Here is a 57671-nt window from a genome sequence, read left to right on the forward strand (position 1 = left end):
TTCTCACTTGGAGTTTAACTCCACTGAAGGGCCGTTGAAGACTACAACGTTGATAGGCAGGGTGTGGAAGCGCTGTGAGGCGTTAAGCTAACCTGTACTAATTACCCGTGAGGCTTAACCATACAACGCCAAAATGGTGTGAGACTGTTAAGTTAGAAGTTAGAAATTAAAGACTGAAGTAGACAGTTACTTATAAAGCTTTCCGAATTAATACTGATTGCAATGCGATTAGTAACCAATTTGCTTGGTGACAATAGCGTTCTGGACCCACCTGACCCCATGCCGAACTCAGCAGTGAAACGGAACAGCGCCGATGATAGTGTGGCATTTGCCATGTGAAAGTAGGTCATCACCAGGCTCCTAATTTAAGAAAGCCCGGCTCAAAGAGCCGGGTTTTTTAGAGCAAAAAAAAGAATTTACAATTTTTTGCTTGGCGACCATAGCGTTTTGGAACCACCTGACCCCATGCCGAACTCAGAAGTGAAACGAAACAGCGTCGATGATAGTGTGGCATTTGCCATGTGAAAGTAGAACATCGCCAAGCTCCTAATTATACGAAGAACCCAGCCTAGCGCTGGGTTTTTTCGTTTAAAAACATTGATGTTCTACTTGAACATGGCAGGAAAAAGCTAAGCGAAGCGAATTCATCCATGTGATAAAGCTGTAGGGGACAGCTTTACGTCGCGCAGGCGACCCGCAGGGCAAGGGCAGGATAGCCCGAAGTAAAGTAGAACATCGCCAAGCTCCTATTCAAAGAAACCCGTTGCAGAAATGCAGCGGGTTTTTTGCGTTTGTAGGTCAGCCTTTTAGGCCGACAATGCGGCATGTCATTGTGGCATGGATCTGCACCTTGTCGGGGTTATCGACAATATGCTCCTGCATTGTTCTACTACCGCCATCCATGGCGGCAAACCCCGACCTAATAAATTATTCCTACAGCTCTCTGTAGGCGAGGCTTTAGCCTTGCAAAAGCAGAATTGGTAAAAATCATAAGGGATAATCTGAGATCTTTGCTATTAAAGGTATAAGCCAGCTCTTGTCTGTGAGTAAATAAGATAAGGTTTAGAGAAAGAAGGGAGAGTGTTCCCCGGCTTGCGGTTACGAATATCAGCCCTTGAACCCTAAGGTTCAAGGCGGAAGACACCTGTAAGCCGTAGGCTTCTCGGTACATGCCGAGCTTGCGCAATAGCCTACAAAATGCATTCCTGAATAAAAATTATCGGCTCAGGGACGTCATTCGCTGGCCAACAAGCTAGGGAACACCTTTAGTATATAAGACCTTGCTAAAGGGATACAGTCAAATCACAAAATTTCCTTCCAAGTGCAGGCAAAGTAAACAAGCTGGGTGTTATTTGATCGCCATCATGCTTGGGGGGCTACAATACGGTGGAGTCGCCTTCGCTGCAGTGGTAGCATTGGACATTGGAATTAATATTTTTCGTCATACGCGAGTCAATCATGAGCGAACAACCTAGCTATCAGCAAGCCCAACTACTCTTAGAAAGCAACGAGATCTTTGTTATGCCCTCAGAAGTGCAGGGAATTATCACAGGGCTCCTAGCCTGTGGCCTGGATATCGAAGAAAAAGCCTACCTGGGTCTGCTGAGCGATGTGCTTAATGACGGCATCAGCTTTGAAAAGAACCTTAAACTTTGGTTGAGCGAACTCTACTCCCAAGCGGTTGAAAGCTTCTCTAATGAGCAGTTACAGTTTGAGCTTATGCTGCCGGACGAAGAAGAAAGCCTGATCGATCAAGCTAATGCCCTGGTTGCCTGGGTAAACGGCTATTTACTGGGTTTTGGCTTAAAGCAAAAAGACTACGGCAAACTAAGCGATGACGTAAAAGAAGTGATCCAGGACTTCACCGAAATCAGCCGCCTTGATACCCACTTTGATGAAACCGAAGAAGACAAGCAGGCACTGCATGAAGTGTTGGAGTATGTGCGCGTATCGGCCATGCTTTGCTTTGCCGAGCTGGGCAAACGAGAGAGCACGGCGCCAACTTCAAAGACGCTACACTAATGAATATCACTAACGCAGAATACCGCGCGCGTCAGCACCAGTTGCTGGCGCAAATGAAAAACAACTCGGTTGCCCTTATTCCCGCTGCGAAGGAGATTACCCGCAGCCGTGATACCGAATTCCCATTCCGTCAGGACAGCGACTTTTTCTATCTTACCGGCTTTAACGAGCCCGATGCCATGTTGGTACTGGTCAAAGGCGAAGAGCAAAAGTCCATCCTGTACTGTCGCGCCAAAGATAAAACCGCCGAGATCTGGCATGGCCGTCGTATGGGCGCCGATGCCGCTAAAGAACAGCTCCCTATCGATGATGCCTACACCCTTGCCGAGCTGGAGCAGGGGCTTATCGACGCGGTGAACCAAAAAGCCACCCTCTATTTTGGTCAGGGCGTGTATAAAGACGTCGACGACCAGGTTTTTGCCTTACTCAATACCCTGCGTGGCGCCCCTAAAAAGGGCTATCGTGCGCCTGAGGTGATCCGCGATATTCGCACCCTGGTGCATGAAATGCGCCTATTTAAATCACCGGCAGAGCAAGAGCTTATGCGTCAGGCGGGTAAGATCAGTGCCGATGGTCACAAGCGCGCCATGCGTTTTGCCAAGGCCGGCGCCACCGAGTATCAACTCGAAGCCGAATTACATCATCATTACGCCATGAACGGCGCCCGTTATCCGGCCTATGGCACCATAGTGGGCAGCGGCGATAACGCCACCATCTTGCACTACACCGAAAACGAATCGACCCTGAAAGATGGCGACCTGGTACTGATTGATTCGGGCTGTGAGCTGGCCGGTTATGCCGCCGATATTACCCGTACCTTCCCGGTTAACGGCAAATTTTCTGACGCGCAAAAGGAAGTTTATAACCTGGTGCTTAAGGCCCAGTATGCAGCGTTGGATATGGTCAAACCGGGTAATACCCTGGCTCAGACCGCCAAGGTGGTAAACCGTATTCTTACCCAGGGCCTGATTGACCTTGGCTTGCTAGAAGGCGAGCTTGACGAGCTATTAGAAAGCCAAGCCTATCGCGCCTTTTATATGCACGGGCTGGGCCACTGGCTTGGCCTTGATGTGCATGACGTAGGTGAGTACAAGCAAGACGAAAAAGACCGTCCTTTCGAGCCGGGCATGGTGCTGACCATAGAGCCGGGCCTCTACATTAGCGAAGATGCGCCGGTGGCAGAGCAATATCGCGGTATTGGCATTCGCATTGAGGACGATGTACTGGTCACTGAAAATGGCCATGAAAATCTTACCGCCTCGGTGCCCAAAGAAATCGCCGAAATAGAAGCGCTAATGCAGGAGAGCTAACAGGTGCAGCACTTTGATGTGGTGATTGTAGGCGGTGGTTTGGCCGGAGGCACATTGGCGAATGTGTTAGCGCAGCAGTGCCCGCAATTGCGTTTAGCCGTTATCGAGGCGTATCAGCCCAGTAACGACTACCACCCCAGCTTTGATGATAGATCCATTGCCTTGGCCGCCGACTCGGTGCACTACCTCAAGCAATATGGCTTATTTAACGAGCACAGCGACTATGCCTGTGCCATTAAACAGGTGCAGGTATCGGACCGCGGACATTTTGGCAAAACCCAGTTAAACCATGTGGATTATGATCTTGATGCCTTGGGTTACGTGGTTGAAGTGCGCCCATGGGGTCAGGCCTTGCATCGTGCTTTGGCAAGCCATCAACAAGTGACCCAATTTTGCCCTGCGAAAGTCACCGCGGTAAGCATGCATGAGGCACATAACCAGATCACTTTGGACGATGGCACCGAGCTTAGCGCCAAACTCCTGGTGGTGGCCGATGGCGCCCAGTCGCCCACGCGCAAGTTATTACATCTGGATTTTGACACCCAGGAATATACCCAACATGCCCTGATTGCCAATGTAGAAGTGCAGGGCGACCATCAATGTCAGGCCTTTGAGCGTTTTACCAGCCATGGTCCACTGGCCTTACTGCCCATGTCGCGTAAGCGCTATTCATTGGTGTGGTGCGACCAAGGCCATAAACTGGGCGACTTGCAAGATGCTTCCAGCGACGAATTCGTTGCCAGGCTGCAACAGGAGTTTGGCTATCGCGCCGGACTCTTTACCCAGGTCGGCGAGCGCAGCGTTTATCCCTTGGTGTGGGGCAGAGCAAACAGTCTTGTTAGCCACCGCGCCGTGGTAATTGGCAATGCCGCCCATGCCATTCATCCCATTGCCGGGCAAGGCTTTAACCTGGGCCTGCGCGACATCAAAGAACTGGTGGCCAAAATTGCCTATGCTGGCGATGAGTTAGGCACATACGCCTTTACCTCGGCCTACGCTCAGGCGCGCGCCGAGGACATTACCCGAGTGATGACACTGACCGACACTCTAGTACGTACTTTTTCCAATGGCTCGCGCACCATAGCCCTTGGGCGCAGTATGGGTTTGGCGGCAATGCAAGTATGCAGCTCGTTGCGTCAGCCATTAGCAAAACAATTAATGGGGTTTAATTAACGTATGTTTCAAGCGAAGGTAGCCGTGGTTGGCGGCGGTTGTGTTGGATTAAGTGCCGCGCTGGCACTGAGCCTGCAAGGCGTCTCTGTAGTAGTCATCGATGCCGGCGATAAATGCGCGCCCTTAAGCGATGAATACGGCCTGCGCGTCAGTGCCATTAACCAGGCCAGCGAAGCCCTGTTTACAGAGCTCGGCGCCTGGCCGCTGATGCAAGAGCAGCGTATCAGTCCTTATACGCAAATGGACGTACGGGATAAAGACAGCTTCGCCCATATTCATTTCAGCGCGGATGACTACGATGTCACTCATCTGGGTCATATTATTGAAAATGATGTTATTCATCGCGCTCTGGTAGCCAGATTAGAGCAGCAAGCCAATGTCACCTTGTTGTTTAATCACGCCTATAAAGACATTCACCAAAGCGACAGCAATGTATTAATCACCCTGGATAATGGCTCGCCGGTGATGTGTGAGCTCTTGATCGCCGCCGACGGCGCAAATTCAGGCGTACGCCAGCGCTTTAATCTGCCCATTACCTTTAAAGATTATGATCACCATGCCCTGGTCGCTACCATTAAAACCGAGCAGGGCAATGAGCAGTGCGCCCGTCAGGTGTTTTTGCCGGACGGCCCTTTGGCGTTTTTACCCCTTGCCGATGAGCATATGCATTCCATCGTCTGGTCGTGCTCACCACAGCAGGCACAGGCATATCAAGGCATGACTGACGAAGAGTTTAATAAGGCCTTATACACCGCCTTTGACGGCCAATGTGGCCTGTGTGAGGTGCAATCCAAACGTCCGGTCTTCCCACTGACCATGCGCTACGCCCGTCAATGGGTGAAGGAGCGTATCGTATTGATGGGCGATGCGGCCCACACCATACACCCGTTGGCGGGTTTAGGTATGAACTTAGGTCTTAAGGATGCGGCGCGCTTTACCGAGTTGCTGACCGAGCCACTGTTAAGCGGCGAGGGCGATCTTCAACGCGCACTGCGCACCTATGAGCGCGAGCGAAAGCTCGACGCGCAAAAACATATCGCTACCATGCAGGGGCTGAAAACCCTGTTTGCCGGCAACAACCCCATTAAGAAGTTGGTACGCGGCCTTGGCTTAAGCGCGGTGAACGACATCAAACCGCTGAAGCAGGTGTTTGCCGAGCAGGCGCTCGGCAAATAATCCAGGCTTAACTTAGGCGCAAAGTAATAAACTCGGCGAGCTTGTCGATGGCATTGGCAGGCTCCTGAGCGCGTTTAATCAAGCTAATACCCACTTGCCCCAGCACCGGCAGCATGTCGGTGTGTGTGGTAAAGGGCAGCTCCTCGGGTACGGTTTTACGCGCCAATACAGTGATCCCCAGCTCTTCCTTAATGGCTGCCGTGAGTCCGGTCAAATCCGCATTGGTATAAACAATACGCCAGGGAATGCCGGCCTGCTCCAGGGCATCTATGGCGCGGCGGCGATAAATACAGCCCTGCGGCGCCACTACTAAGGTCACCGGCTTGTTCGCCTTGATGGAGGTATTGCCCACCCACACCAGCTGATCTTGTAAAAAGCTCGGGTAGTGGGGGTTATCCAGCTGCTCCACTAAGGTTAGCAGCAGATCAAACTCTTCGCGGTTACTCACGTGCATCAGCTGCTTGCTGAGCTCGGATTTCACCTCCAGCGACACATCCGGATACAGGGATACGAAATCGCCAATAATGGCGGGCAAAATACTGGCAGCAAATTCGCTGGGAATGCCTAAACGCACCTTACCTGTGACGGTTTCATTACTAAAGAGCTGTAAGATGGCGTCGTTTTCTTTGAGGATTTGCTTGGCCAGCGGCAGCAGTTGCTCGCCCTGATGATTGAGCACCTGGCGTTGCCCCTGCTTTTTAAACAGCTTACGGCCGAGTAAGTCTTCAAGGCGCTTTATTTGCAGGCTGACCGCAGGTTGCGACAGCCCCAGCAGCTCACCGGCCTTGGCAAAACCACCCACGTCAACAACGGTGACCAGGGTGCGCAGACTGTCCATAGGGATATTTTTCATATTAGTAAATCTTCACATTAGCAAAGGAAATTTATTGGCGTATATACATTGAAATTATTTATCAATCGATAAAAAATTACAATTTGTTGTTGCTCTAGCCCAGCCCTATACTGCCAGAAGTTTAAAAATCACAAGTTGAGGCAGTCATGACGATTCAATCTCTCTTTTTTGCCCGCCATCACGGCGCGGAAAACGCCCAGACCAATACCTTTGTGTCGGCCAGTGAGCAGATCATCGACCTCGGCGGCTCGGAAGTGCTGTTGTTATTGCAAAGCCTTAAAACCAGCACCTTGAACTGGGCCAATAAAACCGGCATGGCGGTGCGTTATGAGTTGGCCGAGCAGGCGCTCAGTTTTGATGTTTTCTTCTTAAGCGATACCGCGCTGCGCATTGTGACCAATGACGCCGAGCAGCTGTTAGCTGTGCTTAATACGGCCAGCGAGTCATTTGATGTGGATATTTTGCCGCGTCCTGAGCTAAATTGCCTACACTTTAGCGGTCCCGATGCCGGCGAGTTCCTAAGCCAGCAGTTCAGCCTGTATATGGGTATGGCGTTGGGCGACAACAGCCAGCATTATGGCGTGCAGTGCGATGACTGTTTTGTTATCGCCAGTGCCAAAGACGCACAGCAGTATTATCGTGTGTTTGCCTTGGCATCGACGCTAGCGGATTTAACTCATAGCCTAACCAGCGCTCGTTTTAACCCCCAAGCACAAGCTGCTTAAATGGGCGCACCGGGTTATGTAAGCATCTTTTGCCAGATGTTAAAAAAGTAATCGTTAATTTGGGTGCCAGCGGCGAACAACTTATGTATAATCGCGGCCCATGTTATTCCCCCTCAATTTATGAGGCCACGCCCACCATACTGGGTTTGTAAAACGTGAAGGAATATTATGTCTTCTAAAACACCTCTACATGCCAAGCACCTAGAAGCCGGTGCAAAAATGGTTGATTTCCATGGTTGGGAACTGCCGATTAACTATGGTTCACAAATCGAAGAACACAACGCGGTACGTACCGATGCTGGTATGTTCGACGTATCACACATGACCATAGTTGACGTTCAAGGCGCTGACGCCAAAGCTTTCCTACAAAAATTAGTAGCGAACGATGTTGCTAAGCTGACTGTACCGGGTAAAGCCCTGTACACAGGTATGCTTAACGAGCAAGGCGGTGTGATCGACGATTTGATCATCTATTTCTTCAGCGACACCGACTACCGCCTAGTGGTTAACTCGGCGACCCGTGAAAAAGACTTAGCCCACTTGGCTGTAGTTTCTGCCGATTTCAATGTGACTGTGACCGAGCGTCCTGAGTTCGCCATGGTTGCAGTGCAAGGTCCTAACGCCAAAGCAAAAACTGCCAAAATACTAAGCGATGAACAGCAACAAGCCGTGGCCGATATGAAGCCATTCTTCGGTATGCAGGTCGGTGATTTATTTATCGCCACAACAGGCTATACTGGCGAAGACGGTTACGAAATCGTAGTACCAAGCGAGCAGGCTGCAGACCTATGGCAACAGCTGTTAGACGCAGGTGTAGTGCCAGCAGGTTTGGGTGCGCGTGACACCTTACGCCTAGAAGCAGGTATGAACCTATATGGTCAGGACATGGACGAAAGCGTATCTCCGCTGGCGGCCAATATGGCTTGGACCATTGCCTGGGAACCTGCAGAGCGTGATTTCATCGGCCGTGCTGTATTAGAGCAACAACGCGCTGACAAGAGCACTGACAAACTTGTAGGTCTTGTGCTTGAAGAAAAAGGCGTATTACGTGGTGGCTTAAAAGTAGTGAGTGAAGCGGGCGAAGGGGTGATCACCTCAGGTACCTTCTCACCAACACTAGGTCACAGTATTGCACTTGCCCGTGTACCGCGTGAAGTCGGTGATACGGCGCAGGTTGAAATGCGTAAAAAATTAGTCAATGTTAAAGTGGTTAAACCTTGCTTTGTGCGTCAAGGTAAAGCCGTAGTATAAGAATATAAATTTACACCAAAGGAACAGACAATGAGCAACATTCCAAGCGAGTTAAAGTACGCTAGTTCACACGAGTGGGTTCGCGCTGAAGGCGATGGCACTTACACTGTAGGTATCTCAGAGCACGCGCAAGAGCTTCTAGGTGACATGGTATTCGTAGAACTACCAGACGTTGGTGACGAAGTAGACGCAGGTGAAGACTGTGCCGTTGCTGAGTCTGTAAAAGCGGCTTCAGACATCTACGCGCCAATCAGCGGTGAAATCGTTGCTATTAACGAAGAGCTTGAAGATGCACCTGAAACAGTAAACAGCGACCCTTACGGTGACGGCTGGTTATTCCGTATTAAAGCATCTGATGAGTCTGAGCTTGAAAATCTGCTTGATGCAGAAGGCTACCAGAACAACATCGACGAAGACTAATTAGTCGTTTGGGCGTCGGCCCTGAAAAGCCCCGTTTTGGGGCTTTTTTGATACTAACCCCAGATATAGGGTTAGTGTAGATGTGCCGCCATATCGGCACCCTTACAGGTTTGGTGCAATGCCATATTTGTTGGCAATAACCCCCACCGAATCGCATTAAATTTCTTGGATCATAGGAATCTGGACACATGTCAAATGCCAAATCTCTTGAACAGTTAGAGCAGAAGCAAGATTTTATTCGTCGTCACATTGGCCCAAGCGCGGCGCAAATGAGCGACATGCTAAGTGCTCTTGGAGTATCGAGTGTTGAAGCGCTGATGGAACAAACTGTTCCAGCTAGCATTCGTCTTGAGAACGGCCTGCAAATTGGCGAAAGCCGCACTGAGGTTGAAACCCTAAGCTACCTAAAATCAGTAGCCAGCAAAAACAAGGTATTCAAATCTTACATAGGTCAGGGTTACCACCCGACTCATGTACCTCATGTGATCCTGCGTAACGTTTTAGAAAACCCAGGTTGGTACACGGCTTATACACCTTATCAGCCAGAGATCGCTCAAGGTCGTTTGGAATCACTGCTTAACTTCCAAACGCTGTCTATGGACCTAACCGGTCTTGACCTAGCAAGCGCGTCACTACTAGACGAAGCAACAGCCGCTGCTGAAGCCATGGCACTTGCCAAGCGCGTTTCTAAAGCGAAAAAAGCCAACGCATTCTTTATTGCCCAAGACGTTCACGTACAAACTATCGACGTGGTAAAAACACGTGCCGAGCAGTTTGGTTTTGACATCATCATTGGCCCTGCAAGCGAAGCTGCAAACCATGAGATCTTCGGTGCCTTATTCCAGTATCCAACAACCAGCGGTGAAGTGGTTGATTTAACCGACCTTATCGCTGCTGTACAAAGCAAAAAAGCCCTGGCCTGTGTTGCTGCAGACATCATGGCGCTTATGCTACTTAAAGCACCAGGTAAACTAGGTGCAGATGTAGTACTTGGTTCAGCACAGCGCTTTGGTGTGCCTATGGGCTACGGTGGTCCACACGCTGCCTTCTTCACAACCCGTGATGCCTACAAGCGTTCACTACCAGGTCGTATTATTGGTGTTTCAAAAGACCGCCTAGGTAACGATGCACTGCGCATGGCAATGCAAACACGTGAACAGCACATCCGCCGTGAAAAAGCCAACTCAAACATCTGTACTGCTCAGGTGTTACTAGCGAACATGGCTGCCTTCTACGCGGTTTACCACGGCCCACAAGGTCTGAAAACTATCGCCGAGCGTATCCACCGTTTCGCCGATATCCTGGCCGCTGGTCTGAAAGAGAAGGGCGTTGCCCTTAAGCACGATACTTGGTTCGACACCATTACCGTTGTTGCTGATAACAAAGACGAAGTCGTTGCACGCGCACTAGCGGCAGAAGTGAACTTTGCGACTAACCACGCTGGTGAGTACTCAATCTCTGTGTCTGAGACCACAACACGTGAAGACGTACTAGAGCTATTCGACATCATCCTAGGTGAAGGCCATGGTCTGGACGTAGCAGCACTTGATGCACAAATCAGCGCCAATGGTTCACAGTCTATCCCAGCTAGCCTGGTACGTGATGATGAAGTGCTAACGCACCCGAACTTTAACTCATACCACAGCGAAACCGAGATGCTTCGTTATATCAAGCGTCTTGAAAACAAAGACTTAGCGCTTAACCACTCAATGATCTCGCTAGGTTCATGTACCATGAAGCTGAACGCGACCGCTGAGATGATCCCAATCACCTGGCCAGAGTTTGCTAACCTGCACCCATTCTGCCCATTGGATCAAGCAGCCGGTTACCAGATCATGATTGGTGAACTGCACGACTGGTTGGTAAACATCACGGGTTACGATGCCGTATCACTACAGCCTAACTCAGGTGCTCAGGGTGAATACGCAGGTCTTATCGCGATTCGTAAATACCACGAGTCACGCGGCGAAGGTCACCGTAACGTATGTTTGATCCCAAGCTCTGCACACGGTACTAACCCTGCATCAGCACAAATGGCCAGCATGAAGATTGTGGTTGTTGATTGCGACAAGCAAGGTAACGTGGATATGGCTGACCTTAAAGCGAAAGCTGAAGCCGTGTCAGAGAACCTATCTTGCATCATGATCACATACCCGTCTACGCACGGTGTATACGAAGAAACCATCCGTGAAATCTGCGATATCGTGCATCAGCACGGCGGCCAGGTTTACATGGACGGCGCCAACATGAACGCCCAGGTAGGTGTAACCAGCCCAGGCTTTATCGGTTCAGACGTATCGCACCTTAACCTGCACAAAACATTCTGTATCCCACACGGTGGCGGTGGCCCAGGTGTTGGCCCAATCGGTGTTAAATCACACCTTGCGCCATTTATGCCTAACCACAGCGTGATCAACGTACCAGGTACTAACGTAGACAACGGTGCGGTATCGGCAGCCCCTTACGGCTCAGCGCTTATTCTTCCTATCTCATGGGCCTATATCACCATGATGGGCAGCGAAGGCCTGCGTGAAGCGACTGAAACAGCGATTGTGAATGCTAACTATCTAGCCGAGAAGCTAAGCGAGCATTACCCAATCCTATACCGTGGCCGTAACAACCGCGTTGCCCACGAGTGTATCGTTGACCTGCGCCCAATTAAAGAAGCCACTGGCGTGTCTGAAATGGACGTAGCTAAGCGCTTGATGGACTACGGTTTCCACTCACCAACTATGTCATTCCCGGTAGCCGGCACCTTGATGATCGAGCCTACTGAGTCTGAGTCTAAGGTTGAGATCGACCGTTTCATCGAAGCCATGGTGTCAATCAAGAGCGAAATCGACAAGGTTGCCTCTGGCGAGTGGTCAATTGAAGACAACCCGCTAGTATACGCGCCGCACACCCAAGCAGACGTACTAGGCAACGACTGGAACCGCGCATACGACCGCATCTATGCCGCATTCCCAGTTGAAAGCGTAGCAAAGAACAAGTTCTGGCCAACAGTAACACGTATCGATGACGTGTTCGGTGACCGTAACCTGATCTGTTCTTGCCCAGGTGTGGATACATATCGCGAGGAATAATCGGTTGATTACTCGCTGCAGAGCGAGGGCTGATTAAAATCGTTTTTGAGAAGCGCCCCTGAAAAGGGGCGCTTTTTTTGTGGGTGTTATACGGCGAAAGACCGCCTTTTGGTCAGCTTCGCTGCTTTTGTAGGTCAGACTTCAGTCTGACAATTACTATTTCAGGGTTTCATTATTGCTGAAGAACGCTGGATAACATCTCTTTTCAAATTGAGATCTTGTCGCGTTGGCGACTACAACCAAAGGGGGAGTGATTCGACTCCCCCTTTGGAAACCCCCGCGAACCCGTAATTCGCCACTGCTTCCGAACTAAGTCTTTTGTTAAACGCTGCGCTTAGCTGCTGACGCGATTTAACCCTCAACAACTTTGGAACAATTCATCCATGAAGCTGTGATCCTGTCGGCATCCATGCCTCCACCTCCGAGTGCTGCGAAGCGATGCTTCGGTCACTCGTCGCCCTCGCTGTCATCACCAAGCTACGCAACAAAAGCTGATTTCTACAGCGCGAATTTAAACGGGAAATCAGCTGATACATCTGTGTTAGACAGCTGTATTTGAGCGATTGTGAGTTAGGGTCTGTAGGTCGGCCTTTTAGGCCGACAAGTAAGGCGCTGTAGGGCAGTCTTCAGACTGCCAACTCCTCTGGCCCTTTCAGGGTGAAGGTTAAGTGCTTACGCATATCTTTTAGGATCACGCCTTTTTTCAGCATGGCGGCGCTTAAGCGTTTTTGCCATTTGAGTAGGTGAGGTTCGGCGGCCTTTAGTGCTTGGTCATTTTCGAATTGAAAACACAGGAGCAGGGAGCCGGGGAACAAGTGATATTCCACATCAAACCAGCATTGCAACATGCCGGGTATTTCTGCGCGCGCTTGTTGTTCGAGTGCTTCGGCAACGTTGAGCACCAGTGCTTGTTGTTTTAGCTGGACTTTGGAGAGCTTTTTCATGGAAGTTCGAGATAAGTAGTTACGGTAATAAAGCATAATTATAACCGGGCCCAGAGCGCTATGGAATGTGGAATGCATTAGAATCCATTAGGGTGGGTGTCCTGCTAATATTTGTTTAACAAAAACCTGAATTCGGAAGCATTGGCGAATTACGGGCGCCTTGGTTGTCGTCCCCGGTCTTTCACTGGCTCAAGGCGTTCGCATGCTAAAAATAGTCCACCGGACTATTTTCTTAACGCGCTCACTCGCCGCGACATGGTGCTACCGTTGTCAGCGGCCTGACTCCAAAGGCATCGCATAAATACTGCCACAACAGGGCGACCTCTGTTCAGTTACCGTGTTATATTTACTTTAATTGTCATCATTTTATCCGCATAAGGCTGGTATCAATACTGGGCCAGCTTAGCAAATGGGTGTAGCGGCGAATTTAAGAAGAGACGTATGCAAGAATCAGATTTATTTTCACAACTGGGCCAACGCAAGCTGCAGCAAAGTGAGCTGGTCGACACGGTTAACAAACATTATGGCGATTATGTGTTTAACTCGGTCGGCGCGGTGACCACCAGTGAGAGTGTGTATTTCCCTATTAAAGAAGGTGTACTCGCCGGCTACTGGCTGGACACGGATGCCGCAGACTATCAATCCCTGGAAGGTAAAACCCTTTCATCTATCGAAAACCTGTATTTCTTTGTCTTTACCCCGCAACAGATGCAAGAGCTGATCCTAGATGGCGATGAAGAAGAGTAAACAAACCCACGGCCACTCCTATCCAGCAGCCCTGCACCCTTGTATCAGTTGATTTCCTGTTTAAATACGCGCTGTAGGAAGCGCCCGGCGCAGTGGCAATGATACGGCTTACCCGTTGCGACCATGGGATTTCACTGCGTAAGTCCAAGGTTTGATTGTGATCCAAAACATCCCCCCAAGATCGCTGGACAATATTGCGCTATGTGTATATAAAACCTATGCTTTTGTATTAATCTTGCGTAAATACACCGGTCTTTGATAAGAAAATGGAAAATCTGACGATCGCCATGGCGGGGTTAACCGCTATTATCCTGTTTGTTTTTGGGCTTGAGAACTTCTCCCGGGAAATCGAGCGTATTTCTGGTGAGCGTTTTCGCAAGTCCTTGAGCAGGGCCACCCGCATTCCCATCCTTGGGGTCGTTATTGGCGCTATAGTGACCGCCTTTATTCAGTCGAGCTCGGCCACCTCGGTGATCACCATCAGCCTGGTTAATGCCGGGGTGCTGACGTTTAAAAACAGTGTCGGCATTATTTTTGGCTCTAATGTGGGTACCACCATCACGGCTCAGCTGGTGGCTTTTAAACTTACTGTATTTGCTCCTGTTTTTATTATTATCGGCTTTTTCTTATCCCTTACCCGCAATCGTTTTTCCATCTTCGGCAAGGCTATTTTCTATTTTGGTTTTGTCTTTTTCAGCCTGAATCTTATCTCTTCTTCCTTGGCGCCTTTGCAAGAAAATCAGGCACTTATTAATATTTTAACGCAGCCGCAAAACCCACTGATTGCTATAGCGGTGGGCTGTTTGTTTACGGCGTTGGTGCAATCCAGCTCGGTCACTACGGGTCTAGCTATCATCTTTACCCAGCAGGGGATTTTGGGCCTTGAAAACGCAGTGCCCATTATTATGGGGGCCAATATAGGCACCACGGCAACGGCCATGATTGCCGTATTTGGTATGGATATCGCTGCTAAAAAAACGGCCCTGAGTCACTTTTTGTTTAATGTCGGTGGGGTGTTGTTGTTTTTGCCCGTTATTTTATTGTTTGGTCACAAGTTAAGTGAAGTGACTATGGACCCCGCCATGGCCTTGGCCAATATTCACTTTATTTTTAATGTGGTCGCGAGCCTGATATTTATTATTTTTGTGACGCCTTTTACCCGCTTTGTCGATTTTCTGCTCGGTGAAGGCACAATGGACTTTGAACGCCTTGAATTGCCAACCTATCAGGAAAATGAAGAGTTTCAGAGCGTGGTTAACCGACTGGAGGCGGGCAACCAGGAGCTGCTTAACTTTTTGAAGGAAAATTACAATCTCGTCACCTTAAGCCTGGAAACTAACTACAAGGGTATTCAAGACACGGCGCAAAAACGCATTGAATATGTCAATTTCTTTGAAAAAGAGTGCATGACCTACTTCACTTCCATCGTCAGCAAGATTAATGATGAAGAGCAGTCCCGGGAGCTTATAAGGCAAATTAATCGCTATGATTATTTGTTCCAGATCCATGACTCGATTAACGATCTGTTTGAAAGCAAACGCATTATGAATGACCAGTTTATCGAGCTAAAAAGTGATATTTTGATTTTGGTCAGAGAGTTATCGAGCGATACTTTAAGTCTTTTCACCCAAATCAGTGAGCATTTAGAAGAGCCGAAAAATGAGGAAATCGAGAAGTCGGCCAAGGTGCTGCAACTTCATCTAAATCAGGCTCATCGCAAGCTTTTATTGCTACTGGCCGACACCGATAGGCAAGATGCCGGGGCGCTCACAAATTTTATTACCTATTCACAGCGGCTCAAAGATAAGCTATTAAATCTCCATAAAATGTCGTCACATAAAAATGCCGAGCTGTGATCTGTTTGAGATCTGTTTCAAATAGGCGTAATAAATATAGCCTGGCTTATAGTCTCCTTCGGCACTTATAGGCGCTTAGGCGCTAGCCTAAAAATTTTGATGCGGTAGTTTGCTACCGCTTCTTTTGTTTTGTTGGTTTATTTTCGGTAGTTTGATTCCGATATTTTGGATGGGTAAAGATATAAACGGTAGAAATCTACCGTTTATATCTATGAGATACGCCCAAAGATAGCGCTAATTTAAAGCGCCGTTAAACTCTGCTCCAGCATGGCCTTAATCTGGGCGACGATTTTTGCTTCCACTTCAGGTTCAAACTGGGCGATACGCGGGGTGTGAATATGGCCTGTGGGAATGTCGGAATTGAGCTCGTTGCGCAGGCGAATGCTGCGATAGGAGATCTCGTTCGACAAATAGCCGCCACCGCCGCCGTTCACCGCCACCGCATTTTTAAGCTCTTCCAAGGTCTTCGGCTCAAAGGTTTTCTCCAGCGTGGTGACCTCGAGGTTGTCGATAACCTTGTACGGGCCCTTGGCCTTTTGCATCTGTGCTACCGGCAGGCTGAATTGCACAAACTCATCGCCGGGTAAGGGGCGGTCATTAAGGCTGGAAATTTTTGGCGCCGTTTGCGTGCCGCCATAAACGATATTGGCGTTATCCGGTGCGGTAACACTGCGACGTTTTCCGGGGAAGCGCTCAAGGTCAAAGTCTGTACGGCCCATGCTCACGGTCACCACCATATCCACGTTATTCAGGGCGTAGTAGGGGGCGAGAATTTCTTCAATCAGACCCAGGTCAAAGTCTTCATAGCGCACTGGGATCATTACAGTGTTGATTTCCGCCTTTACGCCCTTAAAGCTTATCACCTGACCATCGAGTAACAGGGCGGCCACGCCGGAAGGGTTACTCTGGTTGATGTTTTTATCGAGCAAGAAGGGATCAAAGCCGGTTAGGAGAATCTTTTTCTCTGTGCCTTTAGTGTATTCCAGGTCATCGCGGCCACGGCTGCCGTGCTCTAATAGAGCCAGTAAAGCGGCTTGCTCAGCAGCGCTTATCGCGAACGCGGGCTTAACCGAGCGTATTAGTTTGCTGGAGTGCAGGCGCGCCCAATAGAGCGCGCGATCATCATAACTTGCGCTGCTGGTAAGGCGTTGCTTGGCGCTTTGCCATAGTTCGCTGGCGTGTGCTTGCACTCGAACTTTTGCTTCGGCGTAGCTTTTGGCGCCTTGCCACTGCTGTTTAAATTGACTGATATCAGCGTTAAAGGCGCTTAATACCTGAGGCATGGCGCTGGTGGCTTTTTCAATGCGCAGCTCTTCAACCGTAAGGTTGGCCGCAAAAGTTGGTAAGGTGGATAAAACAAGGCCAGAGGCCAGAAGTGCTTTGATCATATTGGTCCTATACAGTGTCAACGCCTAGTTAGATGCTTGCGTTACTATCCTACGTCTGTTTGCCCAGCGCAAATAAATCAGCCAGTTGTTTTGGTGCGCTGATGATTGAGCATTGCTGCGGTATTACCTACAATAGCGGCACATTTATAAATTAAGAAAAATCACCATGACAGACACAAATGCAAAACCGGCTATTCCAGACGTGCTATCTATCAACCCGCGTAGCAAGTTCTACAACGAAGAGATCCTACAGCATGAGATTGGCGTACGTTTTAACGGCAAAGAGCGTTTCGACGTAGAAGAATACTGCATCAGCGAAGGCTGGATTAAAGTTGCAGCCCCTAAAGCGCTTGACCGTCGCGGCCAACCACTACTGATGAAAAGCAAAGGCACGGTAGAAGTTTTCTATCGCGAATCTTAAGGGTACATAACAACCCTGCAGAGGCAGGCGCCAAGAGCCCTGCCTTGTTCGCGTGAGCTATCTAGGGTCTGTTTATCTTTGCGGTTTACTTTATGTTCAATCTAAACGCATTCTGATGAATATAATCACTAATTAATGTGGTCAAATTCATCCATGAAGCTTGGTTACATCGCGCATCCATGCGCTCACCTCGCTAAGCTGCGAAGCATTGCTTCGGTCTTGCTCGCCTATGTTCATCGCGAGCAACACAGAGCAGGATGCGTTTAGGTGAACCCGTAGGGCAGCGTTTGTAGCGCATTTCTACTGTGTTGTTACATGTTTATGTAGAATAACTACACCACACATGTGCCGCCTTGTACAAATACACTACAAACTGCTGCAGAAACAAACAACAAAGGTCAACAGACCCTAAGTAAGCGCTTTAATTTATTTGTTCACACAAGATGTGGCGTTAAACATCATGAAATGGATTTTATTACTAACTAGTCTGCTATTTAGCTCGGGCTTACTTGCTAATACGCAATACACCGAATCTGAGTGTATCTTGCTGCAACATCAAATTAATGACTTCAGTCATGCTCAAAGGTCCTCACGCTATCTCGCTGCGAAAAAAGCGTATGATAGATATTGTGCAAACCCGCAGTCGACTTCAGCTAAAGCTAAATTTGCATCTCAGCAAGGTGCTAGCGAAGTAGGGCAGATAACCAGGGGAGTAAATACACAAAGCTCGGTGCCGAGCGAAATCGCCATACGCCCTAAAATTGCTGCTCCTGTCGAGCTGCGTAACTCTTCTATCCCGCCTACACAGGTGGCGCCTCAACCAGTAAATGCGTTCGAGCTGATGCTCTCTTCCTTGATCCCCATGGGCCTATGGTTTGGCTTTGCCCTTTTATTGTTGGCGGCATTTAAAGCTGTATTAGTCTTTAAGGCTGGATCTATTGGCGAGTGGCGAGTAAACAGTAAACTGAAAGAGCTAACCAAGGGCACAAATCTGACCCTGTACGAAAACCTGCTGTTATATACAGACAGCGGAGAATTTACCGAAGTGGATCATCTGTTAGTAGGTCCATTTGGTGTTTTTGTGATTGAAAGTAAAAACTACAGTGGCTGGATTTTTGGCAGTGAAAAGCAGGCTAACTGGACACAGCGAACCTTTAGCTCAAAGTCACAATTTATGAACCCCTTGCGGCAAAATTATAAGCATTGCTTGGCAGTAAAGTCCTTTTTGGGGATTAAAGAGGGTATTGAATCTCTGGTGGTGTTTCATGATAAGGCTACTTTTAAAACCGAAATGCCAAAAAATGTAATCATGTTGAGTGCTATGAATGACTACATTAACGGCTTTACCGAGCCAAGATTCAGCAAGGCGCAATTAGATGAATTTAATGTGCTTTTATCCATGAGAGAAGAAGGTACTACAGCCGAAGATTACAAAACGCACATTCAGCAGGTTAAAGCGCGTCGGGCAGGGTAATTATGCCCTAAATAAATGTGTTCTATGTATTTGATGAGCAATTACCGAAACCTCAGGCAGACTTTGCTGCCAAGGCGGTGATGGGTATTATACCAATTCACTTAAATAGCTAATCATTCTAGCGGGCTAAATATCGTGCTAACTGTGTTGGAATTTTTCGATGTAGAAAAACTATATAAGAAAAATTCCGCCTTGTTATCACATCATTTATCCAGCGCTATCTCTGATCACATACTTAACAGAATTGGTATTATTTATCGGCTTGCCCAGAGGTGCTAACCTACACCTATAAGAATTTGAGAGAGTAATACGCATGATTAACGACAACGACATTATTGAAACCTTGGCAGAGCTTGAGGCCTTTATTCGTTTGGTTGAAAGCGGTGCCTTGGGCCTTGAAAATGCTACCGGCATTGCCCTTGCTACCAATAACGCCGATGGCCGCCCCTTTGTGGCTGTGTTGGATCAGAATCATCAGCTTTTATATGGCCGCTGGGTCAGTGCCGAGGTGTATGAAAACGGCAAAGAGTTGATTCAAAACGGTCTGCAAAAGAAACATTAATCGCTTTTGATAGAGTGCAGCTAACATAAAGTAAACCGCAAAGATAAACAGACCCTAAATACGATGAGCGCTTAGTAACTATGTAGGTTGAAACCTGCTGAAAACTACCTTGATGATGAGGCTGAAATGATTAAAAAATACTTAAAAATAGCTGCATTGCTACTGCTTTTACCTAACCTTGTTAATGCTAATGAAGGTAATAAGGGGGAGGATATTCTTGAGCTTTTGGTGTACAAAACACCGACCTGCGGCTGTTGTACCAAATGGATCACCCATATCGAAAGCGCGGGATTTATTACCTACGCAAAAGATTATCAGGACATCAGCCCAATCAAAGCCAAGCTGGGCATTGCCGCTAATTATCGCTCCTGTCATAGCGCCGTTTCGCGTGATGGTTTTGCCTTTGAAGGCCATGTGCCGGCGAAGTTTATCCGCCAGTTTCTAAAAGAAGAGCACGCCGATGCCATAGGCTTATCTGTGCCTGCTATGCCACTGGGATCACCGGGCATGGAAGTGGGAGACAGGTTTATGCCTTACGAAGTGCTGATTTTGTACAAAGATGGCAGCAGCAAAGTCTACGCCGAGGTTAAGACCTATGAGGAGCAGTTCTAATGAAAAAAGTCCCTCTTAGTCTAGACCTTGCCGTGGCAGCCTGTCTGCACCCAGCTAAGGCGCAGCAAGCAATCTCACTTGAAAACAATGACAAAGAGAGTCCCAGCCCATATCTACATACCGAATTGGAGAAGAATAATGTCGTCTAACAGCAAAACGATTATCGCCGTGATCATGGGTGCCTTGATCGGAGTCGGGGGCAACTAAGTACTTTAGATGTCCCTTTACAGATGAGCAATGCATTTAATTTCAATTTTTAGCTCCGGTTGAACAAGTGCAACGACCTGCACCAGTGTTTGGCTAACTTCGGGCATGCCTCCATATGCAGATTCTCTTTCGCCATACACTGCCTCAACGTTCACCATCAATTCATTCATATCGGTAACGAAAAAAGTTTCATCAACAACATTTCCCATGTCTGCCCCGAACTGAGATAAAACATGTTTCATATTTGCGTAAGCAATGGCTGTTTGTTCGGCAATGTTAGCTGGAACAAGTCGGCTATCGCTGATCCCAACCTGTCCTGCCATGTAAAGCACGTTTCCAACTTGAGTACCTTGTGCAATAAAATCCTTGAACGGGCCATTTCGATAGGTTTTCTTCTCAATTGTCATTATTGAGTCTTCCTCTGAGTTTTGCGGCATCTAACGCCGTATTTCCTTAGAATGCCCCTGTTGTTTTGTTTTCATGTCACGTTTACGTGGCTTCCGGCTGTGCTTCTTGAAGCCTTTTTCTGAATAAGGGAACTGCGTTTCATCCGCTTCAATAATACCCTCAAGCTTATAACCTTTAGCACCGACGGTAGCTCTAAAAATCGATGAGTGCTATTTTTCATAAATCCGAGAAAGTGAGCTCCCGCCTTGGGCCACCACAGATAGTGCTTCTCGCAACAAGTAAGGTTGCAAATATGTTGACGCAAAGCAAACACAGGGTTAGCATTTGTTATTAATAGAAATAACAAAGGACTGTATATGTTCTACCCACTTGCCAGGCTTATTTTAATATTACTCACCATCACTTTTTTAGTGCATGGCGTAAGAAACATTCATAGTTTCATAAACGTCTACTCTTTGGCTTTATTTATAGGTATTTTAGTCCTTAGCACTATAAGCAAACATGGTCTCACTCAAACATTTAAAAGCATTCTTTATTCCATATTTCCTATCCCCTATTTAAGTACAACAAAAGCCAACCTAGACAGCTTGTATAAATTTTCATATAGAAGTGCAGCCTTAGTTTCAATATCAGGCATTTGTATTGTTTTATTTGACTTTGAGCACCTAACCAACATGGGCGTCTCTCTTGCCAACTCCATAGCCATCACTCTGTTGCCTGTTTTTTACTCAACAATATACTGCGAATTATTATTAAAGACGATCAAGGAGCAACAATGAAATTTTTTATGGCATTAATCACATCTATAACATTTTTTTCATCTGCTACAGAAGCTAGCCAATGTTACCCAAGGTGCTGGGCAGGAGAATCACAGCACATCTATTCAGGCGAACCCACTAAAGAGTCTGGTTCTGTTGTCAATAAAGCCTACAGGTACAACTTAGAGCAGTACCTGTCTCCTGGAGCAGATAACGCATTTGGAAATGATCAGCATCTATATAAAATCAAAGAAATAATGTTATATAACCGTGATTTAGCTGATATTATTTCGCGGTCATACAATTACCTCTGGCCACAGATAAATATCAACCAATATAACTACACTGCATATGATTAATTTTTATCTAGCTTCATTCCTGTTAGTACCACTTTTATTAACGCAGTCGATGGTCAGGCCACATCTATTAATTACTGGCAAAGTCCTGTGGTCGATGAGCCTCTTGCCACCAAGATTCAGTCCATCATTTTAGCTAACCGAGGAATAAGTACAGAGTTAGATGCGCTGTTAGATGACATGCAGAAACAACTCACTCTTATTAAAGGCTTAAAACCAGTTGAGTTAATGGAACACCTCAACATTCAGTCCGATGTTTATTAAAATAGTCTGGGGGCAATCGCCCCTAGGTATCGCTTTCACAAGATAGAAAGGCTCTCATTCTCCGTTCTTATTTCACAGCTATTCTCTTTTCCCCTTCGCATCAAAAACATGAAGCCTGATCAGTAGAGTCTGTTGACCTTTGTTGTTCGTTTATGCAGCAGTTTGCCGGTGAGTTTAAATGAATTGTCAGAGTGGTAGAGGTTGGCAAAACTGACGGTGCGACTGCCCGAGGTAGTCACCCGAGTCAGTTTGAGACAGGGGGCGTCATCGCCCATACCCAGCTGGTGCTTAAGGATTTTTGGCGGGTTAATGGCTTCAATGGCGACTTCGGCATAGCCGCGAATGGCGCAGGTACGTGGGGTATCACTTGCGCTCCAGTCTGCGGTTCATCAATTTTTTGTTTGACCTTGGTGCTACTCCCAGGTCTACACTTTCGACGATAATAACGGTTAAACGAGCAGAAACCGTGAAATCAGGTATTAACCTGTGTTTTGATAGCGAACAAGGAGAGCAAGGTGAGTGACTCGAAGGCAAATCAACAGCTGCTTATCGAAGGGGCGGGCTGTGCCAGTTGTGTTGGTAAAATAGAAGCGGCACTGAATAAAACACCGGGCGTGGTCAGTGCGCAAATGAATTTTGCCGACAGAAGCGTGTTGGTTACCGGCACGGCATCAACCCAGGCGCTTATTGCCGCCGTGGAGGCGGTGGGCTATAACGCCAAAGCGCTGGACGAGCAAGGTGATGAAGACTTGCTTGGGGAGAAGGAGCTGGCCGACAAAGCCTATTATAAAACTCTGATACGGGATACTGTTATCGCCTTATCTCTGGGCGCTCCCTTGATGTTGTTTGGCCTGCTCGGCGGCGATATGACGGTGGCAACCGATATGCAGCGTGCAGCCTGGTTGGGCGTTGGTCTGCTCACCCTGGCGGTGATGTATTTCTCCGGTAGGCATTTTTACACAGGTGCCTGGAAAAGCTTTAAAAACCATAATGCCAATATGGATACCCTGATAGCCCTAGGTACTGGCACCGCCTGGCTTTATTCCATGGTGGTGGTAGCCATCCCCGAGGCCATTCCGCCCATGGCGCGGCATGTGTATTTTGAAGCCACCGCCATGATCATCGGCCTTATCAACCTGGGTCTGGCGTTGGAATTAAAAGCCAGAGGCAAAACATCCGCAGCCATTAAGCGCCTGATTGGTTTGCAGGCCAAAACCGCAACCGTGATCCGCGATAATAAAGAAGTAGAAATTAATATTGCTCAGGTCTTGCTGGACGATCTGGTCAAGGTCAGGCCCGGCGAGAAAATTCCCGTTGATGGTGTGGTCAATGATGGTCATACCTTTATCGATGAGTCCATGCTCACAGGTGAGCCCATGCCGGTGGAGAAATCACAAGGGGATGAAGTGGCGGCGGGCACCATAAATACCTCCGGCTCCATTCGCTTTCGTGCCACCCGAGTGGGTAAAGACACAGCGCTGGCGCGCATCATCAGTATGGTGAAGCGGGCGCAAAACTCCAAACCACCCATAGGCCGATTGGCCGATATTATTGCCACCTATTTTGTGCCCACTGTGATGATTATCGCCGTGCTGACTGCTTTGGCCTGGCTGAACTTTGGCCCTGAGCCCGCACTGGCGCTGGCCATGGTTTGTGCCACTACAGTGCTTATTATTGCTTGCCCTTGTGCTCTTGGCCTGGCAACGCCCATGTCGGTTATGGTGGGCGTGGGCAAGGCCGCCGAGGCGGGTGTACTTATCCGCAATGGCGAAGCCTTGCAAACCGCCTCAAAAATCACCGCCATGGTGCTTGATAAAACCGGCACCATTACTGAAGGAACCCCTCAGGTCACCGACTTACTGATTGCTGACAAGCATCAACAGCAGAAGGTATTACAACTGGCGGCAAGCCTGGAGAGCGGCTCCGAGCACCCACTGGCGCAAGCCATAGTGAATAAGGCGAAGGAGCAGGACGTTGAATTGCTGCCCGTTGATTCTTTCAAGGCCTTAACAGGTTTGGGCGTACAAGGACGCTGCGATAATAAAGCCTTGCTCTTTGGTAATGCCAAATTGATGCAACAGCAAGGTATAAGGCTTGGGGATTTTAGCGAGCGTGCCCATAACTTGGCAAAACAGGCGAAAACCCCAATGTTTTTTGCCATAGATGGGGAGTTGGCGGCGATTATTGCCGTGGCAGATCCAATTAAAGAAGACTCCATCGCCGCCATCGAGCGCCTGCAAAATAATGGCATTCGCGTCATTATGCTGACCGGAGATAACAAGGAAACCGCCGCCGCGGTGGCGCATAAAGCCGGTATTAAAGAGTTTTTTGCCGAGGTGCTGCCCGAAGATAAGGCCAACAAGGTCAAAGAGTTGCAACACAGCGGTGAGCTGGTGGGGATGACCGGCGATGGCATTAACGATGCCCCAGCACTGGCTTTAGCCGATGTCGGCTTTGCTATCGGTACCGGCACGGATGTGGCCATAGAAAGTGCCGATATTACTTTAATGCGCGGCTCCTTACATGGCTTGGCCGATGCCATTGCCGTAAGTAAGGCAACCCTGAAGAACATTAAGCAAAACCTCTTTGGCGCCTTTATTTATAACGTTGCCGGTATTCCCATTGCCGCCGGTGTGCTTTATCCATTTTTTGGCATGTTGTTGAGCCCGGTGATCGCCGGTGCGGCCATGGCTTTTTCCTCCCTGACTGTGGTCAGCAACGCCAACCGCCTGCGTTTATTTACTGCGCATAAGGCAAAGGAGACACAAGCATGATCATCATCAATATTCTAGGTCTGGCGCTTATCGCATTGATAATATGGTGGTTTTGGCTCTACAAACCAAGGCAAACCCAGGTTCAGGAGCAGCCTTTGACCATAGAGGTAAAAGATGGGGTCTATACCCCTGCGGCGATTCAAGTAGCGGCACATCAAACTGTAACTCTTAACTTTTTACGCAAAGATCACTCTCCCTGCTCGGAAATGTTGCTGATCCCAAGCTTAGGAGTCAGCGAGCAACTGGCGTTGGACAAGGTAACGTCTGTTACCTTGTCTGACCTGGCTCCGGGAGAGTATGCATTTCACTGCCAAATGCAGATGTACCGCGGCACTTTAACCGTGGTGTGATGCTTGTAGTCATCTTATCAGGAAAGCGCTGCTTGCAACCCAGGCAGCTCAGCTGAATATTCATATAAAGAAGACTACAACACTGATTTATTTTCAAGATGCGTTCTGTCGTTTGCTACTTGTACCCTTAATTTTTACGTTGTATCTTGATTAGGCGTATTTGTATTTTTGTCCTGCTCGGGGCAGGTGCAGGCTAGATTTACGCCCAAAAAGCGTCTTTGTATGGGATTTACGACCAGGTGAATGCTGATTGGGATTTTGGTGCTTCAACGCCTGAGCAATGGCAAGTTGCGGTAAACGCAACGCTGCACCCGGATTTCCACATCGATTATGCAGACGCGCAAGCCATTGCTGCGGTTAAGCCTAACGAAAACTATTATGCGGATCACAAGTACCTAAGTGCGACTCAGGTACCGGCTATCAATGATTTCAGCGACTTCTATGTGTATGCCTATGAAGACCAAGGTGCGCTTATTGCCCGTGCTATTAGCTCGGAGCAAAGCGTGACCTGGGGTAACGGTACTCATACCGCAACGCCGGTTGCCGTGTATGCGTTTGGCCCAGATGGCGTGACTAAGCCTTTCTCAAGCATGTTGCACCACACCGAAATCGGTCAGTTAATGGCCAAGGCCTTACTGGGCGACAACTAAGAGACTGGGTGCCGGGGCGCTATGCCCTAGCACCTTAACTATATATTCCTAAAGGGCTTAGCGATTTAGCTTACGAGCGCGGAAATTGCGGCCCTTCATTTTCCCCTCACTGATAGTTTTCAGCGCCGCATTGGCAATTTTACGCTGCACGGCAACGTAGGAGCTGATAGCCGTAACCTTGATTTTCCCAATTTGATCCCCGGTAATGGCCTGATTAGAAGTCAGGGCACCGAGAATATCCCCCGGGCGCAGCTTGGATTTTTTGCCGCCGTCGATTTGTATGGTGACCATGGGCGCACGCTTAATCGCCTTGCTAAAGACATTGTCGTTGGGCAGGTCGGTGGGCTCTATGGTTTGCTCGAGATAATCTTCTAAGGCATTGACCTTATGCGACTCTTTATAGCTCATCAAGGAGCAGGCAATGCCTTTTTTACCGGCGCGGCCGGTACGGCCAATGCGGTGTACATGGACTTCCGGATCATGGGCAATATGGTAATTGATCACCATATCCACATGATCCACATCTATACCTCGGGCAGCGACATCTGTGGCTACAAGAATGCTGAGGCTGTGATTGGCAAAGCGTACCAGGGTGCGGTCACGGTCTTTTTGCTCTAAGTCGCCGTGTAAGGCGGCGGCATCAAAGCCCATATTCTGAAGTTGATCGCACACCTGCTGACACTCGGCCTTGGTATTGCAAAAAATCACCGCCGACTCGGGCTGGAAATGAAGCAGCAGCTTTTGCACAGCTTCCAGGCGCATGTCGTTGTTGTCCACCTCATAGAAATACTGTTCTATGCTGCTGTCGTCATGGGTCGATTCGACCGTGATCTTTTGCGGGTTGTGCATCACGTGCTGGGCTAACTGCTCAATCTTAGGCGGGTAAGTGGCGCTAAAGAGCAGGTTTTGTCGCTGTGCCGGGCAGTGATCGATAATGTATTGCAGCGGCTCTTCAAAGCCCATCTCCAGCATGCGGTCTGCTTCATCAAGCACAAAGGTGTTGACCTCATCCAGAGATAAGCGGCCCTTACGCAAGTGCTCTTCAATGCGTCCTGGGGTGCCGACAATAATATGAGCGCCGTGCTCAAGGGAGCCAATTTGCGGCCCCATGGGGGCACCGCCACACAGGGCAAGCACCTTGATATTGTGAATGGCACGAGCCAGTTTGCGAATTTCCACCGCCACCTGATCGGCAAGCTCTCGAGTTGGACACACTACTAAGGCCTGGACGCGAAAGCGCTTTACATTGAGGTTATGTAACAGCCCCAAAGAGAAGGCGGCCGTCTTGCCCGAGCCGGTTTTACCCTGACCAATCACATCCTTGCCCGCCAAAATAAGCGGCAAGGTTTGCGCTTGGATTTCTGTCATATGGTGATAACCCAAAGACTCTAGGTTATCGAGCAAAGAGCGAGAAAGCGGGGTGCTGGAAAAAGCAGGTAAGGTCACGGTGGCAATCATCTTTTTTAAAGTAAAAGAGGATTATAACATGGCAGTGGCGCTATGGCGCACATTAGGAAGAGGGGGATACAAAAATGCCGGTCTAAATAGACCGGCATGGGTGTTGCGATGTATAGGTAGTTTAACTAAGGCTAGAAAACCACGGTTACAGTTGCAGAGCAGTTAGTTGTGCCCGCTTCACAGATAGCATAGTTGTAAACACCGCCGCCTTTGTAGTTGGTCGCATCTGTGTATGCACCGTCGTTATTGGTGCTGGTGTTGCCGCGCAGTTGAGGTAGTACATATAAATACACTACAAGCTGCTGCAGAAACGAACAACAAAGGTCAACAGACCCTAGCCTTGAAGTTCTTTTGAATCTTTACCAAAGGATAATCCAGATCAAATGTAGGGTTAAATTATGTGCCTGGGTGCGCTTAGCAAGTTACAGCTCGCACCCGTTATGGTATATTGCTAGAACATTCTGAATATTCAGCCCCTTAGGTGGTATTTTCGATTTCTGTTCGATAATATTACTTAAGCATAATTCTTTCTATTTCGGTCTAACTGTTTGGTGCGCAACCTGATTCATCCCAGTCATGCAAAAGAGTGGTCGCAAAGCTCTTGGTTTTTAGTTATCGCCCTTGTGGTGCTGGGGCTCTCGCTGCTTAGTGAGCAGCTCGGGTCGGTTGGTATTATAGAGCACTATATACTGCTGCATTCCTTTTTGGAGCTTATCTCCATCATAGTCTCTGTGCTGATTTTTGCAGTGGGCTGGAGTGCGCGCAGCCATATTAAAAGCCCGACCTTTTTGTTTGTTTCCGGGGTGATGCTTTGGGTCGGCGTGCTCGACTTTCAGCATGTGTTTTCGTTCCAGGGGATGCCGGAGTTTATTACCCCAGCCAGTCCCGACAAAGCCATTAACTTTTGGTTCGCCGGGCGCATCTTTACCGCCGTTGCCATTATTGCCCTGGCTGCCCAGCCTTGGTGTGCTCTGCATTCTCGCAGCATTTATCCGTCCTTGATTGTCGCCGGTCTGCTCGCCTTGCTTGTGAGCTATGTGTTTTTATTTCACCCTGATTGGATACCTGCCAGCTATATCCCCGGGCAGGGGCTAACCGATTTTAAACGCAATTTTGAATACCTTTTAATGGCTTTGTATGCCTTTGCGGCAGTGCTCTTTTTATTGCGTTTGACGCAGGCGCGACAAAACAGGAACTTGAGCCATTTGTTCGTGGTCGCCGTGCTTATGGTGTTAAGCGAATATTATTTCACTATTTACAGTAATGTCAGCGACACTCTCAACCTCTGTGGTCACCTCTATAAAATAGTTGCCTATATTTTGCTTTATCAGGTGCTGTTTGTGGAAACCATTACCCGGCCATTTCTTGATCTTGAACATTCGCGCCATCGCCTTAGCGCCACTTTAAGCGCCCTCCCTGAACTGGTGTTTGAAATTGATGAACATGGCAAAATAGTACGCAGTCATACCAAAGAAAACGAGCCGTTTTTATTGCAGGGCAAGAGCATAGGGCGCAGCATTTTTAGTCTGTTTGCGGGGAAAGATCAAACCCGCTTGTATAACGCCGTGGCTGAAGCCAAACGTCAGGGGATGGCCGAGGTGGAGGATATGGTGATCGCTCGGCAACAGCAGCATCGTCATTACCAATGCGTGGTGGTGAAACTGGCCGAACAAGGCAGCGCGAATTATCTGGTGGTTGTGCGCGATGTTAGCGAGCGTGCGGCGCAAATCGAAGCCCTGGCCCATGAAGCCAGACTGAAAGAAGGCCTGCTGGGCTTATCTGATGTTGCGTTTAGAGGGTGTGAGTCGGCACTCCTTGCTCATGGTGTGCACTATGCCCATTATTTGGTGCCTTGCCAGAGCTTAGCCTTGTATATTCTTGATGATGCAGGCCATTTTCAACCTATAGCCAGCAAAGGCGAAGGGGAGGTGGAACTCACAGCTGAGCTACTGTCGCAGCTGTTACCCCAGCTGCAAACCCAAAAATACATTACTCGCCCCCTTGATGAGGTAGCGCAGCATAAAGCTGGCTTATCGGCTTTGGGCGCCCTGATGGCGGTGCCGCTCCATGAGCAAGCTAAGGTGCGCATGGTTTTGCTGTTAAGTAATAAAGAGCGTAACTTTAGTGCCCGCGAGGCTGAGGCTATTACGCTTTGGCTTCAGGCCATTTGGCACTGGTTAAACCGCATGCGCCAAGACGAGCGGATGCACACCTTGTCATTGGCGGTAGAGCAAAACCCGCATCCGATCTTAATCACGGATACCGAGGTTAAAATCGAGTATGTGAACCGTGCTTATGTGGAACTCAGTGGCTTTGAACGTGAAGACTTGTTAGGTATGAACCCAGCCATTCTCAGCTCGGGTAAAACCGCGCCTCAGGTGTATCAGTCCATGTGGCAAAGCCTAAAGAAACAACAACCTTGGGTAGGGGAGCTGATCAACCGTAATAAGCAAGGGGAAGAGCTGATTGAGCGCACCACCATCTACCCAATCACAGATAAAGACGGCAAGGTCAGCAAGTACATCTCTTTCCAGCATGACATTACCGCTCAGGTTGAAAATGAAACCAAGATACATCATCTGTCTTATTATGATCAGTTGACCGGGCTTGCCAATGTGAAGATGTTGCTGCACGTGTTTGCATCCTTGTGCTCAAAAAACAAGCTGGTTGAGGGCGCGCTGCTGTCTATTGGCCTGGATAACTTTAAGGTGCTCAACGAAGCCCTGGGTTATGATAAGGGGAATATGATCCTCAAAACCCTGGCTCAGCGGCTGCTTAATTTAGGCGATGAAGATGAATTGATCTGCCGTTTACCCGGCGACCGTTTTGCCTTTTTAATGCCCTATGCCAATGCCAACAGTGCTTCTATTAAGGCCCAGCGGATTATTGAAACCTTGCGCACGCCTATTAATATCGATGGCAAAAACATAGTGCTTACCGCTTCTATCGGCGTTGCTCTTTATCCCCATGATGGTGATAACAGCCAGCAGCTGCTGCAATTGGCCGAGGCGGCATTGTTTGAAGTGAAAAAACGCGGTCGTAATAACTACCTGTTTTATGCGCGGGAGATGAACCGCCATGCGTCGCGTCAACTGCAGGTGATCAATGCCCTCAACATGGCGCTGTTGGAAGATGAATTTTCCTTAGTGTTTCAGCCTCAGGTGCGTATCGACAACCGCCAAGTAGTCGGTGCCGAAGTGCTGGTGCGCTGGCATTCATCCGAGCTGGGTATGGTGTCACCAGGTGAGTTTATTCCAGTGGCTGAAAGCGCGGGTCTTATTAAGGCCCTTGATGCTTGGGTGTTTAGGCATGCGCTGGCGCAAATAAAACAATGGCTGGCAATGGGAGTCGAAGACCTGGTATTCGCCGTTAATCTATCGGCGGCGAGTTTTGAAGACCAAGGGTTGCTGAGCGCGCTGATGTACGAGCTGGAGCAGTATGATGTGCCCGCTAGCTGCATTGAATTGGAACTTACCGAGGCCATTGCCCTGATGGATCCAGACTCGGTACTTAAGCGCATTAAATCCTTGCGCGCCGCAGGCTTTAGGGTGTCCATAGATGACTTTGGTACCGGCTATTCATCAATGAGCTACTTAAAGCGCTTCGATGTCGATAAGCTGAAAATAGATAAATCCTTTATCGATGACTTGGCCAGCGGTGAGCCGGAAGATGTCGCCATAGTAAAAGCCATGGTGCAACTGGCCAAGGCGCTTAATATTGACTCTATTGCCGAGGGTGTCGAAACCGAGCAGCAGTGGCACAGCCTGGCCGAGCTGGGGTGTGATCAGGTGCAGGGATATTGGTGTGCTAAGCCTTTGCCAGCAAAGGACTTTATTGCTTTTCTCGAATCCTGGGAATAAACCGCGGGGCGAATGGACGCCCCGCAGCTTGCCTTGACGGCCAAGTTAGCGGCTTTGCAGCTGCTCGCTTATCTCGGTAAAGATGCTGGCATCATCTATGGTGGAGGGGATCTGCAACTCTTCACCATCAACCAACTGGCGCAGGTTCTTGCGCAATATTTTACCCGAGCGGGTTTTTGGTAAGCGTGGCACGCAGATAATATCCTGCAAGCAGGCAATGGCGCCTATGGTGGAACGCACCGTGGCTCTAAGCTGCTGCTCAACTTCCTCATTGCTGCCGCTAAAGTCATCCTTGAGCACCACCATGGCCATGGGAATTTGCCCCTTAAGGCTGTCATGTATGGCAAATACTGCGCATTCCGCCACCGCCGGGTGAGCCGCGACTATCTCTTCCATCTCCCCGGTGGAGAGGCGGTGACCGGCAACGTTTATCACATCATCGGTGCGGCCCATAATAAAGAGATAACCTTCCTCATCGACATAGCCGCCATCACCGGACAGGTAGTAGCCTGGATACTGGCTTAAATAGCCGCTTTTAAAGCGCTCGTTATTTTGCCAGATACTCGGCAAGCACCCAGGCGGCAAGGGCAGTTTAATGGCCACTGCGCCATGCTCATTGGCTTCACATTGCTCACCATGAACATCAAGCACTTGCACGTTAAAACCAGGAGTTGGCACTGTGGCGCTGCCTGCCTTGGTGGGCAGGGTTTCAATGCCGATGGGGTTACAGGCGATGGCCCAGCCGGTTTCCGTTTGCCACCAGTGATCCAGTACCGGCAGTTGGGTATGCTCCTTTAACCACTCATAGGTGGGCGGATCTAGGCGCTCGCCAGCGAGAAACAGGCGTTTTAGGCTTGAGGTGTCGTATTGCTTAAAACCCTGAGCGCTGGGGTCTTCTTTTTTGATGGCACGAAAGGCGGTCGGGGCACTGAACAAAGCCGTGACCTTATAGTCTTCAACCACGCGCCAGAAAGCGTTGGCATCGGGCGTGCGCACCGGTTTGCCCTCGTAAAGCACAGTGGCACAGCGATAAATCAGCGGCGCATAGACTATGTAGGAGTGGCCCACCACCCAGCCGATATCCGAGGCCGCCCAAAATACCTCACCTGGGCGCATACCGTACACGGTTTCCATACTGTAATGCATGGCCACCGCATGACCGCCGTTTTCACGCACTACGCCCTTGGGGATGCCCGTGGTGCCTGAGGTGTAAAGAATATAGAGGGGATCGGCACCGGCGACTGGCACAGCGTCCACGCTTTGAGCGTCACTCATGGCTGTAGCCCAGTCAATATCACGGCATTCGCTAAGCGGCGCATAACACTGTGGGCGCTGGAAAATAACACAATGCTCGACCTTATGTTGAGCCTGACTAACAGCCTCATCGAGCAGCGGCTTGTATTCGATCACCTTGTTGACCTCAACCCCACAAGAGGCACTGAGGATAATTTTTGGCGTGGCATCATCAATGCGCACCGCCAGCTCATGGGCAGCAAAACCACCGAAAACCACGGAGTGAATGGCACCGAGGCGGGCACAGGCCAACATGCCAATCACAGCTTCGGGGATCATCGGCATATAGATCACCACGCGATCGCCTTTACCAACACCCAGCCCTTGCATGACCCCGGCAAACTTACTCACTTCTTCGAGCAATTCGCTGTAACTGTACTGACGCTTGCTATCTGTGACCGGAGAGTCGTAAATCAGCGCTGTTTCATCGCCATAGCCGTTTAACACATGCTGATCCAGCGCCAAGTAGCTGGTATTAAGCTCAGCATCGGCAAACCAGTGGTAAAAGCCATGCTCATCTTGATGATAGGCTTGCTGGGGTTTCTTTAACCAGGCAATGCGCTCGCTTTGCTGCAGCCAAAATTGCTCTGGATTATCGCTAAAGGCGCGATAGGTGCGTTGATACTCGCCTGACATACAAGGCTCCAAAATAAAGAATGTGAGAGTATGACTAAAAATGTAGGCGCTTATGACGCTGAACAAAATGCGACCATAGTCGGCAGTGGCGGGCGTTTTTATTATTAAGGGAGATTTAAGCCAGCGGCATCACCGGTGGCCTGCTTATTTACTTGGGCATATTCATCACTATGCGCCCGGTGATCTCGCCTTTTTCCATATCCGCGAAGATATCGTTAATATCATCAAGACCCTTCTCGGTAATAATGGCTTTGACCTTGCCACGGGCAGCAAACTCTAAGCATTCTTCCAGGTCTTTGCGGGTGCCGACGATGGAGCCGACCACGCTGACGCCGTTAAGCACGGTATCAAAAATAGGCAAGGGCATGTCTTCTGGCGGCAGGCCGACCAGTACGCATTTACCACCGCGGCGCACCACATCATAGCTTTGTCTAAAGCCAGCTTTGCTTACCGCGGTACAGACGCTGCCATGTACGCCACCGCTGACTTTTTTGATGGCATTGACCACATCGTCGGTTTTAAAGTCGAAGAAATGTTCGGCACCGAGCTGCTGCGCCAGCTCACGCTTGGCTTCGCCCGTGTCCACGGCCACAACTCGCATGCCCATGGCCACCGCATATTGCACCGCTAAGTGTCCAAGGCCACCGACGCCGAAAACCGCCATCCATTGTCCGGGCTTGGTTTCGGATACCTTTAAGGCCTTATAAGTAGTGACTCCGGCACAAAACAGCGGTGCGGCATCCGGATAGCTTAGGCCTTCGGGGATTTTCACCACATAATCACCATGGGCGGCGCAATATTCTGCGAAACCGCCATCGACGGAATAACCTGAGTTTTGTTGCTCCATGCACAAGGTTTCCTTGCCGTCGAGGCAATATTCACAATGGCCGCAGGCGCTGTAAAGCCAAGGAATGCCTACTCGGTCGCCGAGTTTTAAGTGGCTGACGGCACTGCCGAGCTCAACAATTTCACCTACACCTTCATGGCCAGGAGTAAGAGGGAGTTTAGGTTTGACCGGCCAATCGCCGTGGCAGGCGTGTAAATCCGTATGACACACCCCGCAGGCATGAATCTTTACCAGCACCTGATGGGCATCAATACTGGGCTTGGCTATTTCTTCAATGCTTAAAGGGGCACCAAAACTATGGGCAACTGCTGCTTTCATTATGAATCTCCTTGTTTTTGTCATCATGAGGACATCTCTAGCTTAGCGCTAAAGTCACGGCATAATTTGCTTGGCCGTCCATGCTAGTTGTACCCCAGTCCAGTAATCGCTGTTATGATCTGGGGCAAAGGGATTAGATAAATAAACGCGTTATGGAAAAAAGAATCATCAAAATATTTATATGCTTAGCTATTTTTTTAGCGCCGTGTTGCCCGGATACCATATGGATAAGCGACTTTGGAACACGATTATTTTAGACGGCAGTATTCCTAAAGGGGAAATCGAGCGCATGATGGATAACTCTTACCTCTTGGTGGTGGCGAAACTGCCGAAAGCCAAGCAGCAAGAACTGCTATCGCAGTTGGAGCAGGGCTAGGCTGTTAACACTGATCATTTTGGTAAAGCGCCGACTAAATGGCGCACAATGATGTATGGAGAAAAGATGGGAATTTGTGGGCGACTGATACATAAAACACGGCGCTGGATCCACTCTCGGCATATGCTCTCGAGTGTGACCCTGGCTTCGTTTTTAGAGTCGACCATAGTGCCCATTCCCTTGGAAGCGCTCTTAGTGCCACTGATGCAGGCGCGGCGCGACAAAATCTGGGCCATCGCTTTGGTGGCAACTGTGGGTTGTATGCTCGGCGCCTTATTTGGCTATGCCCTGGGCTATTATCTTTTCGATATGCTGGGTGATTGGCTCATTGGCCTGTTTTCCACCCCGGAGCAGTTTGCCGAAGTCAAAGCGCAAATGCACAGCCAGGGTTTTTGGTTTGTGCTGACCCTAGGGATAGTACCCATTCCGTTTCAAATTGCCATGTTGGCGGCGGGGGCGACCCATTATTCCCTGTGGTTGTTTTTCCTTGCCACCGCTATAGCCCGCTCGTTGCGCTATTTTGGTCTGGCGCTGGTGGTGTATTACGCCGGTAATAAAGCGGAAAAGGTGATCCGTAAACATAAGCTCAAAGGCATTGCCGCCCTGAGTGCTTTAGTGCTGGGCACCTGGTGGTTGGCGAGCAGTTTGTCGACTGCCGGCGTTAGTTAAAACGCATGTGTAAAATTTGCTAAAAAGTGGTGATAAATACGTGAAATTGGTTATTGCTACCGGTAATTGTTAACGGTTTTTATTTATCTATATGATTTATATGTGCTTTTAATCTTGGTCTAAAGTTTGCTGTATTTACACCAGCTTAGTTAGGAATATTTTTACAGGAAGCGAATTATGTCGGTACCCGTCGCGGATAGACCCCTAGAGCAGGTTAAAGAAGAAGTCATAGACCAGCTTATACTTAATTACAGCCATGGTGAGATCTCTGCCGAAGCGTTTGAGCGCCGTTTGGATGCAGCCTATGACAGCACGGAGCAAGAATATCTAGTGACTCTGGTTGCCGATCTCCCTTTGCAAGCAGACCCGCGCTATCAAAGTGAAAAGGCGGCCCGTTTGCGCCCACAATATGGTCGTGGCGATGAGCAACCGATAGGTGAGTCCATCACAACTATTTTAAGTTCGGATCACCGTGGCGGCGATTGGGTGGTTCCTAAAGAAATACAGATAAAAAACGTGCTTGGGACCTTAGAGCTGGACTTTAGCAATGCCATCTTCAGTAACCCGGACGTGCATATTCACCTTAACTGTTATTTGGGCTCATGCGAGATTTATGTGCCAGAGGGCGTTGATGTGGTGACGCAAACCACCAATATTATTGCCTCCACTAGCAATCAGCGGGTGGCCTTAGGGCCACGGGATCAAGACCGCCAACGTCCGCGTATTTTACTCACCGGCCGTAATGTTTTAGGCAGCGTTGAGGTCAGCGTAAAAAGAACCATGAAAGAAAAATTAAAATCCTTTGCCGACAATCTGCGCACCCTGTTTGATGACGGGTATGACAGCGGCAATGGTAAGGATAAAAGCGATAAATATTACTAATTTGTGAAAAGCGACTACACTTAGCAATGCTTTAATTAACAGCTCCCAGGTTGCGGCGGTTTCTTTAACCGCCGCTTTTTTTTGCCCGCCTAAAAGCACGAGGTCGCATAGATGAAGGGTCATGGCTATAATGGCGCCTTTATTTTTGGGTGCTGGTGAAGCGCGAATGAATGCAGTAGAGAAAATATTTGTGCTGGGCTTGCCCCGTACCGGCACCACCAGCGTGTGTGTGGCGGCCTTGCAACTGGGCTTGCCTACGGCGCACACCGCCTATACTCAGGCCTGTTTTGAACAGGCGCAGGTGCTGGCCGACACTCCTTGTTTTAGTCACTATCCCGAGCTGGCCAGGCGCTATCCGCTCAGCCGTTTTATTCTCCTTTGCCGGGATGAACAGGCCTGGCTGGCATCCATTAAGCAATTACTGGCGCGCATGAGTGATAACCTGTTATGTACCCATGGCGGCTTTAGCCCTTTATTAAAACAAAGTTATGGGCGCGTGTTTTCGCCTCTCAATGAGCAAACACTCGCGAACGATGAGCACCTTCTACACTGTTATCGCCGCCACCAACAGCAGGTGCGCGACTATTTTGCCACTCAGAGCGAACGCTTGTTGTGCCTGAATTTAGGCGAACCCAACGCCTACCACACATTCTGCCGCTTTTTGGGTGTTGAGCCCCAAGGGCGTGAGTTCGCTCATCTTAATAAGGGTAATAAGGTAATGGCCTGGCGCGACATTAAAAGCCCGCTGAAAATCGCCTCTACCCGCAATGGCAAGGTGGATAACCTCGATAGCTGGTGGTTAGGCTAACGGCCTTGGCTTGGGGCTGGCGTGAATGGCCTTGGCTGCGTACAATAGCGCCAATTTTAGTTGTTAGTAATGCTTATGTTTGAACTCGAATTTAATACGCCACAGCAGTGGACCGATACGGTGCTTGCCGACTTCGACGCCTTTTTACAAGATCATGCCGCCGCCGAGAAAAAAGCTTCTGGCATGGCACTTTCCATGCTGTCTCACTACCCGGATAAGCGTAAATTGGTCAAGGCCATGACAGACTTGGCACTGGAAGAGATGATCCACTTTAAGCAGGTGGTGAAGTTGCTTACCGAGCGTGACGTTAATCTTGGCGACGATAAAAAAGATCCCTATGTCAACCAGCTGCGCGGCATGTTCCGCCATGGTAAAGAAGTCTTTATGCTCGACCGCCTGCTGGTGGCTGCAGTGATTGAGGCGCGCGGCCATGAGCGTTTTGCTTTAATCGCCGAGGCTTTGCCGCCGGGTAAGGACAAGGAGTTTTATACCGCCATCGCCAAGTCTGAAGAAAAACACAAAAATCTGTTTGTGGAATTGGCCTATGAATATTTCGATAAAGAAGAAGTGGATGCGCGCTTAGCCGAGGTGATCACCCGCGAAGCACAAATTTGTGCCTCCTTGCCGTATCGCGCGGCCCTACATTAAGGTTTGTAGGTCGATGCTTTGCGTCGACAAATTTAACCACGTTGCATATTTGTCGGGATAAATCCCGACAACGAGGCGCAGTTAGCCGTGCACCTTATCCAAGGCACGTAGCTTGAAGCCCAGCCAACATAAGATGATGCCGAAGGCAAAGGCATAAATGGCGACCAGCCAGAGCATGGCAATGATCCCCTGGCCTGGGTTAACGATCAAATAGATGCCAAAGAGGATCGATACCACCCCGCTTAACAGCAATAAGGTTACGCCCTGCAGATGCTTAAAGAGCTTAATGGCTGCCGCCATTTCCATCAGGCCGATGGCGATGGCCCAAAAGGCTATCAAATAGAGCATGATCAAGGCGGTCAGCTGAGGCATACTGACGGTAACTATGGCCGCGACAATCCCCAAAATGCCGGCTATCAGGGTTAAATGCCAGTAAGACGAATATTGCTTTTGTTTAAATGCCAGCCAAACCCGCGAGCAACCGTCGAACATAAAGAAGGCGGCAAAGACAAAGATCAAGGCACCTATTGTGGCTTGCGGTGAAAACCAGGCCACGGCGGCAAAGATAATGGCGATGATCCCCTGAATAACAAAGATTGGCCACTGACCCGGTAGTGAAGTATTAATCGTCATTATGCTCTCCTATTGTGGCTGCTTATAAACTTGGCCTGCTTTCATCACAAAATCAACTTGTTCCAAAACGCTGATATCCTCAAGCGGATTGCCGCCAACGGCAATGATATCGGCAGCAAAATTTGTGCTTAGCTGGCCTAATTGTGCTTCGGCGCGCAGTAATTTGGCGGCATTAATGGTGGCGCTCTGAATAGCCTGCAAAGGGGTCATGCCATATTCCACCATGCGAGAGAATTGCTTGGCATTGTCACCGTGCGGATAAATAGAAGCATCGGTGCCAAACACCATATTCAATCCCGCATCCACGGCGCGGCTAAAACTTTCGCGCTGACGCTTGGAGACCTGGCGTTCCTTATTTAAATTTTCCTCGGCAACGCCATTTTGCTCACCATAGGTGAGGGTGTATTCGGTGTTGTAGATATCCATGGACAACCAGGTGCCGTGCTTTTTCGCCAGCTTAATGCCTTCGTCGTCGATATAGCTGACATGTTCAACACTGTCGGCTCCGGCGATAATGGCCGCCTTGATACCACTGGTGCCATGGGCATGAGCGGCCACAGTTAAGCCACGCAGATGCGCTTCTTCAACCAGAGCATTCATTTCTTCCTGACTGTATTGCTGGACACCCACCTTAGTACCCTTGGAGAAAACGCCGCCGGTGGCGCAAAACTTAATGGCGTTGGCACCGTACTTAATGTTTTCACGTACTTTGGCGCGTACCGCCCAAGGGCCATCGGCCACGCCTTCGGCGCGGTAATTTAATTCCGGCGGCAAGCGGTTGTTGTCGCAGTGGCCTCCAGTGACTCCCAAGGATGGGCCAGCCGCCCATAATCGTGGTCCGGGTACATCACCTGCTTCTATACCATCGCGCAGGGCAATCACGCTGTAGCTGGTGGCGCCAATATTACGCAAGGTGGTAAAGCCGGCGAGTAAGGTTTTATGAGCAAAGTAGGCGGCTTTGATGGCCTTACGCGGTGCCGAGTCGCTAAAACGTTGCACTCGGGGCACGGTGGGATCCGAGGTCAGATGCACATGCATGTCCATTAAACCGGGCAGCAACATCTTGTTGCCCAGGTCGATTAATTGGTCGTCGGCGTCCAAGGTGTTTGGCAGAGTATGGCCAATGCCTGTGATCACGCCCTCATCTATGCTGATAACGACATTGTTAAGCACCTTGCCATTGGTGACATCCAACATTTTGTCGGCTTTAACATAGGTGGAGCTGTAGGCTGGGTTAGCCAAAGCCATAAGGGCACTGCCTATAGCGGCGCCGACTAAGGAGTAAAAAGGCTTAAACATGATGATCCCAAAAATAAAAATAGCTTTTTGAATCTATCAAGTGTCTGCTTTTAAGGCAATTCTTAACGGCAAAGTGTGAGCTTATTGGCCTTATTGAGCCGCAAGTAGCCAAAGCCTTGTGTGTTAAAGCGCTATGTTATTTAGAAAAATACCTGCTTGCCCCGCAGCAAAGAGATCTTGTGCCCGCTATGAAAACCCAAGATTGCTTTGTCACCAGCGATACCTCTTTGAATAATTTATTTATTAATCGATTGGTTTGGGTGGTGGGGTTTTTATGTTTATAAGTTTGGTCGGTATCGCGAAATAGTATAATTCGACTATGCTTGTTTTTAATGCAAAAAGGACAATTGTCCTTAAGTGTGAGTAAAATCTTTTAAAATTCTCGATTGTGTTGGTAAAAGGTGGGAAATGTTGCAAAAAAAATGAAATAAAGCTGAATTGTGACTTTATTTCGGTGCTATACTTCGCCACCGTAATGTTCAGCCTTTTATTTGTGCTTGTACTCTCAAATTTAAGGTCCGCGTGGAGCACGCGAAAAATTGAACATTGTGCCAGATGATAGGGCGCTACATACCTACCAATGAACAAAAGAGTACAAATAAGGGTTAAATCCGACATGAAAGCGATGAAACGTACTGCGCTTGCCAATCTTATTAAAGCAACGCTGTTCTCTGCTGCTGCAGGTTCTGCATTCACTGCTACTGCTGCCGAACAACAAGGCCCAGCGGCAAAAGACAAATCACTTGAAGTTATCCAAATCACAGCTCGTAAGCGTGTTGAAAATGCACAGGAAGTTCCTGTAGCCGTTTCTGCACTGCAGGGCGACAGCCTGGATGCGTACAGCTCTGCGGGTATGGATATTCGTTTTATGAATGCCAAGATCCCAAGCTTGTCGATTGAATCTTCATTCGGTCGCTCATTCCCACGTTTTTACGTGCGCGGTCTAGGTAACACAGACTTTGATTTGAACGCCTCACAACCTGTTTCTTTAGTTGTTGACGAGGTGGTGCAAGAAAACGCCATTCTTAAAGGTTTCCCAGTATTTGACGTGGCTCGCGTTGAAGTATTGCGTGGTCCACAGGGTACCCTGTTCGGCCGTAATACCCCGGCGGGTCTGGTAAAGTTCGATACCGTTAAACCAAGCCAGGACTTTGAAGGTTATGGTTCAGTATCTTACGGCAGCCGTGGTGCCATCGACTTTGAAGGTGCCGTAGGTGGCGCCCTGACGGATCGCCTGTCAACGCGCGTTTCTGTGCTGTGGCAAGATAAAGACGACTATATCGATAATGTCGCTCCGGGTTTTGAACAAAAAGACGTGCTAGGCGGTTACACCGACCAAGCCGCGCGTATTCAATTCCTTTACGAAGGTGACGATTTCACCGGTTTATTTAACTATCATGTTCGCGATATGGACGGTACGCCTATTGCGTTTCGTGCCAATGCCATCAAGTCTGGCAGCAACGACCTGGTATCCGGTTTTGACCACGATAAGGTTCAACACGACGCCGCTTCACGTGCAACTCAGCAAGTAGAATCTCAAGGTGCCAGCCTGCGCCTGGAGTGGGATCTGGATGAGCACACTGTAACCTCAATCACAGCGTGGGAAAGTGCCGAAATCTATTCTCGCGCCGATATCGACGGTGGTTACGGCGGTTATGAAATTAACGGCCAAGCAGTGCCAAGTGGCCCCGGTTTTATCCCGTATACAGCAGAAAGTGCCGACGGTATTCCAGATCACGACCAGTACACGCAAGAGCTGCGCCTGACCAGTAACTTCTCTGGCGACTTTAACTATCAGGTAGGCTTGTTCTACTTTGATGAAGCCCTGACCATTGAAAACTTCAGCTATGACACCTCTGCTAATGGCGCCCTGAACGGTTATGTGCACCAGCAGCAAGACACCCAAGCCTGGGCGGTATTTGGCTCGGTTGACTACACAGTAACTGACGACTTTAAAGTGACCGTAGGTCTGCGTTATTCTGACGATGATAAAGAATTCAGCGCGAACCGTACCTTGAGTCCGATTAACGGCGGTACCTTGTTCCTAACGGAAAACCCAAGCGATGATCACGTGAGCTGGGATATCTCAACCAACTATAAAGTGAGTGACGATATCAACTGGTATGCCCGTGTTGCCAACAGCTTCCGTGCACCGAGTATCCAGGGTCGTATCCTGTTTGGCGACGAAGTAACCGTAGCTGAGTCTGAAACTCTGACCTCGTACGAAACCGGTATCAAGTCGGACGTATGGGATGGTCGTGGTCGCGTTAACCTGGCCGTATTCTATTACGATATGGACGACCAGCAACTGACCGCAGTAGGTGGTGGTGCCAACTTTAACCGTCTTGTTAATGCAGATAAAACAACGGGTTATGGTTTTGAGCTAGATACCCAATGGGTACTAACAGACAACCTAAACGCCACTTTCAACCTGAGCTACAACAACACCGAGCTGAAAGACGATGACCTAGCGGTTGCTGTCTGTTTTCAGTGTACGGTAACGGATCCTACCTATCAGGTGCCAGGTGCAAATGGCCCTGAAAACCGTGCAATTTTGGATGGCAACAGCCTGCCGCACGCTCCTGAGTGGATCTCAAACCTGACGCTTCGTTATAGCCGTGATATGGCCGACGGCGAGTTCTTCACCTATGCGGACGTTTCATACCGCAGCGAAATCGACTTCTTCTTATATGAGTCGGTGGAGTTTGAAGGCAAGGCCTTGACCGAAGTGGGTCTGCGTTCTGGCTATCGCTGGGCTGAAGGCGACAACGAATATGAAGTGTCGGCTTTCGTTCGTAACCTATTCGACGAGCAGCAAGCCATTGGCGGCGTTGATTTTATCAACAACACTGCCATGGTGAACGAAGAGCGCTACATTGGCGCCGAGTTCAAGGTAAGCTTCTTCTAAGCTAACGAATAAGCAAGTTATGCAAAACCCGCCTTGATGGCGGGTTTTTTCGTTTATATCGCATCACCTTACTGGTACAGTACAGTTTTTATAGATACATGAGAGTATTAGCATGTCTGGATTTTGGAACTATCGCGTTATCTTGGCGGAAGAGCAGGGCAAAGAGCCGCTTTATCAAATCCACGAAGTGGAATACACGGCTAATGGTAAGGTGAGTAACTGGTCGGAAACCGGTGCCGCACCCTTTGGCCGCGACCTTGATGAGCTTAAAGCCGATGCCGAGCGACTAAAAAGCGCTTTTGAAAAGCCGGTGCTAAAAGTAGTACGCGAAGCTCGCGGCTATGAGTTAGTTGAGCTTGAAAGTGGTGAGCCGGCCAGCGCTGAGCCACCTACAGCGAGTTAGACCAATTCACTTAAATAGCCAATCATTCTAGCGGGCTAAATATCATGCTCACTGTGTTGGAATTTTTCTATGTAGAATAACTACATAAGAAAAACTCCGCCTTGTGATCATATCATTTATCCAGCGCTATATCTGATCACATATTTAACAGAATTGGTACCAAAAGCGCCTTAGGGCGCTTTTGTGTTATTAGGGTTTGGAGCTTGGGGGGGAGCATGATCACCACCTTGTTATTTGATTTTGACGGCACCTTGGTGGACTCGGAGGCGATACACTTTTACTGCTGGGATCTGGTTCTAGCGGAGTATGATATTCGCTACGATGAGCTGACCTTTTGTCAGCGCTTTGCCGGGCGGCCAACTCTGGCCTCGGCTGAGGACATGGTGTGTGAGCATGGTTTGCAGGTAAACCCTTTGGCCTTGGCTGCCAAAAAGAACAAGCTCTTTGCCGAGCGGGTACAAAACACCTTACCGCCGTTGATGGCTTATGCCGAGACTATTTTGCATCAGGCCCATCAAGCGGGCTTTACTCTAGCCCTGGTGACCGGCAGTACCCGCGACGAGGTAGAGCCCATTTTACAGGGGTATCAACTCAGCTCCCTGTTTAGCTGTATTGTCTGCAAGGACGATGTGCATTATCCCAAGCCTCATCCCGAGCCTTACCTTATGGCTTTGGAGCAATTATCTGTGCCCGCCGCGCAGGGCATAGCCATTGAAGACACCCATACCGGCTCGCGCTCGGCCAAAGATGCCGGATTGGTGGTGGCTGCCATTCCCAATTGTCATTCTCAGGTTCAGGATTTCAGCCATGTGGATCAGCAGTTTCAGGACTTGAGGCAGTTTTATACCTGGTTGCAGCAAAATAACCAATAGCTTCTACACTTAAGGGACAAGCAAAGACATAAGGATATGACGATGCGCCCCCTCACTTGGATAGCCTGTACTTTAAACCTAATGCTCCATAGCGCGATTGCGTCTGGGGTAGTCATCAATAGCGAGTCGGACTTGGCTTCTGAGGCGCCAGCCGCAGTGCCGCTGGCCCTGGCGAAAACCTTAGATCATCAACCCGATGTTAATGCCTATCTGGTCTCGGAAAAATACGATGGTGTGCGCGCACGCTGGCAGCATGGGCAGTTGTTTACTCGTGGTGGCAAGCGTCTCAACCCTCCACCTTGGTTTATTGCTAATTGGCCGAAGCAGCCCCTGGATGGCGAGCTTTGGGCGGGTCGACAAGGCTTTTCTTTGGTCACCAACACAGTGCTTGATAGTCAACCCAATATGCAGCAGTGGCGCGCAATTCGTTTTATGGTGTTTGATGCCCCGCCAGCTGATACTGAGACAGGCTCTGTAGCCTTTGCGCAACGTTATAAGCAGTATCAAAATTTGGTGGCAGCTGCGGACTCGCCCTATTTAAAAGCCGTTGAGCAACATCGATTCAGTGATTATGCGCAGATGCATGCTTGGTTTACAGCCCGTGTTGCGGAGGGTGCTGAAGGAGTGATGTTACACCGCGCCGATGCCCCTTACACCACAGGGCGCAGTGGTCATATATGGAAGCTCAAGCCTTATATGGATGCCGAGGCGACCGTGGTGGGCTATCAAGCAGGCAAGGGGCAATTTCAGGGTATGATGGGTGCACTCTTGGTTACCAATGACCAGGGGCTGCGCTTTAAAATTGGCACTGGATTTAGCCATGCCGAGCGCGCTGAGCCACCGCCGATAGGGGCAATAATCACTTACACTTATCATGGTTACACGAAAAATGGCTTGCCCCGATTCGCCTCCTTCTTACGGGTGCGTGAGTTGCCTAATTCTCCTGTTAAACATGATTAATACTGTGCTTATCAAAATCCGATATAGGGCGAAGCTAAGAGCTGATCTCGGGGCTATTATGATAAAACCCTCAGAAAACACCTGTATTTTATGCTCAGCAGTATTTTTATAACAATAGGTTGATTGCCAGGGCGATAAAGATAAGTCCGGTGAGCCTGTCTATCCATAATTGGGCACTGGGGTTGCGTTTAAAGTAACTGGCAATCTTGTCACCGAAATAGATATAAGTGCAATCCACCGGAAACGCCAAAATAGGGTAGAGCAGGCCAAAAATAGCCAGTTGCACTGTGGTGGAGGTGTTTAATGTCGGGTCAACAAACTGGGGAATAAAGGCGATAAAAAAGAGCGCCACCTTGGGGTTCAGTACCTCGGTCATCATGGCCTGAAACAGCGGGCTTTGTTTTTTCAATTGCACATGGGGTTTGTCGTCACACACCTCACTCGCCGCATTTTGCTGCCAGCTTTGCCACAAGGTCATAATGCCAAGATAAGCCAGATAACAGGCACCCAGATATTGCACCGTGGTATAGGCGGTGGTCGATGCCTTTAGTAAGGCTGATAAGCCAACCACGGCAAACAGGGTATGGGCTACGCCGCCTAAGGCAAACCCCATGGCACAATGAAGCCCTGCACGGCGACCATTGGCAAAAGTTTGCGCCATTAAAAAGGCATTAGAAGGCCCAGGGCCTACGGCGATTAAAAAGCTGGCGCCGAGAAAGGATAAAAGGAGTTCAAGGTTAAGCATGATAACTAAAGGCAGATTATAAAGCGCACAGGGTAGCAGCTTGATAAAAAACAATAAAGCGGGCTTGATGCCCGCTTTACTTACCCACTTCTAAATCTAATTAGAAGTTAACAGTTACAGTGGTTGAACAGACTGAGCCGCCTTGTTCACATACCTGGTAACCGAAGCTACCTCTAACCTTGCCCAAGCTGTCGGAATGGGCGTTATCATTAGCCGTTGTAGTGATTAGCTGGCCGTTACGGTAGATATCTACCATAGAAGTTGCAGCACCGGCCCATGATAGGTCAACATAAGCACTGCCGCGTGATTTGTAGCCGTTAGCATCAAGAGTTACGTCTTCACCACCTGGGTTACCACCATTGCCGCCGTCACCGCCACAGCCATTGGCCGTTAGGTAGGCATCGGCGTCAGCCGCTTTCACGATACCGTAACCGAAGTACACGTCTTTACCCGCCGCGCCTTGGTCTTCAGCAGTGGCTTTAAGTGCTGCACGTATTTCTTGACCGCTACACTCAGGATGGTTCGACCAAACCAGAGCGGCAAGACCGGCTACCGCAGGTGTGGCCATAGAAGTACCGCTCATGTAGCCATAGTCGCTAGCTGAGATGGTAACAGTTGCTGACGTTGCTGCCATTAGTGCATTACGGTCTTCAAGGGCTGTGCCTACAGCTGGGATAGAAGTGCTGTTGGTGTCGCCAAGCGTTGCGTAAAGCATACCTGATTCGTTGTTAACGATAATCGCACCTAGACCACCTGAGGCTTCACAGTTAGCGACCTTGTCGTGGAAAGAGATTGCACCGCGGTCGATTAGGCATACTTTGCCTGCAGCACCGCTGTCGGTTGCTTCTGCCGTACCCATAAAGTAAAGATCAGCGGTTGCTGAACCTGTATTCTCCATGGCCGATACTTCTACGCCTACACCATCAGCTGAAGCCGAAGCGAATGCCGCCATGCCTGCAGGGTAAGTCGAAAGTGTATCAACACCGCCTGCGGTAACTTCAACACAGATGGTCTCATCTTCGGTCGCGCTTTTACCGCGACCAGAAGCGCAGCTAGGGAATTGCGAGAAATCAGCAATGTTATTGTTGGCATCGTTAGCACCTACCATCATGACTGATGGATAGCCCGCTGGATATGAGCGTACGTTGTTACCATCGTTACCTGCGGCAGCCACTACAAGGCCTCCAGCTGCATTAAAGTTAGCGAAGGCATTCGATTCAATGCTGTTGGAACCGCCGCCACCTAGGCTCATATTGATGATGTTGGCGCCCGCTTGTGAACATAGATTTGTAGCGTGAGCTAGGTCAGATGAATAACCCCAGCCTGAGGCGTTGAATACCTTGATAATGTGCATGTCAACGCCCGGTGCCATACCAATCACACCAATATTGTTGTCAGCCGCGCCAATAGTGCCGGCAACGTGCGTGCCGTGTGGGCCGCCATTGTCGAACCAGTTACCAGTACCAGAATCATTGTCACCGGTAATTGCACCCCAGTTGAAGTCAGGGTTAGATGCATCAAGACCTGAGTCGATAACACATACCTTCATGCCGGCATTGGCGTTGAAAGTAACTTGATCTGCTTGTGACTGGTAAACGGCGTAAGGTGTCAATTGTTGTTGTGTAGGATCACCTAAATCGTCGTTGTAAGTAGCCATGGCATAGCGGCGTTGATCCGCTTCTACCAATTTTACATGTGGGTTGTTCAGTAATCCTTTAACCGTAGCCAAGTCTTTGCCAGCGAAAGTCGCTGCGAAGAAGCCGTCACTATCCATGTTAACTTCACCACCAAGTTTTTTAGCGAGCGCTTTCACGACGCCTTTCTTATCGTTGTCAACTTGGATGATGTAACGGTCATCAGCAGCCATAGACTGTGTTGCGCCACTTAGAAGTGCTAACGCAACCGCGCTGCGAAGTAATGATTTTTTCATAGTAACCTCAGATAAAGCTAGAAGGGTGTTAACCGTTGTTTAACATTCGGTAACAACCTTACTGTTTTTATCACAAAGCGCAATAGTATTTTGTCCCTTTTTATGTGCTTTTTTAGAATATGATGTAGATGCTTTAGGGAAAAAAGTTATATGGGCGTGCTTTATCTTTCTAAATTTAAATAGGATTTTTAGGTTGGATTACTATGGGGACATGAGCCAGTGATTGTAGTCCTTTTAAAAAACACTGGCTATAAATGCAACAATTAGCTTATTTATGTAACAACTTTCCCTTGTTACTGAGTAGAACAAGCCAAAAAGGCAGTAGCATGGCGATATGCAAAGCGATTAACGCCGGCGTCGATAGAGGCAGGGATTGCGTTATTAGTACCAGTACTCCCGCCCCGCTCATTTGCATTACGCCAACCAAGGCCGAGGCGGTGCCCGCCTGTTTGGCAAAAGGCGCTAGGGCGGCACCAGCGGCGCTGCCAAGAATGAGTGCATAACCCAGGGCGCCTACAAACATGGGTATCATCATCGCCGCGGCGTGTGCGCTGTGTTGACCGGCCACCAATGCAATGGCGCACACTAGCATCAGGGTTAGACCTAAACGCAGGGCACGGCGGGAGCTGCGTTTAATAAGCTGTGGGGCGACAAAACAGGCCACCACGCTGATGGCGCCATTAAGAGAAAACCACAGCGTGAAGGTTTGAATATCTTCACCCAGATGTTCCATTATCCAGCCCGGAGCACTGGTTACAAACATCAAAATTGAGCCCATTGTCAGCATGGTGATGCAGCTGTTAAACAAGAAAATAGGGTGGCGAATAATTGGCATAAAACGACGAAAGTCGAAAATATGACCTTGATAGTGACTATCATGGGGACGAGTTTCACGGTAGATAAACCAAGTGGCGAGGGCACCGATCACCGCCCATAACAACATAAAGATAAAGTTACTTTGCCAGTTAAAGCGCAGCGTCAGCCAGGCACCTAAAATGGGTGCCAGGGCGGGAATAAAACACACCACGCCATTTAAATAGGTCAGCATCTGGCCACTGCGCGCCGGGCCAAAAACATCGCGCACTATGGCGAAGGCAGCAACAAAAGTGGCACAGGCGCCGACCCCTTGCAGCGCACGAGCCGCTAACAGGTGATTTAAATCACTGGTCATGGCACCGGCCGCGGCGGCCAGGGCATAAATTATAATACCGGCCAGGGCGACGGGGCGCCGGCCTATTTTATCGGCCAAAGGGCCTGCAACAAGCTGACCTAAGCCCACGGTGAGCATAAAAATGGCCACCGTTTGCTGCAATTGCTGTTGTGATACCTGGAAATCTTTGGCCATTACTACAAAGGCGGGTAGATAAATGTCTATGGCCAGCGGACAAAACACCACAAGCATCATTAACACTGTGATCAGAGATTTGCTCGGTTGAGAACTGGGTGAAACTGAAGAAGAACTCACGATAATAATACGGCCTAGCTTACAAAGACGTATTGTAAAAACCTCGCCAACGAGATGCCAGCATTAATGTGGAAATATTTTGTGTGTCTGTCGCGTTTATTTTTTCGCGTTGGCGACAGCAACCAAAGAGGGATAAATTAGCTTGGGTGCAAGTAATTCGTCCATAAAGCTCAGCCCCTGTCGGCATCCATGCCTCCACCGCCCGGCCTTGCACAGTGCGCAAGGCGTTCGCTTACTAAAAATAGTCCACCGGACTATTTTCTATACGTGCTCACCCTAGCGCTGCGAAGCAGTGCTTCGGTCACTCGTAGCCCCTCTTTGAAAACTCCGCGAATCAAAACGGGGGAGCGATACCTGTAGGTCAGGTTTCAACCTGACAATTATTGTCGGGCCACCGACAATGACGTTTGTTGATAGATCTTGTCGCGTTGGCGACAGCAACCAAAGGGCGGTTTGCGCCAACCGCCCCTTGGAACCCCAAGACGCCCGTGATTCGCTGATGCTTGCGAACTCAGCGTTTTGTTAAACGTTCCGCTTAGGTGTTGATGCGATTTAACAGCACATCCATGTCCTGATAAATCTAGCTCGACATCGTGTCTCGCTATCAACAACACGCTTCACAACAAAAGCCGATTTCTCCAGCGCGAATCCAAACGGGAGAGGCGACACCTGATATATCAGAGTTTGCTGATGGGCTGATAATTGACGGGAGCGGATGGTGAACGCCCAATTAACAGGCAAAAAATAGTTGGTGTAAATAAGTGACGGAGGAGCAAAAACCAACTATTTTTGACCTTGTTGAATTTCTTGTTATATTTATCCTATCTGCTTATTTAAAGCAGGCAGGCAACCATCTTGTCTTAAACAGATTGTTTGTAAAAGCACTTCCAATAAAGAAACCATTTCTCTAGGCTCTATAACTATCGCGCTTATGTTAAAGGCTCCATTAGTTATAAGTTCAGACAAATCTTTTGTAGGCGCATATTTGGCCATTTTACTTTTTACAAACATTGGAGCCCCGTCGTTACCAACAACCGGTGCGCCAAACTTCCCCCATATTTCAGCTGCTAGATTATTTTTGCCTGCCTTTCCGATATATAGAATTTCACCCTTCAAATTCGAGATAAAGTAAACGCCACTTTTGTCTTTATATGTTTCGGATGGAACATGTTGCTTAAATGATTCATTGAAAACTTTCATCCTTGGGAACGCTACTACATTGAACTCCAACTCCTTAAAAGAATCATTTAGAGAACTAGCAAATGAATTAATAATCTCGGTGATACTGTTTAGGTGCATAATACTCCGTAAATATAACAATTTAATAGTGCGCAAATCGCGCATATTTCTGATTTGCAATCGCGCACTTTCTGAATGGGTTAGTTTTAACAAAGTTGATAACTAGTTGCCAGCGTTATCAAAAATATATGTTGTTAACTTTTGAGCCAGATAAAAATGCGCAAATTGCTCATTTTCCTGAATATGGGGGAAAGTGCTTCTGCTGGATATAGAATCAGTTTTAATAGAAGAGGTTTAACGCCCGTTCCTCGCTCTAATCGACTTACTGTTTGCGTTAACCTAAATTGAACCGCAGATGTATCAGCCTAATCCCGTTAAAATTCGCGCTGAAGAAATCGGCTTTTGCTGCGAAGCGTGGCTAAGACAGCGAGGCATGGATGCCGAGCTAGATTTATCGGCACAGGGATGTGCCGTTCAATCGCGTCGTAGCCTAAGAGTAGCGCCTAGCAAAAACCTGAGTTCGGAAGCATGTGCGAATTACGGGCGCCTTGGGGTTCATAGGGGTGGTTGGCGTAAACCACCCCTATGGTGCTGTCGTCACCACGACAAGATCTAACTTAACCAATAAATACTACTAAGGATGTAGTTGCATTTAAACCCAAACGCATGTTTACTGGTACGATGAGTGCTTAAGGAGAATAACAATGACTGCACCCCCATTATTACGTACCTATCAAAAGTTTACTAAGTGGCCCTGTGGGCACTGGCTGTTTTCAAAGGCCGTGTGTGCCAAGGCGCCGTATTTTTCATCTATTAAACCTGCAATTAGTGAGCTGATGCCGGGTAAATGCGTGGCCAGTGTAAAAAACCGTCGCGCCGTACATAACCATATCGGCACTATACATGCGATTGCTCAGTGTAATTTGGCTGAGTTGGTGGCCGGTGTGATGACGGATGCCACCGTACCGCACAAGACTCATCGGTGGATCCCTAAGGGAATGACGGTGGAGTATTTAAATAAGGTGGATACCGATATGCAGGCCACGGCGAAAATTCCCATGCCCCATCAATGGTTGGATAAAGAAGACCTAGTAGTGCCGGTAGAGATAGTGAATATGCGTGGAGAGTTGGTGTTTCGCGCGGCTGTTACCATGTACATCACCGCGCGAAAAAAGTAGCCGTTAAGACTCGGCTACCAGAGCTTCATCATTGCTGACCAGGGATAAGGTTTCTTGCTGGTTTAGCTGTTTGATTTGTCCTTCCATCTGCGCGCCAGCAGCTATGCTCAGGGTGTTGTGGAATACATCGCCCTGAACCTGTGCAGAGCTTTCAATGGCCACTTTTTTGGCACGAATTGAACCGCTTACATGACCACGTATAGTCACTTCGCTGGCTTCAACACTGCCCTCAACATGGCCCAGGCTGCCAATCAGTAACACCTCGGCTTTAATGTCGCCTTCGATGCGGCCATCAAGTTGTACTTCGCCTTGGCTGATCAGTGAGCCGGTTAGGCGCACATCTGCGGAAATTAATGAGGGAGTCGCGTTATTTTTATTATTACTCACAACGGGGTTACTCTTCTGTGTATCTTTGTTCTTTGAAAACATCGGTTAATGCCTTGGTGATTTTGACCGGATTGATATGTTTATTATTGTGCAACACCTCGTAATGGAGGTGAGTTGCGGTACTGCGACCGGTGCTGCCCATTAAGGCGATGACTTCGCCCTTAGTGACGAGATCTCCACGCTTAACGTGAATTTTATTTAAATGCCCAAAGCGCGTGGTAAAGCCATTGGCGTGCTCTATTTCAATAAAACGCCCATAACCACCGTTACGCCCGGCTCGCACTACGGTTCCATCCGCAGGGGCAAAAATTTCGGTGTTATGCCAAGCCGCCAAGTCTACACCTTTGTGCATAGCGCGACGGCCATTCATGGGATCCTTACGCAGGCCGAAGCTGCTGGAAATATAGTAATCAGCTGCAGGTAACATATGCGGCACCTGCGCCAACATGGACTCTAGCTGGTTGAGGGTCAACAGCTTATCGACCACGCTAAGTGAGTTGGTGTCCTGCTCATCGGTATCGAGTAATTCCAACGGGCCGCCCTGAGCCGCCTGCTCTTCGCTTTTAGCGACTAACTCATCCATAACCGTGCTGGGCAAGCCGGCACGGGCAATGGCAGCACCAAGCATTTGTTCACGTTTGACTATGGCTTGGTCGAGTAGGGAGAAGGTGTCGTATTGACGCTGCTGTAGGCTGGCTAAACGCTCATCGACACTGTTATCCGCCGCTGGTGAATCGCTGGCCTCAAAAGGAATGCCTTGCTCCGGCAGCAAAGATGCGGGCAAGGAAGCCAGTACATTCTGTGTTAGTGTCTGACGTTGTTCCAGTTGGCTCAACTGGGCAATAAATTGCTCTTGCTGCTGCTTTGCCTGAGCGATTTGCTGACGCAATTGCTCATTTTCAGCAACCACATCGCCACTGCTTAATTGCAATGCGCTTTGCTGCCAAAAATTATAGGCACCAAAAGAGGCAAGTGAAGCAACACATACAAAAACACTAAGCGCCATGGTGCACTGCTTTTTGGTTGTTAATTCAACCACTTTCACTTCACCCTCTTGGCGAATTAAGAGCTGCCGTGCAGGGAAGTGCTTAGTAATAAAGTATGATGGATTTAACTTCATAAGGACAAATTACTGATAAAAAACTTTGCTAAGATAACAAGGTGAGATTAAAAATCCAGCAAAAAATTGTAATTGACCGCAAAAAAAAGCAGCTTATCGCGGTTAAAAGCACGAAAGCTGCATTTTTATTAGTTATCCTTCCTGGTGGCAAAAGCCATGAGTTGGGAAGGGGAAACTATCTAGCAATCTATTAGTTGGCAGGTAAAACGGTGGCGCGACATTCACCGAAACCGATGCGTGCAAAGCCTTGCTTCTCACACCAGCCGCGCATGATCACTGTATCACCGTCTTCTAGGAATTTACGGCTTTCACCGTTACCCAGATCAAGGGACTCTTTACCGCCACGTGATAGCTCAAGTAGTGAACCTGCTTCTTCATGCTCAGGGCCAGACTGAGTGCCCGAACCCAGCATATCACCGGCGTTAAAGTTACAGCCGTTTACCGTGTGGTGAGCAACCATTTGCGCTACCGTCCAGTATGAATGCTTAAAGCTTGATTGTGACAGTTTGGCCGCTGGCGTGCCTTCGGCGCGCATTTTTTCAGTCTCGACCGCTACATCCATTTGAATATCAAGGGCACCTTGCTCACGGTTTTTGGTCGATTCCAGGTACTCAAGCGGTTGTGGGTCGCTCTCATCGCGAGTCCAGGCCAGGCGGTAAGGTACAAGGGCTTCATTGGTTACAACCCAAGGCGATACGGTAGAAGCGAAGTTTTTCGCCAGGAATGGGCCTAGCGGCTGATATTCCCAGGCTTGTAAATCACGTGCCGACCAGTCATTGAATAGACAGAAGCCAAATACATGCTCGTCTGCATCATCAAGGGCGATTGACTCACCCAGCGCGTTACCCTTGCCCAGGTAAATGCCCAGCTCCAGCTCGTAGTCCAGACGCTTACAAGGGCCGAAAGTCGGTGTATCCGCATCCGGCGCCTTAGTTTGGCCCTTAGGACGAGGGAAGGTTTGGCCGCTCACGCCTATGCTTGAAGCACGGCCATGGTAACCGATAGGTACCCATTTGTAGTTTGGTAGCAAAGGGTTGTCCGGACGGAACAAGCTGCCTACCGCAGTGGCGTGGTAGATAGAGGTATAAAAGTCGGTGTAGTCGCCGATATGACATGGCAGGTCATATTCTACTTTTGCTTGTGCAATTAAAGCGTCGCTTAGTGCTTGCTCGTGCTCGCTGCCCGTGCGCAGGGCTTGTGAAAGCGCAAGGCGCAGCGCTGACCAGTGCGCCTGACCCATGGCCATAAAGGCATTTAGGCTGGTTTGTGACGCGGCTTCTAGGGCTTCTTGAGCAAGACCGCTGAAAATGCCTAATTTGGCCACGACGGCCAAGTCTACTACTTGATCACCAATGGCGACGCCGCCACGGAATGCTTCGCTGCTGCCGGCGCGGCGAAAAGTGGCAAAAGGCAAGTTTTGGATTGGGAAATCGGTTTTGCCGTCGTTCGCAGAGCTGACCCAGCTGGTCAGATTAATGTCGTGCGTTTCATTGAGTTGCATGAGTTATTCCTTTTGCTAAAGCTTTTATGTGTTATTGAGCCAAGAATAAAAAAAACAAGGGCTCGGAACTTAAAAAAGCAGTGCCCACACTAAGGTGGACGCTGCTTTTTGGCGCTAGATTAGGGGACGATTAGATAACGCCACGGCGCTCTTGGTCACGCTCGATAGACTCGAATAGGGCCTGGAAGTTACCTTCACCGAAGCCGCCGTCATCAACACGTTGGATCATCTCAATGAAGATAGGACCAAATAGGTTCTTGGTGAAGATTTGTAGCAGGTAACAATCTTCGCTTTGGCTATCTACCAGGATCTGGTGCTCTTTGATCTTCTCTTTATCTTCTTTAACCCAAGGAACACGGTCGAAGATAGTGTCGTAGTAGTGATCGACGATATCCAAGGTGGCGATGTTGCTTTGATCAAGCTTATCAAGTGAGGCAACAAGATCGTCGGTCAGGAAGGCTAAGTGCTGTACACCTGGGCCATTGTACTCGTTTAGGTACTCATCGATCTGGTTGTTGTTGTTGTCTTTACCTTCATTGATTGGAATCGAGAAGGTGCCACAAGGTGATTTAAGGGCGTAAGACAATAGCGCTGTTTTTTGGCCTTTGATGTCGAAGTAGCGTACTTCGGTAAAGCCAAATACGTCTTTGTAGAAGTTAGCCCAGGTTTCCATCGTACCCTTGTACACATTGTTAGTCAGGTGGTCGATGCGGATAAAGCCTTTGCTTTCTACTACATTTTGCTCTTCTAAGTCTACGAAGTCAGTGTCGTAGATGCTGCCCTTGTCACCGAACTGCTCGATGAAATAAATCAGGCTGTCGCCGATACCGTAGATAGCAGGGTAAGGCATGTCTTTATGGGTTGCATCGGTGGCAGGCTTGGCACCGCGCTCAACGGCAATATCAAATGCTTTTTGTGCATCTTCTACACGCCAGCCCATAGAACAAATGGCCGGACCGTGGCTCTTAGCAAACTCTGCAGAGAAGCCGCCGCGCTCGTTGTTCAATAGGAAATGAATGTCGTTTTGGTTGTAGTAAAGGATGTCTTTATCTTTGAAAGTCTTTAACTTTGAAAAGCCAAAGTCGGTAAAGATCTTGTCCATATAGTCCGCATCTGGTGTTGCGTACTCGGTAAACTCGATGCCCTTAAGGCCTAATGGGTTATTTACTTCACTCATGATTTAGCTCCACTTGCTGTGTGTTTGGCTTGGTTCTAGCGGTAAAGGTCGTTGCTGAAAATAAAGCGCCGCCATTGCCATCAAGCCATAATTGTTTGAGCGCATAATCGGAGAATTTGTTCGAAAGCGAAAGAGTACAGGGCTAATTAGCAAGCGGGTTAAGTGTAAACTAATGTGTACGATATTCTGCTAGTGTAAGGTTTTCGTTAAATCGGGCAATAAAAAAGGCGCCTTAGGCGCCTTTTTTGACTTCTATGGAAGAATTACTGCTTTTCACCAGTTAATTCTAATTCTTCTTCTAGTAGCTGCTCTTCGTCATGCGTACCTTCTGCACCATGCATCCAGTCAACCAGCTTGTCAGCCATCAACCATAGGCAGATACCGGCGATAAAGGCCATGATAGCAACGCCACCGAAGGTGCTTAGCGGGCCAGCATCACCAACCAGCTTACCGATTTCAGCGGCCGCGTAGTTACCGATACCCGAGAAGAAGAACCACATACCCATAAGTAATGAGGTGTACTTCAGCGGTGCTAGCTTAGATACCATAGATAGACCGATAGGCGATAAACATAGCTCACCCATGGTGTGGAATACATAGGCCATAACCAACCAGACCACATGGGCTTTGGTATTGGCATCGTCACCGATTTGCAGCGCCGCACCCACCATGGAGATAAAGCCTAGGCCAAGGAAGAACATACCCAAGGCAAACTTGCGCGGCGAATCCGGCTCTCTGTCACCCATACGGATCCAGAAGCTGGCAAAAATAGGCGCTAGCAAGATGATGAAAATAGGGTTAACCGCTTGCAACCAGCTCGCCGGCATTTCCCAACCAAAGAATACCAGGTCAGTTTTGTATTTAGCGAATAGGTTCATTGAGCCCGCAGCCTGTTCGAATCCGGCCCAGAAAATGATGGTGAAGAAGCTCATGATCAAAATTACTTTGATACGGTCACGCTCTTCACTAGTAAGAGGTTTTTTAGCTGCGGCTTCATCGCTGTCACCGGTTTGCTTAGCAGCTGGAACTGTACCTATATTACCTAGGTATTTGTTAGCAAGAGACAACTGCAGGATAACACCAAGAAGCATACCTACACCGGCTGTTAAGAAGCCGTACTGGTAGTCAAATTTCTCACCGATAGAGCCAACCACAAAGTAGCCCAGGATAGAGCCCAGGTTGATACCCATGTAGAAGATGGTAAATGCGCCGTCGCGACGTTTATCACCTTCAGAGTAAAGGTCGCCTACCATGGTCGAGATATTTGGCTTGAAGAAACCGTTACCGATAATAAGAAGACCAAGACCCAGGTACATAAATTCAAGCTCTAGGCCTGGTACCATGGCGTGTGGTGTACCCAGGGCAAATTGACCCAGGGCCATGATCACACCACCTGTGATAATGGCTTTACGCTGGCCTGAGATATTATCTGCAAACCAACCGCCAAGTACTGGCGTTACATATACTAAGAAGGCATAGAAACCCAAGATGCTTAGTGCATTTGAATTCAATGCTTTTTGATATTCTTCATCGGCGCCAGCTGAAAGAGGGTCGATGCCGAAGTAGGACATATCCCAGCCCATGGCGGCAGCGGTAGCAATAGTAGAAAGGTAAAGCACGAAAATACCGCGCATACCGTAGTAGCTCATGCGCTCCCACATTTCTGTGAAGAACAGCAGGAAGAGCCCTTTAGGGTGACCTAGAAAATCACCTGTTTTTGGTACTGAACTCATTAAAAATACTTCCTAACGTACAAATTTATTATTTTGCAATGCTGGGCATTGCTGCTATTTGTGAGGCCTTATTATTATTGCTTTTACTACTGTAAATCTTGGATGTAAACCCTTGATGAACCCAGATAGCTGGCCATTATCGTCAGGATAAAAGAGCGGCAAACTACCTGCTTGGTAGCGCGGGCGCCACTTTATCCTAGCGACAAACGCGCCACAGTATACATACCCACTGGCATCAGGGGAAGAGTTATGAATTAACGTTAAATGAATCAAGATGAGCATAGGACGTCACGCCTCGGCAATATGGCATTAGCAAGTTTGTGCAGTAATCTTTACAATTTGCTACCCAATTATTGCTAATTTAGCGTATGATTGCGCCAGCCAAACAGATAACCCGCGACTGAGGAACACATGCGTCTTGAAATTTATTGTCAGGACCGAATTGGTATCGCCCAAGAGGTACTAAATATACTGGTTAACTATCAGGTTGATTTAAAAGGCATTGAAGTAGATGCCAAGAATTGCCGCATGTATGTTAGTTT

Annotated in this window: 51 protein-coding genes, 3 rRNA genes, 1 other RNA gene and 2 pseudogenes (1 of these 57 running past the window's edge); 35 read left to right on the forward strand and 22 right to left on the reverse strand. The window is 48.8% G+C overall.

Annotation, left to right across the window (positions count from 1 at the left end; translation table 11 throughout):
- The 3 genes from WCN91_RS12370 to rrf (WCN91_RS12380) form a co-directional block, all read left to right on the forward strand.
- Positions 1 to 122, forward strand: a 23S ribosomal RNA gene (locus WCN91_RS12370); the annotation flags it as partial.
- 121 nt (positions 123 to 243) lie between these two features.
- Positions 244 to 358: ribosomal RNA gene (gene rrf / locus WCN91_RS12375) — 5S ribosomal RNA — on the forward strand.
- 71 nt (positions 359 to 429) lie between these two features.
- Positions 430 to 544: ribosomal RNA gene (gene rrf, locus WCN91_RS12380) — 5S ribosomal RNA — on the forward strand.
- Positions 545 to 1080: 536 nt separating this feature from the next.
- Here rrf (WCN91_RS12380) and ssrS read toward each other — a convergent pair.
- Positions 1081 to 1262: non-coding RNA, 6S RNA (gene ssrS, locus WCN91_RS12385), on the reverse strand.
- Positions 1263 to 1458: 196 nt separating this feature from the next.
- On the opposite strand from ssrS, the gene WCN91_RS12390 reads away from it, so the two are divergent.
- The 4 genes from WCN91_RS12390 to WCN91_RS12405 are packed head-to-tail and all read left to right on the forward strand — an operon-like array spanning position 1459 to position 5681.
- On the forward strand, positions 1459 to 2022 hold the full coding sequence (locus WCN91_RS12390) for a UPF0149 family protein (protein WP_342679499.1): 564 nt from the start codon (positions 1459 to 1461) through the stop codon (positions 2020 to 2022).
- On the forward strand, positions 2022 to 3332 hold the full coding sequence (gene pepP, locus WCN91_RS12395; RefSeq protein WP_342679500.1) for a Xaa-Pro aminopeptidase: 1311 nt from the start codon (positions 2022 to 2024) through the stop codon (positions 3330 to 3332). Before WCN91_RS12390 ends, pepP begins: the two co-directional genes overlap by 1 nt.
- Before the next feature lie 3 nt (positions 3333 to 3335).
- Positions 3336 to 4505 (forward strand): 2-octaprenyl-6-methoxyphenyl hydroxylase, encoded by a 1170-nt coding sequence (ubiH, locus tag WCN91_RS12400; RefSeq protein ID WP_342679502.1) that lies wholly within the window; start codon positions 3336 to 3338, stop codon positions 4503 to 4505.
- 3 nt (positions 4506 to 4508) lie between these two features.
- The gene (locus tag WCN91_RS12405) at positions 4509 to 5681 is read left to right on the forward strand and encodes an FAD-dependent oxidoreductase (RefSeq protein WP_342679504.1); all 1173 of its coding nucleotides are present in this window, start codon (positions 4509 to 4511) and stop codon (positions 5679 to 5681) included.
- Positions 5682 to 5688: 7 nt separating this feature from the next.
- Here WCN91_RS12405 and WCN91_RS12410 read toward each other — a convergent pair whose 3' ends face one another.
- Entirely contained in the window at positions 5689 to 6534 is an 846-nt protein-coding gene (locus WCN91_RS12410) for a LysR substrate-binding domain-containing protein (RefSeq protein ID WP_342679505.1), read from the reverse strand.
- Between the two features lie 146 nt (positions 6535 to 6680).
- On the opposite strand from WCN91_RS12410, the gene WCN91_RS12415 reads away from it, so the two are divergent.
- The 4 genes from WCN91_RS12415 (at position 6681) to gcvP (ending at position 12013) form a co-directional block, all read left to right on the forward strand.
- Positions 6681 to 7259, forward strand: a complete 579-nt coding sequence (locus tag WCN91_RS12415) for a hypothetical protein (RefSeq protein ID WP_342679506.1) — start codon at positions 6681 to 6683, stop codon at positions 7257 to 7259.
- 168 nt (positions 7260 to 7427) lie between these two features.
- Entirely contained in the window at positions 7428 to 8510 is a 1083-nt protein-coding gene (gcvT, locus tag WCN91_RS12420; RefSeq protein ID WP_342679508.1) for a glycine cleavage system aminomethyltransferase GcvT, read from the forward strand.
- 30 nt (positions 8511 to 8540) lie between these two features.
- Positions 8541 to 8930: a glycine cleavage system protein GcvH gene (gene gcvH / locus WCN91_RS12425; RefSeq protein ID WP_342679509.1), complete on the forward strand. Its 390-nt coding sequence runs from the start codon at positions 8541 to 8543 to the stop codon at positions 8928 to 8930.
- Positions 8931 to 9118: 188 nt separating this feature from the next.
- Positions 9119 to 12013 (forward strand): aminomethyl-transferring glycine dehydrogenase, encoded by a 2895-nt coding sequence (gene gcvP / locus WCN91_RS12430; RefSeq protein ID WP_342679510.1) that lies wholly within the window; start codon positions 9119 to 9121, stop codon positions 12011 to 12013.
- 626 nt (positions 12014 to 12639) lie between these two features.
- Here gcvP and WCN91_RS12435 read toward each other — a convergent pair.
- Positions 12640 to 12957, reverse strand: coding sequence for a hypothetical protein (locus tag WCN91_RS12435; protein ID WP_342679512.1), 318 nt, complete (start codon positions 12955 to 12957; stop codon positions 12640 to 12642).
- A 441-nt stretch (positions 12958 to 13398) separates the two neighbouring features.
- On the opposite strand from WCN91_RS12435, the gene WCN91_RS12440 reads away from it, so the two are divergent.
- Both WCN91_RS12440 and WCN91_RS12445 read left to right on the forward strand, forming a co-directional pair.
- On the forward strand, positions 13399 to 13704 hold the full coding sequence (locus tag WCN91_RS12440) for a hypothetical protein (protein ID WP_342679514.1): 306 nt from the start codon (positions 13399 to 13401) through the stop codon (positions 13702 to 13704).
- 266 nt (positions 13705 to 13970) lie between these two features.
- On the forward strand, positions 13971 to 15560 hold the full coding sequence (locus tag WCN91_RS12445) for a Na/Pi cotransporter family protein (RefSeq protein WP_342679516.1): 1590 nt from the start codon (positions 13971 to 13973) through the stop codon (positions 15558 to 15560).
- Between the two features lie 239 nt (positions 15561 to 15799).
- Here the strand turns inward: WCN91_RS12445 and WCN91_RS12450 are convergent, their stop codons facing one another.
- Positions 15800 to 16948: a hypothetical protein gene (locus WCN91_RS12450; RefSeq protein WP_342679518.1), complete on the reverse strand. Its 1149-nt coding sequence runs from the start codon at positions 16946 to 16948 to the stop codon at positions 15800 to 15802.
- 166 nt (positions 16949 to 17114) lie between these two features.
- Between WCN91_RS12450 and WCN91_RS12455 the strand changes: the two genes are divergently transcribed.
- The 5 genes from WCN91_RS12455 to WCN91_RS12475 all read left to right on the forward strand — a co-directional run bounded on the left by WCN91_RS12455 (position 17115) and on the right by WCN91_RS12475 (position 20166).
- A complete protein-coding gene (locus WCN91_RS12455) occupies positions 17115 to 17369 on the forward strand; it encodes a DUF3297 family protein (RefSeq protein WP_342679520.1) in 255 nt (84 codons plus the stop codon).
- A 544-nt stretch (positions 17370 to 17913) separates the two neighbouring features.
- A complete protein-coding gene (locus tag WCN91_RS12460) occupies positions 17914 to 18843 on the forward strand; it encodes a nuclease-related domain-containing protein (protein ID WP_342679522.1) in 930 nt (309 codons plus the stop codon).
- A gap of 313 nt (positions 18844 to 19156) precedes the next feature.
- Positions 19157 to 19405, forward strand: a complete 249-nt coding sequence (locus WCN91_RS12465; protein WP_342679524.1) for a hypothetical protein — start codon at positions 19157 to 19159, stop codon at positions 19403 to 19405.
- Between the two features lie 126 nt (positions 19406 to 19531).
- Positions 19532 to 20017 (forward strand): DUF411 domain-containing protein, encoded by a 486-nt coding sequence (locus WCN91_RS12470; RefSeq protein ID WP_342679526.1) that lies wholly within the window; start codon positions 19532 to 19534, stop codon positions 20015 to 20017.
- Complete coding sequence (locus tag WCN91_RS12475) at positions 20017 to 20166, forward strand: hypothetical protein (protein ID WP_342679528.1); 150 nt, start codon at positions 20017 to 20019, stop codon at positions 20164 to 20166. The genes WCN91_RS12470 and WCN91_RS12475 overlap by 1 nt, the downstream gene beginning before the upstream one ends.
- A 75-nt stretch (positions 20167 to 20241) precedes the next feature.
- Here the strand turns inward: WCN91_RS12475 and WCN91_RS12480 are convergent, their stop codons facing one another.
- Complete coding sequence (locus WCN91_RS12480; protein ID WP_342679530.1) at positions 20242 to 20631, reverse strand: RidA family protein; 390 nt, start codon at positions 20629 to 20631, stop codon at positions 20242 to 20244.
- 42 nt (positions 20632 to 20673) lie between these two features.
- Positions 20674 to 20837: pseudogene (locus tag WCN91_RS12485) on the reverse strand (IS1595 family transposase); the annotation flags it as partial.
- A gap of 570 nt (positions 20838 to 21407) precedes the next feature.
- Between WCN91_RS12485 and WCN91_RS12490 the strand changes: the two are divergent.
- The gene (locus tag WCN91_RS12490) at positions 21408 to 21749 is read left to right on the forward strand and encodes a hypothetical protein (protein WP_342679532.1); all 342 of its coding nucleotides are present in this window, start codon (positions 21408 to 21410) and stop codon (positions 21747 to 21749) included.
- A gap of 380 nt (positions 21750 to 22129) precedes the next feature.
- Here WCN91_RS12490 and WCN91_RS15175 read toward each other — a convergent pair whose 3' ends face one another.
- The gene (locus WCN91_RS15175) at positions 22130 to 22354 is read right to left on the reverse strand and encodes a UTRA domain-containing protein (protein WP_425416039.1); all 225 of its coding nucleotides are present in this window, start codon (positions 22352 to 22354) and stop codon (positions 22130 to 22132) included.
- A gap of 171 nt (positions 22355 to 22525) precedes the next feature.
- Between WCN91_RS15175 and WCN91_RS12495 the strand changes: the two genes are divergently transcribed.
- The 3 genes from WCN91_RS12495 to WCN91_RS12505 all read left to right on the forward strand — a co-directional run bounded on the left by WCN91_RS12495 (position 22526) and on the right by WCN91_RS12505 (position 25784).
- Positions 22526 to 24784: a heavy metal translocating P-type ATPase gene (locus WCN91_RS12495; protein WP_342679534.1), complete on the forward strand. Its 2259-nt coding sequence runs from the start codon at positions 22526 to 22528 to the stop codon at positions 24782 to 24784.
- The gene (locus WCN91_RS12500) at positions 24781 to 25134 is read left to right on the forward strand and encodes a cupredoxin domain-containing protein (protein ID WP_342679536.1); all 354 of its coding nucleotides are present in this window, start codon (positions 24781 to 24783) and stop codon (positions 25132 to 25134) included. Before WCN91_RS12495 ends, WCN91_RS12500 begins: the two co-directional genes overlap by 4 nt.
- A 239-nt stretch (positions 25135 to 25373) precedes the next feature.
- On the forward strand, positions 25374 to 25784 hold the full coding sequence (locus tag WCN91_RS12505; RefSeq protein ID WP_342679538.1) for a hypothetical protein: 411 nt from the start codon (positions 25374 to 25376) through the stop codon (positions 25782 to 25784).
- A 57-nt stretch (positions 25785 to 25841) separates the two neighbouring features.
- Here the strand turns inward: WCN91_RS12505 and dbpA are convergent, their stop codons facing one another.
- Positions 25842 to 27230 carry an ATP-dependent RNA helicase DbpA gene (dbpA, locus tag WCN91_RS12510; RefSeq protein ID WP_425416038.1) on the reverse strand — a complete coding sequence of 463 codons (1389 nt, stop codon included), beginning with the start codon at positions 27228 to 27230 and terminating at the stop codon, positions 25842 to 25844.
- Positions 27231 to 27373: 143 nt separating this feature from the next.
- Entirely contained in the window at positions 27374 to 27535 is a 162-nt protein-coding gene (locus tag WCN91_RS12515; RefSeq protein ID WP_342679542.1) for a hypothetical protein, read from the reverse strand.
- A gap of 258 nt (positions 27536 to 27793) precedes the next feature.
- Between WCN91_RS12515 and WCN91_RS12520 the strand changes: the two genes are divergently transcribed.
- On the forward strand, positions 27794 to 31102 hold the full coding sequence (locus WCN91_RS12520; RefSeq protein WP_342679544.1) for an EAL domain-containing protein: 3309 nt from the start codon (positions 27794 to 27796) through the stop codon (positions 31100 to 31102).
- Between the two features lie 45 nt (positions 31103 to 31147).
- Here WCN91_RS12520 and WCN91_RS12525 read toward each other — a convergent pair whose 3' ends face one another.
- Positions 31148 to 33031 carry a propionyl-CoA synthetase gene (locus WCN91_RS12525; RefSeq protein ID WP_342679547.1) on the reverse strand — a complete coding sequence of 628 codons (1884 nt, stop codon included), beginning with the start codon at positions 33029 to 33031 and terminating at the stop codon, positions 31148 to 31150.
- A 148-nt stretch (positions 33032 to 33179) separates the two neighbouring features.
- Positions 33180 to 34196, reverse strand: a complete 1017-nt coding sequence (adhP, locus tag WCN91_RS12530) for an alcohol dehydrogenase AdhP (RefSeq protein WP_342679549.1) — start codon at positions 34194 to 34196, stop codon at positions 33180 to 33182.
- 196 nt (positions 34197 to 34392) lie between these two features.
- On the opposite strand from adhP, the pseudogene WCN91_RS12535 reads away from it, so the two are divergent.
- From WCN91_RS12535 to WCN91_RS12555, 5 genes and pseudogenes are all read left to right on the forward strand, one after another.
- Positions 34393 to 34572: pseudogene (locus tag WCN91_RS12535) on the forward strand (MmcQ/YjbR family DNA-binding protein); the annotation flags it as partial.
- 66 nt (positions 34573 to 34638) lie between these two features.
- Entirely contained in the window at positions 34639 to 35241 is a 603-nt protein-coding gene (locus WCN91_RS12540; protein WP_342679551.1) for a YqaA family protein, read from the forward strand.
- A 177-nt stretch (positions 35242 to 35418) separates the two neighbouring features.
- Positions 35419 to 36123, forward strand: coding sequence for a LiaF domain-containing protein (locus tag WCN91_RS12545; protein WP_342679553.1), 705 nt, complete (start codon positions 35419 to 35421; stop codon positions 36121 to 36123).
- Between the two features lie 130 nt (positions 36124 to 36253).
- Positions 36254 to 36931 (forward strand): sulfotransferase family protein, encoded by a 678-nt coding sequence (locus WCN91_RS12550; protein ID WP_342679555.1) that lies wholly within the window; start codon positions 36254 to 36256, stop codon positions 36929 to 36931.
- Positions 36932 to 37006: 75 nt separating this feature from the next.
- Complete coding sequence (locus WCN91_RS12555) at positions 37007 to 37579, forward strand: MiaE family protein (RefSeq protein ID WP_342679557.1); 573 nt, start codon at positions 37007 to 37009, stop codon at positions 37577 to 37579.
- An 81-nt stretch (positions 37580 to 37660) separates the two neighbouring features.
- Here the strand turns inward: WCN91_RS12555 and WCN91_RS12560 are convergent, their stop codons facing one another.
- Both WCN91_RS12560 and WCN91_RS12565 read right to left on the reverse strand, forming a co-directional pair.
- Positions 37661 to 38212 (reverse strand): HdeD family acid-resistance protein, encoded by a 552-nt coding sequence (locus tag WCN91_RS12560; protein WP_342679559.1) that lies wholly within the window; start codon positions 38210 to 38212, stop codon positions 37661 to 37663.
- A gap of 9 nt (positions 38213 to 38221) precedes the next feature.
- Entirely contained in the window at positions 38222 to 39460 is a 1239-nt protein-coding gene (locus WCN91_RS12565; RefSeq protein ID WP_342679630.1) for a Xaa-Pro dipeptidase, read from the reverse strand.
- Positions 39461 to 40127: 667 nt separating this feature from the next.
- Here WCN91_RS12565 and WCN91_RS12570 point away from each other — a divergent pair.
- The 4 genes from WCN91_RS12570 (at position 40128) to WCN91_RS12585 (ending at position 44654) form a co-directional block, all read left to right on the forward strand.
- Positions 40128 to 42419: a TonB-dependent receptor gene (locus tag WCN91_RS12570; RefSeq protein WP_342679561.1), complete on the forward strand. Its 2292-nt coding sequence runs from the start codon at positions 40128 to 40130 to the stop codon at positions 42417 to 42419.
- Positions 42420 to 42531: 112 nt separating this feature from the next.
- Entirely contained in the window at positions 42532 to 42822 is a 291-nt protein-coding gene (locus tag WCN91_RS12575) for a hypothetical protein (RefSeq protein WP_342679563.1), read from the forward strand.
- 215 nt (positions 42823 to 43037) lie between these two features.
- Positions 43038 to 43694, forward strand: a complete 657-nt coding sequence (locus WCN91_RS12580; RefSeq protein ID WP_342679565.1) for an HAD family hydrolase — start codon at positions 43038 to 43040, stop codon at positions 43692 to 43694.
- 42 nt (positions 43695 to 43736) lie between these two features.
- A complete protein-coding gene (locus WCN91_RS12585; RefSeq protein WP_342679567.1) occupies positions 43737 to 44654 on the forward strand; it encodes a DNA ligase in 918 nt (305 codons plus the stop codon).
- A gap of 106 nt (positions 44655 to 44760) precedes the next feature.
- Here the strand turns inward: WCN91_RS12585 and WCN91_RS12590 are convergent, their stop codons facing one another.
- From WCN91_RS12590 to WCN91_RS12605, 4 genes are all read right to left on the reverse strand, one after another.
- Entirely contained in the window at positions 44761 to 45399 is a 639-nt protein-coding gene (locus WCN91_RS12590; RefSeq protein WP_342679569.1) for a LysE family translocator, read from the reverse strand.
- Positions 45400 to 45499: 100 nt separating this feature from the next.
- Positions 45500 to 47329, reverse strand: a complete 1830-nt coding sequence (locus WCN91_RS12595; protein ID WP_342679571.1) for a S8 family serine peptidase — start codon at positions 47327 to 47329, stop codon at positions 45500 to 45502.
- A gap of 268 nt (positions 47330 to 47597) precedes the next feature.
- Positions 47598 to 48794: a multidrug effflux MFS transporter gene (locus WCN91_RS12600; RefSeq protein ID WP_342679573.1), complete on the reverse strand. Its 1197-nt coding sequence runs from the start codon at positions 48792 to 48794 to the stop codon at positions 47598 to 47600.
- Between the two features lie 816 nt (positions 48795 to 49610).
- Complete coding sequence (locus WCN91_RS12605; RefSeq protein ID WP_239408043.1) at positions 49611 to 50093, reverse strand: GIY-YIG nuclease family protein; 483 nt, start codon at positions 50091 to 50093, stop codon at positions 49611 to 49613.
- A 644-nt stretch (positions 50094 to 50737) separates the two neighbouring features.
- On the opposite strand from WCN91_RS12605, the gene WCN91_RS12610 reads away from it, so the two are divergent.
- Entirely contained in the window at positions 50738 to 51211 is a 474-nt protein-coding gene (locus WCN91_RS12610; RefSeq protein ID WP_342679578.1) for a hotdog fold domain-containing protein, read from the forward strand.
- A 3-nt stretch (positions 51212 to 51214) separates the two neighbouring features.
- Here the strand turns inward: WCN91_RS12610 and WCN91_RS12615 are convergent, their stop codons facing one another.
- Positions 51215 to 51598: a bactofilin family protein gene (locus WCN91_RS12615; protein WP_342679580.1), complete on the reverse strand. Its 384-nt coding sequence runs from the start codon at positions 51596 to 51598 to the stop codon at positions 51215 to 51217.
- Positions 51599 to 51605: 7 nt separating this feature from the next.
- Positions 51606 to 52718 carry a M23 family metallopeptidase gene (locus WCN91_RS12620; protein ID WP_342679582.1) on the reverse strand — a complete coding sequence of 371 codons (1113 nt, stop codon included), beginning with the start codon at positions 52716 to 52718 and terminating at the stop codon, positions 51606 to 51608.
- A gap of 41 nt (positions 52719 to 52759) precedes the next feature.
- Between WCN91_RS12620 and WCN91_RS12625 the strand changes: the two genes are divergently transcribed.
- Positions 52760 to 52912 (forward strand): hypothetical protein, encoded by a 153-nt coding sequence (locus WCN91_RS12625; RefSeq protein ID WP_342679584.1) that lies wholly within the window; start codon positions 52760 to 52762, stop codon positions 52910 to 52912.
- Here WCN91_RS12625 and fahA read toward each other — a convergent pair.
- From fahA to WCN91_RS12640, 3 genes are all read right to left on the reverse strand, one after another.
- Positions 52909 to 54219 (reverse strand): fumarylacetoacetase, encoded by a 1311-nt coding sequence (fahA, locus tag WCN91_RS12630; RefSeq protein WP_342679586.1) that lies wholly within the window; start codon positions 54217 to 54219, stop codon positions 52909 to 52911. The two genes, WCN91_RS12625 and fahA, sit on opposite strands and share 4 nt — an antisense overlap.
- 130 nt (positions 54220 to 54349) lie before the next feature.
- On the reverse strand, positions 54350 to 55396 hold the full coding sequence (gene hppD / locus WCN91_RS12635; RefSeq protein WP_342679588.1) for a 4-hydroxyphenylpyruvate dioxygenase: 1047 nt from the start codon (positions 55394 to 55396) through the stop codon (positions 54350 to 54352).
- A 263-nt stretch (positions 55397 to 55659) separates the two neighbouring features.
- Entirely contained in the window at positions 55660 to 57129 is a 1470-nt protein-coding gene (locus WCN91_RS12640; RefSeq protein ID WP_342679590.1) for a peptide MFS transporter, read from the reverse strand.
- A gap of 411 nt (positions 57130 to 57540) precedes the next feature.
- On the opposite strand from WCN91_RS12640, the gene tyrR reads away from it, so the two are divergent.
- Positions 57541 to 57671: the start of a transcriptional regulator TyrR gene (gene tyrR, locus WCN91_RS12645; protein WP_342679592.1), read on the forward strand. The gene runs 1426 nt beyond the window's last position; 131 of the gene's 1557 nt are visible here — the first part of the coding sequence; it begins with the start codon at positions 57541 to 57543; the stop codon falls past the right edge of the window.

This window comes from Pseudoalteromonas qingdaonensis, from assembly GCF_038739665.1.
Taxonomy (GTDB): Bacteria; Pseudomonadota; Gammaproteobacteria; order Enterobacterales; family Alteromonadaceae; genus Pseudoalteromonas; species Pseudoalteromonas qingdaonensis.

What these genes read in the sequence shown, in the direction of transcription:
- WCN91_RS12390 (WP_342679499.1), top strand. Translation starts at nt 1,459, where the DNA reads ATGAGCGAACAACCTAGCTATCAGCAAGCCCAACTACTCTTAGAAAGC.
- pepP (WP_342679500.1), top strand. Translation starts at nt 2,022, where the DNA reads ATGAATATCACTAACGCAGAATACCGCGCGCGTCAGCACCAGTTGCTG.
- WCN91_RS12405 (WP_342679504.1), top strand. Translation starts at nt 4,509, where the DNA reads ATGTTTCAAGCGAAGGTAGCCGTGGTTGGCGGCGGTTGTGTTGGATTA.
- WCN91_RS12410 (WP_342679505.1), bottom strand. Translation starts at nt 6,534, where the DNA reads ATGAAAAATATCCCTATGGACAGTCTGCGCACCCTGGTCACCGTTGTT.
- WCN91_RS12415 (WP_342679506.1), top strand. Translation starts at nt 6,681, where the DNA reads ATGACGATTCAATCTCTCTTTTTTGCCCGCCATCACGGCGCGGAAAAC.
- gcvT (WP_342679508.1), top strand. Translation starts at nt 7,428, where the DNA reads ATGTCTTCTAAAACACCTCTACATGCCAAGCACCTAGAAGCCGGTGCA.
- gcvH (WP_342679509.1), top strand. Translation starts at nt 8,541, where the DNA reads ATGAGCAACATTCCAAGCGAGTTAAAGTACGCTAGTTCACACGAGTGG.
- gcvP (WP_342679510.1), top strand. Translation starts at nt 9,119, where the DNA reads ATGTCAAATGCCAAATCTCTTGAACAGTTAGAGCAGAAGCAAGATTTT.
- WCN91_RS12435 (WP_342679512.1), bottom strand. Translation starts at nt 12,957, where the DNA reads ATGAAAAAGCTCTCCAAAGTCCAGCTAAAACAACAAGCACTGGTGCTC.
- WCN91_RS12440 (WP_342679514.1), top strand. Translation starts at nt 13,399, where the DNA reads ATGCAAGAATCAGATTTATTTTCACAACTGGGCCAACGCAAGCTGCAG.
- WCN91_RS12445 (WP_342679516.1), top strand. Translation starts at nt 13,971, where the DNA reads ATGGAAAATCTGACGATCGCCATGGCGGGGTTAACCGCTATTATCCTG.
- WCN91_RS12450 (WP_342679518.1), bottom strand. Translation starts at nt 16,948, where the DNA reads ATGATCAAAGCACTTCTGGCCTCTGGCCTTGTTTTATCCACCTTACCA.
- WCN91_RS12455 (WP_342679520.1), top strand. Translation starts at nt 17,115, where the DNA reads ATGACAGACACAAATGCAAAACCGGCTATTCCAGACGTGCTATCTATC.
- WCN91_RS12465 (WP_342679524.1), top strand. Translation starts at nt 19,157, where the DNA reads ATGATTAACGACAACGACATTATTGAAACCTTGGCAGAGCTTGAGGCC.
- WCN91_RS12470 (WP_342679526.1), top strand. Translation starts at nt 19,532, where the DNA reads ATGATTAAAAAATACTTAAAAATAGCTGCATTGCTACTGCTTTTACCT.
- WCN91_RS12475 (WP_342679528.1), top strand. Translation starts at nt 20,017, where the DNA reads ATGAAAAAAGTCCCTCTTAGTCTAGACCTTGCCGTGGCAGCCTGTCTG.
- WCN91_RS12480 (WP_342679530.1), bottom strand. Translation starts at nt 20,631, where the DNA reads ATGACAATTGAGAAGAAAACCTATCGAAATGGCCCGTTCAAGGATTTT.
- WCN91_RS12490 (WP_342679532.1), top strand. Translation starts at nt 21,408, where the DNA reads ATGAAATTTTTTATGGCATTAATCACATCTATAACATTTTTTTCATCT.
- WCN91_RS12500 (WP_342679536.1), top strand. Translation starts at nt 24,781, where the DNA reads ATGATCATCATCAATATTCTAGGTCTGGCGCTTATCGCATTGATAATA.
- WCN91_RS12525 (WP_342679547.1), bottom strand. Translation starts at nt 33,031, where the DNA reads ATGTCAGGCGAGTATCAACGCACCTATCGCGCCTTTAGCGATAATCCA.
- adhP (WP_342679549.1), bottom strand. Translation starts at nt 34,196, where the DNA reads ATGAAAGCAGCAGTTGCCCATAGTTTTGGTGCCCCTTTAAGCATTGAA.
- WCN91_RS12540 (WP_342679551.1), top strand. Translation starts at nt 34,639, where the DNA reads ATGGGAATTTGTGGGCGACTGATACATAAAACACGGCGCTGGATCCAC.
- WCN91_RS12545 (WP_342679553.1), top strand. Translation starts at nt 35,419, where the DNA reads ATGTCGGTACCCGTCGCGGATAGACCCCTAGAGCAGGTTAAAGAAGAA.
- WCN91_RS12550 (WP_342679555.1), top strand. Translation starts at nt 36,254, where the DNA reads ATGGCGCCTTTATTTTTGGGTGCTGGTGAAGCGCGAATGAATGCAGTA.
- WCN91_RS12555 (WP_342679557.1), top strand. Translation starts at nt 37,007, where the DNA reads ATGTTTGAACTCGAATTTAATACGCCACAGCAGTGGACCGATACGGTG.
- WCN91_RS12560 (WP_342679559.1), bottom strand. Translation starts at nt 38,212, where the DNA reads ATGACGATTAATACTTCACTACCGGGTCAGTGGCCAATCTTTGTTATT.
- WCN91_RS12565 (WP_342679630.1), bottom strand. Translation starts at nt 39,460, where the DNA reads ATGGCTTTGGCTAACCCAGCCTACAGCTCCACCTATGTTAAAGCCGAC.
- WCN91_RS12570 (WP_342679561.1), top strand. Translation starts at nt 40,128, where the DNA reads ATGAAAGCGATGAAACGTACTGCGCTTGCCAATCTTATTAAAGCAACG.
- WCN91_RS12575 (WP_342679563.1), top strand. Translation starts at nt 42,532, where the DNA reads ATGTCTGGATTTTGGAACTATCGCGTTATCTTGGCGGAAGAGCAGGGC.
- WCN91_RS12580 (WP_342679565.1), top strand. Translation starts at nt 43,038, where the DNA reads ATGATCACCACCTTGTTATTTGATTTTGACGGCACCTTGGTGGACTCG.
- WCN91_RS12585 (WP_342679567.1), top strand. Translation starts at nt 43,737, where the DNA reads ATGCGCCCCCTCACTTGGATAGCCTGTACTTTAAACCTAATGCTCCAT.
- WCN91_RS12590 (WP_342679569.1), bottom strand. Translation starts at nt 45,399, where the DNA reads ATGCTTAACCTTGAACTCCTTTTATCCTTTCTCGGCGCCAGCTTTTTA.
- WCN91_RS12595 (WP_342679571.1), bottom strand. Translation starts at nt 47,329, where the DNA reads ATGAAAAAATCATTACTTCGCAGCGCGGTTGCGTTAGCACTTCTAAGT.
- WCN91_RS12605 (WP_239408043.1), bottom strand. Translation starts at nt 50,093, where the DNA reads ATGCACCTAAACAGTATCACCGAGATTATTAATTCATTTGCTAGTTCT.
- WCN91_RS12610 (WP_342679578.1), top strand. Translation starts at nt 50,738, where the DNA reads ATGACTGCACCCCCATTATTACGTACCTATCAAAAGTTTACTAAGTGG.
- WCN91_RS12620 (WP_342679582.1), bottom strand. Translation starts at nt 52,718, where the DNA reads ATGAAGTTAAATCCATCATACTTTATTACTAAGCACTTCCCTGCACGG.
- fahA (WP_342679586.1), bottom strand. Translation starts at nt 54,219, where the DNA reads ATGCAACTCAATGAAACGCACGACATTAATCTGACCAGCTGGGTCAGC.
- hppD (WP_342679588.1), bottom strand. Translation starts at nt 55,396, where the DNA reads ATGAGTGAAGTAAATAACCCATTAGGCCTTAAGGGCATCGAGTTTACC.
- WCN91_RS12640 (WP_342679590.1), bottom strand. Translation starts at nt 57,129, where the DNA reads ATGAGTTCAGTACCAAAAACAGGTGATTTTCTAGGTCACCCTAAAGGG.